The 57,671-nt window shown below is 60.0% G+C and carries 46 protein-coding genes and 3 pseudogenes (1 of these 49 running past the window's edge); 23 read left to right on the plus strand and 26 right to left on the minus strand.

The window, feature by feature from the left end:
• The 3 genes from ACSSVY_RS19030 to ACSSVY_RS19040 form a co-directional block, all read left to right on the plus strand.
• On the plus strand, positions 1-95 hold a 95-nt coding region (locus ACSSVY_RS19030; RefSeq protein ID WP_454270214.1), incomplete at its 5' end, for an FCSD flavin-binding domain-containing protein.
• Positions 96-133: 38 nt separating this feature from the next.
• Complete coding sequence (locus ACSSVY_RS19035; RefSeq protein WP_454271322.1) at positions 134-565, plus strand: DUF302 domain-containing protein; 432 nt, start codon at positions 134-136, stop codon at positions 563-565.
• A 105-nt stretch (positions 566-670) separates the two neighbouring features.
• A complete protein-coding gene (locus ACSSVY_RS19040) occupies positions 671-1,735 on the plus strand; it encodes a YeeE/YedE family protein (protein ID WP_454271323.1) in 1,065 nt (354 codons plus the stop codon).
• Between the two features lie 3 nt (positions 1,736-1,738).
• On the opposite strand, the gene ACSSVY_RS19045 is transcribed toward ACSSVY_RS19040, so the two are convergent.
• The 7 genes from ACSSVY_RS19045 to ACSSVY_RS19075 form a co-directional block, all read right to left on the minus strand.
• The gene (locus tag ACSSVY_RS19045; RefSeq protein ID WP_454271325.1) at positions 1,739-2,686 is read right to left on the minus strand and encodes an MBL fold metallo-hydrolase; all 948 of its coding nucleotides are present in this window, start codon (positions 2,684-2,686) and stop codon (positions 1,739-1,741) included.
• A gap of 4 nt (positions 2,687-2,690) precedes the next feature.
• A complete protein-coding gene (locus ACSSVY_RS19050; protein WP_454271327.1) occupies positions 2,691-3,596 on the minus strand; it encodes an MBL fold metallo-hydrolase in 906 nt (301 codons plus the stop codon).
• Between the two features lie 85 nt (positions 3,597-3,681).
• The gene (locus tag ACSSVY_RS19055; protein WP_454271329.1) at positions 3,682-5,409 is read right to left on the minus strand and encodes a SulP family inorganic anion transporter; all 1,728 of its coding nucleotides are present in this window, start codon (positions 5,407-5,409) and stop codon (positions 3,682-3,684) included.
• Between the two features lie 90 nt (positions 5,410-5,499).
• On the minus strand, positions 5,500-7,176 hold the full coding sequence (locus ACSSVY_RS19060; protein ID WP_454271330.1) for a TIGR01244 family sulfur transferase: 1,677 nt from the start codon (positions 7,174-7,176) through the stop codon (positions 5,500-5,502).
• A 37-nt stretch (positions 7,177-7,213) separates the two neighbouring features.
• Entirely contained in the window at positions 7,214-8,098 is an 885-nt protein-coding gene (locus tag ACSSVY_RS19065) for an MBL fold metallo-hydrolase (RefSeq protein ID WP_454271332.1), read from the minus strand.
• 31 nt (positions 8,099-8,129) lie between these two features.
• Entirely contained in the window at positions 8,130-8,342 is a 213-nt protein-coding gene (locus tag ACSSVY_RS19070) for a YgaP family membrane protein (protein ID WP_454271334.1), read from the minus strand.
• A gap of 175 nt (positions 8,343-8,517) precedes the next feature.
• Positions 8,518-8,988 (minus strand): RrF2 family transcriptional regulator, encoded by a 471-nt coding sequence (locus ACSSVY_RS19075; protein ID WP_454271336.1) that lies wholly within the window; start codon positions 8,986-8,988, stop codon positions 8,518-8,520.
• Positions 8,989-9,166: 178 nt separating this feature from the next.
• Here ACSSVY_RS19075 and ACSSVY_RS19080 point away from each other — a divergent pair.
• Positions 9,167-10,281, plus strand: a pseudogene (locus ACSSVY_RS19080) (cytochrome ubiquinol oxidase subunit I); the annotation flags it as partial.
• 48 nt (positions 10,282-10,329) lie between these two features.
• The gene (locus ACSSVY_RS19085; RefSeq protein ID WP_454271338.1) at positions 10,330-11,037 is read left to right on the plus strand and encodes an IS6 family transposase; all 708 of its coding nucleotides are present in this window, start codon (positions 10,330-10,332) and stop codon (positions 11,035-11,037) included.
• On the opposite strand, the gene ACSSVY_RS19090 is transcribed toward ACSSVY_RS19085, so the two are convergent.
• The 3 genes from ACSSVY_RS19090 to ACSSVY_RS19100 form a co-directional block, all read right to left on the minus strand.
• Positions 10,930-12,447 carry a calcium-binding protein gene (locus ACSSVY_RS19090; protein ID WP_454271340.1) on the minus strand — a complete coding sequence of 506 codons (1,518 nt, stop codon included), beginning with the start codon at positions 12,445-12,447 and terminating at the stop codon, positions 10,930-10,932. The genes ACSSVY_RS19085 and ACSSVY_RS19090 overlap by 108 nt on opposite strands.
• Positions 12,448-13,007: 560 nt before the next feature.
• Positions 13,008-14,804, minus strand: a complete 1,797-nt coding sequence (locus ACSSVY_RS19095; RefSeq protein WP_454271342.1) for a type I secretion system permease/ATPase — start codon at positions 14,802-14,804, stop codon at positions 13,008-13,010.
• Between the two features lie 89 nt (positions 14,805-14,893).
• Entirely contained in the window at positions 14,894-24,001 is a 9,108-nt protein-coding gene (locus tag ACSSVY_RS19100; RefSeq protein WP_454271344.1) for a peroxidase family protein, read from the minus strand.
• A gap of 425 nt (positions 24,002-24,426) precedes the next feature.
• Between ACSSVY_RS19100 and ACSSVY_RS19105 the strand changes: the two genes are divergently transcribed.
• Positions 24,427-25,803 (plus strand): sensor histidine kinase, encoded by a 1,377-nt coding sequence (locus tag ACSSVY_RS19105; protein WP_454271346.1) that lies wholly within the window; start codon positions 24,427-24,429, stop codon positions 25,801-25,803.
• Between the two features lie 107 nt (positions 25,804-25,910).
• Here ACSSVY_RS19105 and ACSSVY_RS19110 read toward each other — a convergent pair whose 3' ends face one another.
• A complete protein-coding gene (locus tag ACSSVY_RS19110) occupies positions 25,911-26,564 on the minus strand; it encodes a response regulator (protein WP_454271348.1) in 654 nt (217 codons plus the stop codon).
• A 417-nt stretch (positions 26,565-26,981) separates the two neighbouring features.
• Between ACSSVY_RS19110 and ACSSVY_RS19115 the strand changes: the two are divergent.
• Positions 26,982-27,836, plus strand: a pseudogene (locus tag ACSSVY_RS19115) (calcium-binding protein); the annotation flags it as partial.
• Between the two features lie 212 nt (positions 27,837-28,048).
• On the opposite strand, the pseudogene ACSSVY_RS19120 reads toward ACSSVY_RS19115, so the two are convergent.
• Positions 28,049-29,301 (minus strand): annotated as a pseudogene (locus ACSSVY_RS19120) (FAD-dependent monooxygenase).
• A gap of 48 nt (positions 29,302-29,349) precedes the next feature.
• On the opposite strand from ACSSVY_RS19120, the gene ACSSVY_RS19125 reads away from it, so the two are divergent.
• The 7 genes from ACSSVY_RS19125 (at position 29,350) to ACSSVY_RS19155 (ending at position 35,768) form a co-directional block, all read left to right on the plus strand.
• The gene (locus ACSSVY_RS19125) at positions 29,350-30,693 is read left to right on the plus strand and encodes an amidase (protein WP_454271350.1); all 1,344 of its coding nucleotides are present in this window, start codon (positions 29,350-29,352) and stop codon (positions 30,691-30,693) included.
• A gap of 4 nt (positions 30,694-30,697) precedes the next feature.
• Complete coding sequence (locus ACSSVY_RS19130) at positions 30,698-31,318, plus strand: FMN-binding negative transcriptional regulator (RefSeq protein WP_454271352.1); 621 nt, start codon at positions 30,698-30,700, stop codon at positions 31,316-31,318.
• 61 nt (positions 31,319-31,379) lie between these two features.
• Positions 31,380-31,982, plus strand: coding sequence for a glutathione S-transferase (locus tag ACSSVY_RS19135; protein WP_454271354.1), 603 nt, complete (start codon positions 31,380-31,382; stop codon positions 31,980-31,982).
• Positions 31,983-32,202: 220 nt separating this feature from the next.
• Positions 32,203-32,763, plus strand: coding sequence for a ubiquinol-cytochrome c reductase iron-sulfur subunit (petA, locus tag ACSSVY_RS19140; protein WP_009817460.1), 561 nt, complete (start codon positions 32,203-32,205; stop codon positions 32,761-32,763).
• Positions 32,764-32,775: 12 nt separating this feature from the next.
• Entirely contained in the window at positions 32,776-34,098 is a 1,323-nt protein-coding gene (gene petB / locus ACSSVY_RS19145) for a cytochrome b (protein ID WP_454271357.1), read from the plus strand.
• A 10-nt stretch (positions 34,099-34,108) separates the two neighbouring features.
• Entirely contained in the window at positions 34,109-34,960 is an 852-nt protein-coding gene (locus tag ACSSVY_RS19150; RefSeq protein ID WP_454271358.1) for a cytochrome c1, read from the plus strand.
• Between the two features lie 139 nt (positions 34,961-35,099).
• Positions 35,100-35,768, plus strand: a complete 669-nt coding sequence (locus tag ACSSVY_RS19155) for a cupin domain-containing protein (protein ID WP_454271360.1) — start codon at positions 35,100-35,102, stop codon at positions 35,766-35,768.
• A gap of 63 nt (positions 35,769-35,831) precedes the next feature.
• On the opposite strand, the gene ACSSVY_RS19160 is transcribed toward ACSSVY_RS19155, so the two are convergent.
• Together ACSSVY_RS19160 and mutY are read right to left on the minus strand one after the other, a co-directional pair.
• Positions 35,832-36,971, minus strand: a complete 1,140-nt coding sequence (locus tag ACSSVY_RS19160) for an alkane 1-monooxygenase (protein ID WP_454271361.1) — start codon at positions 36,969-36,971, stop codon at positions 35,832-35,834.
• 30 nt (positions 36,972-37,001) lie between these two features.
• Positions 37,002-38,063, minus strand: a complete 1,062-nt coding sequence (mutY, locus tag ACSSVY_RS19165; protein ID WP_454271363.1) for an A/G-specific adenine glycosylase — start codon at positions 38,061-38,063, stop codon at positions 37,002-37,004.
• An 82-nt stretch (positions 38,064-38,145) separates the two neighbouring features.
• Between mutY and ACSSVY_RS19170 the strand changes: the two genes are divergently transcribed.
• The 3 genes from ACSSVY_RS19170 to ACSSVY_RS19180 all read left to right on the plus strand — a co-directional run bounded on the left by ACSSVY_RS19170 (position 38,146) and on the right by ACSSVY_RS19180 (position 40,755).
• Complete coding sequence (locus ACSSVY_RS19170) at positions 38,146-38,655, plus strand: DUF721 domain-containing protein (RefSeq protein ID WP_454271364.1); 510 nt, start codon at positions 38,146-38,148, stop codon at positions 38,653-38,655.
• Positions 38,656-38,683: 28 nt separating this feature from the next.
• On the plus strand, positions 38,684-39,292 hold the full coding sequence (locus ACSSVY_RS19175) for a DsbA family protein (protein ID WP_454271366.1): 609 nt from the start codon (positions 38,684-38,686) through the stop codon (positions 39,290-39,292).
• Positions 39,293-39,405: 113 nt separating this feature from the next.
• Positions 39,406-40,755, plus strand: coding sequence for an aminotransferase class III-fold pyridoxal phosphate-dependent enzyme (locus ACSSVY_RS19180; RefSeq protein WP_454271367.1), 1,350 nt, complete (start codon positions 39,406-39,408; stop codon positions 40,753-40,755).
• Positions 40,756-40,804: 49 nt separating this feature from the next.
• Here the strand turns inward: ACSSVY_RS19180 and ACSSVY_RS19185 are convergent, their stop codons facing one another.
• From ACSSVY_RS19185 to ACSSVY_RS19195, 3 genes are all read right to left on the minus strand, one after another.
• Complete coding sequence (locus ACSSVY_RS19185) at positions 40,805-41,089, minus strand: hypothetical protein (protein ID WP_454271368.1); 285 nt, start codon at positions 41,087-41,089, stop codon at positions 40,805-40,807.
• A gap of 124 nt (positions 41,090-41,213) precedes the next feature.
• A complete protein-coding gene (locus ACSSVY_RS19190) occupies positions 41,214-42,755 on the minus strand; it encodes an alanine/glycine:cation symporter family protein (RefSeq protein WP_454271369.1) in 1,542 nt (513 codons plus the stop codon).
• A gap of 27 nt (positions 42,756-42,782) precedes the next feature.
• The gene (locus ACSSVY_RS19195) at positions 42,783-43,217 is read right to left on the minus strand and encodes a universal stress protein (protein WP_454271371.1); all 435 of its coding nucleotides are present in this window, start codon (positions 43,215-43,217) and stop codon (positions 42,783-42,785) included.
• 258 nt (positions 43,218-43,475) lie between these two features.
• On the opposite strand from ACSSVY_RS19195, the gene ACSSVY_RS19200 reads away from it, so the two are divergent.
• The 4 genes from ACSSVY_RS19200 (at position 43,476) to lpxK (ending at position 47,170) form a co-directional block, all read left to right on the plus strand.
• Positions 43,476-43,922: a TIGR01244 family sulfur transferase gene (locus ACSSVY_RS19200; RefSeq protein WP_454271373.1), complete on the plus strand. Its 447-nt coding sequence runs from the start codon at positions 43,476-43,478 to the stop codon at positions 43,920-43,922.
• Positions 43,919-44,659 carry a 2-dehydro-3-deoxygalactonokinase gene (locus ACSSVY_RS19205; RefSeq protein ID WP_454271375.1) on the plus strand — a complete coding sequence of 247 codons (741 nt, stop codon included), beginning with the start codon at positions 43,919-43,921 and terminating at the stop codon, positions 44,657-44,659. Before ACSSVY_RS19200 ends, ACSSVY_RS19205 begins: the two co-directional genes overlap by 4 nt.
• A gap of 274 nt (positions 44,660-44,933) precedes the next feature.
• Entirely contained in the window at positions 44,934-46,154 is a 1,221-nt protein-coding gene (locus tag ACSSVY_RS19210; RefSeq protein ID WP_454271377.1) for a 3-deoxy-D-manno-octulosonic acid transferase, read from the plus strand.
• Positions 46,151-47,170 carry a tetraacyldisaccharide 4'-kinase gene (gene lpxK / locus ACSSVY_RS19215; protein ID WP_454271379.1) on the plus strand — a complete coding sequence of 340 codons (1,020 nt, stop codon included), beginning with the start codon at positions 46,151-46,153 and terminating at the stop codon, positions 47,168-47,170. The genes ACSSVY_RS19210 and lpxK overlap by 4 nt, the downstream gene beginning before the upstream one ends.
• A gap of 20 nt (positions 47,171-47,190) precedes the next feature.
• On the opposite strand, the gene ACSSVY_RS19220 is transcribed toward lpxK, so the two are convergent.
• The 7 genes from ACSSVY_RS19220 to ACSSVY_RS19250 form a co-directional block, all read right to left on the minus strand.
• On the minus strand, positions 47,191-48,504 hold the full coding sequence (locus tag ACSSVY_RS19220) for a M16 family metallopeptidase (protein WP_454271381.1): 1,314 nt from the start codon (positions 48,502-48,504) through the stop codon (positions 47,191-47,193).
• Entirely contained in the window at positions 48,501-49,844 is a 1,344-nt protein-coding gene (locus ACSSVY_RS19225; protein ID WP_454271382.1) for a M16 family metallopeptidase, read from the minus strand. The genes ACSSVY_RS19220 and ACSSVY_RS19225 overlap by 4 nt, the downstream gene beginning before the upstream one ends.
• A 76-nt stretch (positions 49,845-49,920) precedes the next feature.
• Entirely contained in the window at positions 49,921-50,433 is a 513-nt protein-coding gene (locus ACSSVY_RS19230) for a DUF3035 domain-containing protein (RefSeq protein ID WP_454271383.1), read from the minus strand.
• Between the two features lie 51 nt (positions 50,434-50,484).
• Positions 50,485-50,955: a signal peptidase II gene (gene lspA / locus ACSSVY_RS19235; protein ID WP_297778733.1), complete on the minus strand. Its 471-nt coding sequence runs from the start codon at positions 50,953-50,955 to the stop codon at positions 50,485-50,487.
• A 7-nt stretch (positions 50,956-50,962) separates the two neighbouring features.
• On the minus strand, positions 50,963-52,552 hold the full coding sequence (gene purH, locus ACSSVY_RS19240) for a bifunctional phosphoribosylaminoimidazolecarboxamide formyltransferase/IMP cyclohydrolase (RefSeq protein WP_454271384.1): 1,590 nt from the start codon (positions 52,550-52,552) through the stop codon (positions 50,963-50,965).
• Positions 52,553-52,576: 24 nt separating this feature from the next.
• A complete protein-coding gene (locus ACSSVY_RS19245; RefSeq protein WP_454271386.1) occupies positions 52,577-54,331 on the minus strand; it encodes a heparinase II/III family protein in 1,755 nt (584 codons plus the stop codon).
• 97 nt (positions 54,332-54,428) lie between these two features.
• A complete protein-coding gene (locus tag ACSSVY_RS19250) occupies positions 54,429-55,697 on the minus strand; it encodes an RsmB/NOP family class I SAM-dependent RNA methyltransferase (RefSeq protein WP_454271387.1) in 1,269 nt (422 codons plus the stop codon).
• Between the two features lie 68 nt (positions 55,698-55,765).
• Between ACSSVY_RS19250 and ACSSVY_RS19255 the strand changes: the two genes are divergently transcribed.
• Positions 55,766-55,957, plus strand: a complete 192-nt coding sequence (locus ACSSVY_RS19255) for a DUF1674 domain-containing protein (protein ID WP_454271389.1) — start codon at positions 55,766-55,768, stop codon at positions 55,955-55,957.
• A gap of 19 nt (positions 55,958-55,976) precedes the next feature.
• Here ACSSVY_RS19255 and ACSSVY_RS19260 read toward each other — a convergent pair whose 3' ends face one another.
• Both ACSSVY_RS19260 and dapB read right to left on the minus strand, forming a co-directional pair.
• Positions 55,977-56,330 (minus strand): dihydrodipicolinate reductase, encoded by a 354-nt coding sequence (locus ACSSVY_RS19260; RefSeq protein ID WP_454271391.1) that lies wholly within the window; start codon positions 56,328-56,330, stop codon positions 55,977-55,979.
• Positions 56,331-56,389: 59 nt separating this feature from the next.
• Positions 56,390-57,208 carry a 4-hydroxy-tetrahydrodipicolinate reductase gene (gene dapB, locus ACSSVY_RS19265; RefSeq protein ID WP_454271393.1) on the minus strand — a complete coding sequence of 273 codons (819 nt, stop codon included), beginning with the start codon at positions 57,206-57,208 and terminating at the stop codon, positions 56,390-56,392.
• Positions 57,209-57,369: 161 nt separating this feature from the next.
• Here dapB and rbfA point away from each other — a divergent pair, with 161 nt between their 5' ends.
• Positions 57,370-57,671, plus strand: partial view of a 30S ribosome-binding factor RbfA gene (gene rbfA / locus ACSSVY_RS19270; RefSeq protein ID WP_296637085.1) — the 5' portion only. It continues 94 nt past the right edge of the window; 302 of the gene's 396 nt are visible here — the first part of the coding sequence; it begins with the start codon at positions 57,370-57,372; the stop codon falls past the right edge of the window.

The following is a 57,671-nucleotide window of genomic DNA, read 5'->3' on the forward strand; positions in this document are numbered from 1 at the left end:
TCTCGCAGACTGGCGAGGACGCCGGAACCCGCAAGGCGACCTATGAGGAATCCGTCGGCTGGTATGCGGGGATCACCGCGGACATGTTTAACTGAAATCGCGCGATGACCACGCGCAAAGAGGAGACTTTTCAATGAAACGCACAGTTCTGGCCGGAGCTCTGGCCCTCATGGCCCTGCCTGTCGCTGCGGCCGAGCAGGCCACCACCTATCCCTATGAAGGCAGCTTTGACGACGCCACCTTTGCCGTCGAGAGTGCGATTGTCGGTCGTGGGCTGGTCATCGACCTCCAGAGCCACGTGGGCGAGATGCTGAACCGGACCGGCGCGGATGTCGGCAGCGACGTGAAGATATTCGAGGCGGCGGATATCTTTCTGTTCTGCTCCGCCACCCTCTCGCGCGAGGTGATGGAGGCCGATCCGATGAACATCGCCCATTGCCCCTATGGCATCTTCGTTGCGGACCAAGGGGGCGAGGTCTTGATCGGCTATCGCAATTACCCCGAGGGCGAGATGCAGAAGGTGCAGGCGTTTCTGGACGAGATCGTGCAAGAGGCGCTGGAATAAGCCCAAGGACCGGGCCGCAGCACAGCGGCCCGGTTGACCCAAGTCAAGACATTCTCTTGGGCGAATGTGTAAGCTGACTTCATGAACTCTGGATGGATGCCTGCCATGCTGGAATCCCTGATCGACACTTATGGAGACGGTGCAGTGCTAGCCATGGCCGGCGCGTTGGTGGGCCTTCTCTTTGGTGCGGCGGCGCAACATTCACGGTTCTGCCTGCGCGCGTCCACGGTGGAACTGGCCGAACGCCATGTCGGGCCGCGCCTCGCCATCTGGCTCATCGCCTTCTCGTCAGGTGTGTGTTCGGTGCAGGCCGCTATCGCGCTTGGCTGGCTTGATGTCAGCGACGCCCGCCCACTCGCGGCCACCGGATCGCTTTCCGGCGCGCTCATCGGCGGGCTGATGTTCGGGTCGGGTATGATCTTTGCGCGCGGCTGTGCCAGCCGCCTGCTGGTGCTCTCGGCCAGCGGCAACCTGCGCGCGCTGGTCGCGGGGCTGGTTCTGACGCTGGTGGCGCAGGCTTCGCTGCGGGGGTTTCTTTCGCCCGCCCGCGAATATCTGGCCGCACTCTGGACGGTGCCGGGAGGGGCGGCGCGCAACCTGCTGACCACTCTCAACCTCTCATCCGGGTCGGCTGCGGGCATTGCCGCGCTGGTGTTGCTGGGGTCCTTTGCTCTTGCCCATGCCCGGCAGGTGCGCCCGTCCCACGCGGTTGCCGCGGCACTTGTCGGACTGGCGGTTGGGCTTGGCTGGATTGCGACCTATGCCATCGCCCAGGTGTCCTTCGAGGTGGTGGCGATCTCTTCGGTGACTTTTACCGGCCCCTCGACCGACACGCTCATGGGGCTGGTCAACGAGACCGCGCTGCCGCTTGGCTTTGGCGTCGGGCTTGTGCCCGGCGTCTTTGTCGGCGCGGCGGCCATGGCGCTGATCACGCGGGAATGGCGGATCGAGCGGTTCGGCTCCGACACGCCAATGGAGCGTTATCTCATTGGGGCGACGTTGATGGGGTTCGGCTCGATGCTCGCTGGGGGGTGCGCCGTGGGGGCCGGCATGTCGGGCGGGGCGATTTTCGCGCTGACCGCATGGGTTGCCGTTGGTGCCATGTGGATCGGCGCGATGGCGACGCATCTGGTCCTGCGCTATGTGGCCGCGCGCCCTGCGCTCGCCTGAGCGTTACTCCCACTCCATCTGCTCGAACACCCGGCCCGCGTTCTTGGTCGCCAGTTCCTCATATGTATCGAGGTTGCGATAGGGCGACTGATCGACGTAATAGGCCCCCGCCAGATCGCCGCCCGCCTCGATATGCTCGGCGATGCGCGCGCGCAGGTATTCAAGGTAACCCTTGGTATAGCGGCGCACCTGATCCATGTTCGTCGGGTGCCCATGGCCGGGGATCACATAGCTGGCGTTGAGCGGCTCGAACTCAGTGTCCCAGGTTTCCAGCCAGTCGGCGGTGATCGTGTTTTCGAAGATCGGCAACATGCGCTCGTGAAAGGCCATGTCGCCCGAGATTACAAGGCTTTGCCGGGGCAGCCAGACGACGATATCGCCGGGGCTGTGCGCGGGGCCGAGATGGCGCGCCTCGATGCGGAAATCGCCCATCTCGACGATATAGTCCTCCTCGAAGGTTTCGGTCGGCGGCTCAACCCGCGTGCGCTCGGCCTGGTCGCCGGTGACGCGCTGCGCCGCCGCCAGATCGCCGCCGCCCTTATCGGCGAATTCCTCCGCCGCGTCCATATGGGCGATGACCGGCACGCCCTGATCCACCCAATAGCCGTTGCCGAGCATGGCATGGCCCTGACCGTTCTCGGTCAGGACGAGCCGGACCGGTTCTTCGGTGACGTTGCGGATCTCCGCGTGGAGCGCCTCGGCGAGGGCATAGGACGCGCCCGAGTTCACCACGACGACCCCCTCGCCGGTGACGATGAAGCTGAGGTTGTTGTTATGCCCCGCGTTCTCATGGGTCGGGGGCGCGGTGGCACCGATGGCCGACCACACGCCGGGGATGACCTCCACCGGTTTTGAATAAAGCGGCGAGCCGGGATATTGATCGGCGATATCCTCGCTGGCAAGCGCAAGGGCAGGGGCGGTGAGGCAGAGCAGGACCAGAAGCGTGCGCATGGGTTCAGGCCTCCGGCACGAAGCGATAGGCGCCGTCGTGGCGTTCGACATGGCCAAGACCGCCCTCGGGCAGGTGAAAGCCCACCATCGCCATCTGGTCGGTGGCCAGCATGTCCAGAAGCCGGGTGCGCGTGGCGATACCGGTCTCGGCGTCCTGGTCCGAGCCCGATGGCCAATCGGGACGCGCCAGCGCCAAGTGGCCATTGCCAATGGCGTCGCCCACCACCATCACGGCCTCGCTACCCTGCCGGACCTCAAAGGCCATGTGGCCCGGCGTGTGACCGGGGCTGTCATGGGCGAGGATGCCGGGCAGAACCTCTTGCCCGTCGAGAATGAACTCGATTCGGTCCTCGATCTCCGCGAGACGCCGGGCCGCCCCCACGGCAAAGGCGGCACGCGCCTTGCCGATGCTCTCGACCGTTGCGGGATTGGTCCAGTACTCCCATTCCGCCTGTCCGATCATGTAGCTGGCATTTACAAAGACCGGATCGTCGAAATCGTCCAGCACCCCCCAGAGGTGATCGGGATGGGCATGGGTAAAGATGACATGGGTGATCTCGTCCGCGCCCACCCCCACGGCATCGAGCGCCTCGGACAGCTTGCCCGCACTTGGCATGAAGCCTGCACCGGACCCGGCATCGAACAGCACCTTGCGCGGCCCATCCTGCCAGAGCGTCAGGTTGCAGGGCGGCGACACCGTATCGCCCGTGATCCCGTGCGCAGCGAGGATCGGCCCCGCCTCGGCTTCGTTCAACGAGCCGAGGACAAAATCGCGCGGCAGGGTCAGATGCCCGTCGCTCAGCGTATCGAGCCGTCCCGCGCCAAGGGTCAGCGACTGCGCCCCCCCTGCGATCTGTGCGAGCGGGATGGCTGCTGCAAGTTCAAGCAGTCTGCGGCGGGTCAAGGGCATCGCACGTCTCCATATTCCATTATTAGAATATGAATACGCACCTTCACCGGAAAAACAAGCGGAGATGTTCGCTTGCGTTTCGCGTTCAGGCGGCGCGGGGTGTATTGGGCACCAGCGCGGTCCAGGCGTCATATTGCGACAGGAATACCTTGCCTGTCAGCTCGTCAAGGAAATGGCTGCGTTTGAGGCGATCCATGACTGGGCCCTTGACCTCGCTCAGATGCAGGGTGATGCCAGCCGCCTTGAGCCGTTCATTGATGGCCTCGAGGCTTTCGAGCGCGGAAAAGTCGATCTCGTTCACGGCCGAGCACATGAGTACGACATGCCGGATCGGGCAATCCTCGGCCACGCGGTCCTGGATTATGTCCTCCAGAAAGCGCGCATTGGCGAAATAGAGGCTCTGATCGACCCGCAGGGTCAGGACCGCGGGATTGGTCTTGACCCGGTGGCGCAACACATTTCGGAAATGTTGTGTGCCGGGCACCAGCCCGACCTCGGCGACATGCGGGCGCGAGGTCTTGTAGAGATGCAGCGTCAGCGACAGGATTACGCCGGCCGAGACACCCGCCTCCACGCCCAGCCCGAGGGTAAGGAGGATTGTGGCCAGCACGGCGGCGAAATCGGCATAGGAATAGGCCCAGGATTTGCGCAGGATCGAGAAATCCACAAGGCTCAGGACCGCGACGATGATCGTGCCTGCCAACACGGCCTTGGGCAAAAAGAAAATGAGCGGCGTCAGCGCCACGGCGGCGATGGCCAGCCCCACGGCGGTAAAGGCCCCGGCGGCGGGGGTCTCGGCACCGGCGTCGAAATTCACCACAGAGCGGGCAAAGCCCCCGGTGACCGGATAGCCGCCGGTGAAGGCCGCGCCGAGATTGGCCGCCCCCAGCCCGATCAGCTCTTGGTTTGGATCAATACGTTGACGTTTTTTCGCGGCCAGCGTCTGCGCGACCGAGACCGATTCAACAAACCCGATGATCGAGATGAGGGCGGCGGGCAGCACCAGCGCCGAAACGAGATCGGGCGAGAGGTCGGGCAAGGTCAGCGGCGGCAGGCCTTGCGGCACCGCGCCCACGATAGCCACGCCGCGCCCGTCCAGCCCGAAGAGCCAGACAGCGAGCGTGGAGACCGCGACCGCCGCCACCGGCCCGGTCTTGGCGAGGATATCGGCCATGCGTGGTCTGAGCCCCGCGCGCAACAGCAGGGGCTTAAGCCCCTTGCGCACCCAGAACAGGAACCCCGTCGCCAGCACGCCGATGATCACAGTGGGCCAGTTGACAGCGTTCAGATGCGCGGCAAGGGCACCCAGCATCTCGATCAACGTATGCCCGCCCGCAGGCACGCCGAGGATATGCTTGAGCTGGCTCGTGGCGATGAGGATGCCCGAGGCGGTGATGAAACCCGCGATCACCGGATGGCTGAGGAAATTGGCGATGAACCCAAGCCGGAGCAGCCCGAGCGTCAGCAGCATCGCGCCCGACAGAAGCGCCAGAGTCAGCGCCGCCGCCGCATAGCCCATGCTGCCTGCCTCGGCCACCTGTCCGATCGCCGCAGCCGTCATCAGCGAGACCACCGCCACCGGCCCCACGGCTAGCGCGCGCGACGTGCCGAAGAGGGCATAGAACATGATCGGCACGATCGAGGCATAGATCCCCGCCTCGGGCGGCAACCCTGCCAGAAGCGCATAGGCCAGCGATTGCGGGATCAGCATGATCGTCACGATCACCGCCGCCATCAGATCGTTGGTCAGCGTGTCGCGGCTATAGCTGCGGCCCCAATCAAGGGGTGGGAAATAGCGGGCAAGAGAGGGCATGAGTGGTGGTCTTTCGGGTGCAGGGTGTATCAAGGAAACAGGCCCCGGCGCGGCGAGCCGGGGCCATTTTGGTCGGACAAACGCACGGGTTTACCCCCCTGCGCTGATCTTTTCGGGGCGGGCCATCCATTCGCGGCCCTTGAGCATTGCCTTCCAATAAATCGGCGGCAGCATCTTTTCCTTGAGCAGCCAGGCCAGTCGGCTGGGCTTTGTCCCATCAATCAGAAACTTGGGAAAGCTGGGTTTCATCACCCCGCCATAGCCGAACTCGGCCAGCACGATCTTGCCGCGCTCCACCGTCAGTGGGCAGGAGCCGTAGCCGTCATATTGCGCCACCGGTTCGCGCCCGTTGATGTCGGCCACGATATTCTCGGCCACCACCGGGGCCTGTATCCGCGCCGCCGCCGCCGTCTTGGCATTGGGTGCGTTCATCACGTCACCGAAGGACCAGATATTGTCATGGGTCTTGTGGCGCAGCGTCGCCTGATCCACGTCGATCCACCCGGCGGCATCGGCCAGGGGTGAGACGCGGATGAAATCCGGTGCCACCTGCGGCGGGCAGACATGGATCATGTCGAACTCCATCGTCACGCGTTCAGGGTCACAATCGGGCTTTTTCACCTCGAAGGTCGCGCGGCGCGCAGGCCCGTCTATGACGACGAGATTGTGGAAGAAATTCAGCGCCGCGCCATATTTGTCCATGTAGGATTGCAGCGCGGGCACATAGTCCTTGACCCCGAAGAGCACCCCGCCCGCGTTGCAGAACCCGATCTCGATATCCTTGAGCCGACCGGTGCGAAACCAGTGATCGGCCGAGAGATAAAGCGCCTTTTGCGGTGCGCCCGCGCATTTGATCGGCATCGGCGGCTGGGTAAAGAGCGCGCGGCCCTCCTTTAGCCCCTGCACCAGTTGCCAGGTGTAAGGTGCCAGATCGTAGCGGTAATTCGAGGTGACGCCGTTGCGCCCCAGCGTTTCTTCCAGCCCCTCGACCGCCGCCCAGTCGAGTTTCAGCCCCGGACAGATGACGAGACGGTCGTATTTTACCACCCGGCAGCCGTCGAGGATCACGGCATTGTCCTTGGGTTCGAACGCGGCGACGGCGGATTTGATCCAATGCACGCCGCGCGGAATGAGGCTGCCCATCGTCTTGGCGGTCTCGGGCGCCTCGAAAATGCCGCCGCCCACCATGGTCCAGCCGGGTTGATAGTAGTGGATTTCCGCCGGGTCGATCACGGCGATCTCCAGCCCCGGCTTGCGCGCGTGCAGGCTCGCGGCCACGGCAATGCCGCCCGCGCCACCGCCGACGATCACCACGTCGAACTTCGCATCGCCCGTATCGGTGGGGGTCTTGCCACCATTGACAATCCGCCGGGCGACCCCGGCCATGTCGTAACCGGCGGCCTTGGTTGAGGCGAGGATTTCGGGCACCGGGCGGGTCTTGGCCTGGCTCAATGACCAGAGCGTGGCCGAGCGTGTGCCGGTGCGGCAATAGGCAAGGATCGGGCCGGGCAGTTCCATCAGCGCCGTGCCAAAGGCCTCGGCATCCTCGTCGCGCACCATGCCTGATGTGATCGGCTGATAGCGCGTCTCGATACCGGCGGATTTGGCCGCGGCCTCGATCTCCTCGAAATTCGGCTGATCGGCACCCTCACCATCGGGCCGGTTGCAGAGGATGGCGCGAAAACCCGCTTCGCGGATCGCCGCCACATCCTCTGCCGTGATCTGTGGGCTGACCGACAGGGCGTCAGTCACCTTGTTGAGTTGCATCGCGTTTCCTCCCTTTTGGGTGTCCTCAGGCCCGTGCTCAGAGCGCGTTGATCGGCAGCTTGAGCATCGGACGGCCGTCCGCATCGGTGGGCACTTCGCCTGCGCGCATATTGACCTGCAAGGAGGGCAGGATCAGCCTCGGCATGGCCAGTTGCGCATCGCGCTCGGTGCGGAACTTGACGAAATCCTCCTTCGTCTTGCCGCCGCCCACGTGGATGTTATGGGCCTTTTCCTCGGCTACCGTGGTCTCCCACGCGATGTCGCGGCCGTTGGGGCCGTAATCGTGGCACATGAAGAGCCGCATTTCGTCGGGCAGCGCCAATACCTTCTGGATGCTGTCATAAAGCGTGGCCGCATCGCCGCCCGGAAAATCCGCGCGTGCCGAGCCGCCATCGGGCATGAAGAGCGTATCGCCGACAAAGGCCGCGTCGCCCATGACATGGGTCATGCAGGCGGGGGTATGGCCGGGAGTGTGCATGGCGAAACAGGTCATGCCGCCGATGGTGTAGGTGTCGCCGTCCTTGAACAGGCGGTCGAACTGGCTGCCGTCGCGTTGAAATTCGGTGCCCTCGTTGAAGATCTTGCCGAACACGTCCTGCACGATGAGGATATTCTCACCGATGCCAATCTTGCCGCCCAACTGGTCCTGAATATAGGGGGCCGCCGACAGGTGATCGGCATGGACATGCGTCTCGAGGATCCATTCGAGGCGCAGCCCGCGCGCCTTGACGCGCGCGATCATCTTGTCGGCATGGGTATAGGTGATCCGCCCGGCGGCATAGTCGATATCCATCACCGAATCGACAATCGCGCAGGCGTCCGAGGCAGGGTCCTTGACGGTATAGCTGATGGTGTTGGTATCTTCGTCGAAGAACGCCTCGACCTCGGGTTTGATGTCCATGTTCACAGGATAATCGGTCATGATGGTGTCTCCTCTCATGTCTTTTTTTCGCTCAGCGTTGGCAGGTGCGGATGCCGAAAATCCGATACAGCAGGCAAAAGCGCATGCCCGCCGTGGCCAGCATCACAATCCCCACAGCAACCGCGACCCATTTGGGCGCGCCCACGGCCAGAGCGGGGACAAACCCGCCAAAGGCAAGCACAAGAAGCGCGATGCCGATCAGCACGCGCAAGGCCCGGTCAATCGTTCCGATATTGGCAGTCATGGATTTTCTCCCGTTAAAGTTAAGTTACATTTAGCGTAGACATTTGGACTCGACCGGTCAGTGACAATGTCACGCGGATTGAGTCAATCATATTCTATCGTATGAATATGACTGTTTAACCTGTATATGAAATGTAACTATATGTCGCAGGGTATACCGTGGTGGACCGACGGTTTCAGCCCGCCGTCCGAAGCGGCGCGACGATCCCTTCCTGCAAGGGCAGGATACGCCCGAGCAGCTCGTCGCGGTTGGCGGCGATATCGGCAATCGTCACCCCGTCAAGCACGTCCAGAAAGGCGTGCGTCGCCTGCGCGAGGGTGGAGGACAGCTTGCAGATGCCGATCAGCGGGCAAGTATTGGTGGCGCGGTTGAAGCATTCAACAAGGTCAAAAGGCCCTTCTGTCAGGCGCACGACCTCACCCACGGTGATTTTTTCCGGCGCGCGGGCGAGACGAAAGCCGCCGCCGCGCCCGCGTTGCGTCTCGATGAACCCGGCCTTGCCCAATTCATGCACTATCTTGACGATATGCGGACGCGCCAACCCATGCACCTTGACCACATCATCGACCCGCACGAGGGCGGGCGCGCGCAGCGCGGCAAGCTGAAGGCACCGAAGCGCGTAGTTCGTATAACTGGTCAGCCGCATGGATGATCGTCTTTCTTTTGCAGGGTCAGCACCGGGACATAAGCGTCATGAACCGCATTTGCCATGTGAAAGGCTATCGCACCCTGCGCGGTTTCGCCACAACAAAGATATATTTGGAATATTGCATATGTGAGAGGGCCGCGCTAGCTGATCGTCGAAGCTATCGAAAGGACAGATCATGTTCGAATCGTTTTCAGCCGAGACACTGGCGCGGATACAGTTCGCGTTCACCGTCTCGTTCCACATCATCCTGCCGGCCTTCACCATCGGCCTTGCCAGTTATCTTGCCGTGCTGAACGGGCTCTGGCTCAGGACCCGCGACCGGACCTATCTTACGCTCTTCGACTACTGGAAGCCGATTTTTGCCGTCGCCTTCGGCATGGGCGTGGTCTCGGGCATCGTCATGTCCTATCAGTTCGGCACCAACTGGTCAGTGTTCTCCGACAAGGCCGGGCAGGTGATCGGGCCACTGATGGCCTATGAGGTGCTGTCGGCCTTCTTTCTCGAGGCGGGCTTTCTCGGCATCATGCTCTTCGGGCGCGAGAGGGTCGGCGACGGTCTGCACATGTTCGCCACCGCCATGGTGGCGCTCGGCACGCTGATGTCGGCCTTCTGGATCCTAAGCGCCAATAGCTGGATGCAGACGCCGCAGGGTCATGGCATCAACGAGGTCGGGCAATTCGTGCCAGAGGACTGGTGGGCGATCGTGTTCAATCCCTCCTTCCCCTATCGCCTCGTGCATATGGTCATGGCGGCGTACCTGACCACCGCCTTCGTCGTCGGCGCGGTCAGTGCGCTTCACCTGCTGCGCGACCGGGCAAGTGCCGCCGCGCGCGTCGGCTTTTCGATGGCGATGTGGATGGCGGTGATCGTGACCCCGCTGCAAATCTATGCGGGCGACCTGCACGGGCTCAACACGCTGGAGCATCAGCCCGCCAAGGTCATGGCGATGGAGGGTCACTTCGAGAGCCACCCCGAGGGCGCGCCGCTTTACCTCTTCGGCATTCCAGATCAGGAGAATCAGGAACTCGACTATGCGCTTGGTATTCCGAAGCTGTCCTCGCTCATCCTCAAGCACGACCTTAACGCGCCGCTGGACGGGCTGCGATCCGTGCCGCGCGACGAGCAGCCCCCGTTGCCATCGTCTTCTGGTCGTTCCGCATCATGATCGCCATCGGCTTTGCCATGCTGGGCCTCGGTGTCTGGGCCCTTGTGCGCCGGGTGCAGGGGCGTCTCTACGACAGCCCGATGCTGCACCGCGCGGCACTTGTGATGGGGCCTGCGGGCTTTGTCAGAAGAAAGTTGGTTGGGATGGAGGGGGTGCCCGAATAGGTTCGCCGGATGACCCAGCGCTCCCCCTTCCGGTACTTCAAGACCAGCCCCGAGGTCATCCGCCTAGCGGTGATGATGTACATCCGGTTCCCTCTGTCGCTGCGCAATGTCGAGGATTTGTTGCACGAGCGCGGCATCGACATCAGCCATGAGACCGTTCGGTTCTGGTGGAACCGCTTCGGCCCGATGTTTGCCGCTGAGATCCGCAAACGGCGTGTCGAACGGATGCGCTCCCTTCCTCACTGGCGCTGGCACTTGGACGAAGTTTTCGTGAAGATCAACGGTGTCACCCACTACCTCTGGCGGGCGGTCGATCACGAAGGAGAAGTTCTTGAATCCTTCGTCTCGAAGAAGCGGGATCGCAAGGCTGCATTGAAATTCCTTAAGAAAACGATGAAACGGCATGGCCGTGCTCATGTCTACGTGACCGACAAGCTGCGCTCCTACGGTGCTGCGATGAAAGAAGCCGGCAACTCCGACAAACAAGACACCGGTCATCGCAAGAACAACCGTGCGGAAAACTCACACCTTCCGTTTCGAAGGCGCGAGCGCGCCATGCAGCGGTTCCGCAGCATGCGAACGTTGCAGAAATTCGCCTCCGTTCACGCCTCAGTCCACAACCATTTCAACCACGAGCGCGCCCTCTACAGCCGACAGAATTTCAAGGCCAACCGCGCCGCCGCTCTCGCCGAGTGGCGTCAACTCTGTGCAATCTGACATGAGCGGGTTTGGGCAAAGAGAGATTAGTTCGCATTGGTCTGACACCACCCCGGTGCCGCCAATGATCTGGTCTTGGCCTGCTCCGCCGTGGAGGGCGTCGTCGCCAGCGTTGCCATGGATGAGGTCGTCACCGTCCTCGCCCCACGCCTCGTCATCACCGGCACCCGCAACGACGGTATCATCGCCGGTGCCGCCAATGATCTGGTCTTGGCCTGCTCCGCCGTTGAGGGCGTCATCGCCTGCGTTGCCATAGATGAGGTCGTCGCCGTCCTCGCCCCACGCTTTGTCATTGCCGGCGCCCGCCTCGACGGTATCGTCTCCGGTGCCGCCAAAGATCTGGTCTTGGCCCGCTCCGCCGTGGAGGGCGTCATCGCCTGACTCTCCATGAATGAGATCGTCACCGTTCTCGCCCCACGCTTTGTCATTGCCGGCACCCGCCTCGACGGTATCGTCTCCGGTGCCGCCAAAGATATGGTCCTGGCCGTCACCGCCATTGAGAGCGTCATCGCCAGCGTTGCCATGGATGAGGTCGTCGCCGTCCTCGCCTTGCACGTCGTCATCACCGGCACCCGCAATGACGGTATCGTCGCCGGTGCCACCAAAAATCTGATCCTTTCCACTTCCGCCATCGACATGGTCATTGCCAGCGTTTCCGTCGAGGACGTCGTTGTTGGCTCCGCCGTTAACCTCGTCATCACCATCACCAGCTTCGACGGTATCATTACCTCGGCCGCCGAAAATCTTGTCCTTGCCGTCGCCACCGTATATTTCGTCATGGCCAGCGTCTCCGTAGATCACGTCGTTGCCGCCCTCGCCATAGAGACGGTCATCGCCCGCACCACCGGAGATCCAATCGTCACCATCTCCTCCGGCAATCAGGTCATCACCATCATTGCCGAATAGGCTATCGTCGCCGTCGCCGCCGGAAATATTGTCATCACCTGCGCCACCGTAAATCCTGTCACGCCCTCCCAACCCGGCTAGATTGTCGTCAGCGTCCAATCCAAAAATTGCGTCGCGCCCTCGCGTGCCAACTATCAGGTCTTCGCCATCAGTTCCTGTAAAGATGTTTTCGATTACGTTCAAAATTGCAGTCTGATCAATGCTGAACGCGCCGTCGCTGATCGAGTACTCGATTTGGACCTCGCCCAGAGCATCTGTATCTGCGAAATAGCGCCAGCCATCGCCTTTGGGGTCCATATGACCCACAGTGCTGCCGTTGATTGAAACCCCTAGAAGATCGCCATCGTGATCCTGTGTCTCAGACAGAAGATGAGCCAAGGAAATAGCGAGCACGGCACCGCTGCCGATATCCCCAAGGTAAACGGCACTTGAGTTGCGCGGGGCACGGTTGCGATCCGGCTGTGGATCGGTCTCAGTTTGATCCGGGTTTTCTTCTTCTGCCACGGTCGGAGGACCCTCGGGTTCCGTCTCGTCGCTCGGATCGGGGATGGAGGGCGGAGACCCCGGTTCCACAACGTTGTTTTGGGGAAACTTGTTAATGCCCGGGAATAAGTTGAACGGCGGAAGAATGGTGTTCGCCGTTACGCGTGGAATCTCTGTGCCAAAAACCAAGTCTGGAAGCGGTTCGATGAACATGCTTTCAAATCGGCCTAGAACCACCGGATATCGGAATGATACGATCGTTGGTCCTTCTTCAACCCAAGGTGCCCCCGGTCGTCCAACGCTGTCGTCAGGGACATTTTCATGGGGTGCCAGACCCGAAGTGTTACGGCTTTCAGTGAGCTCTTCGGTGTCTTCCTCCGGCGGTTCGTCTTCTGCTACGGCCGCGACATGTGGGTCTGACCATAGAAAAGAGCGAAGATAGAGCCCCAACCCTATAAGGCCGACGAACCAGCCGCTGAGGAGTTTGGTTTGACTCTGTTCGGGTTGTTCCAATCCCAAGGGGTCGGAGGGGTCCGATTGCGCGGTCGTTGCGGAGCGGAAACTTTTGACGTCAATCACGATCAGCCTCCCTTCTTCGCCTTGCGTCCCTCATCCAGCATGTGACTTTCGACATGTGTCTCTGTCGAATGCCGTTCTGAGGCCACAGAAGGCTTGGTTGCGCTGGCAACCGAAACAGGTTTCGGGTTCAGAATTTGCTCTCGTGGACCGAATGCGGTCATCTTTCCAGCCTGGATCACGCCGATCAGGTCGCATGCCTGAAGCGCTGAGGGTCGGTGAGCGATCAGAACAACGATGCCGCCGCGCTTTTTGACTCCCTCAATGGCCGCGGTCAGAGCGGCTTCTCCTTCGGGGTCAAGATGCGCATTGGGCTCGTCTAGGACGACCAAGAATGGTGATTTGTAGAGCGCACGCGCCAATCCCAGACGCTGCCGCTGTCCGCCCGAAATCGACGTGCCCATCGGTCCTAAGTATGTCCGGTATCCGTCTGGAAGCCGCACGAGCATCTCATGCACATTTGCGGCGCGTGCGGCAGCAACGATCGCCTCTGGGTCAGGCGTTTCAGCGAGACGCGCGATGTTCTCTTCAACCGTCGCGTCGAGCAGGGCGACATCCTGGGGCATGTAACCGATATGCGTCCCGCGGTCGTCGTCACTCCATTGCGTCAACTCGGCACCGTCCAGTCGAACTGATCCCCGCAACGAGGGCCAGATGCCGGTCAATGCGCGGGCCAGCGTGGTCTTTCCTCCACCACTCGGCCCAATGATCCCGACAGCTTGTCCTGCCGCTGCCTCAAAGGTGATGTCGCTGAGCAAAACTCTCCCGGTTGCTGGCGCAGCTACAGTGATGGCCTCCACTTTCAGGTTATATTTCGGGCCCGGTAGCCACATCGGTTTGGGTTGATTTTCGAGCACTTCGACAGTGTTCCGCAGGCGACGCCATGACGTGCGCGCAGATTCCATGTTCTTTGCATTTCCAATCGCTAGGTCTATCGGAGCCATGGCACGGGCCGAAGCAATGGTTGCCGCAATGATAGCCCCGGCCGACAATTCACCGCGAATGGTGAGATAAGCCGCGAGCCCGAGGATCGACGACTGCAGCAACATCCGAAGCACCCGCGAAATGGCACTATAGGTGCCTGATATGTCGCTGGTGCGAGTTTGCAGTTCCAGGTGCCGATCATTGGCGGCCGAGAAACGCGCAACGGCCCGCGACGCAAAGCCCATTGCCTTCAAAACCTCAGCGTTGCGTGCGTTCGAATCCGCGATTGCGTTGCGCTCGATCGTCGCTGACACGGTGGAATTGCTCCAACTCCGGGTCCGCAATTCCGCCGTGATCGCCAGTGTGGCCAGAACAAACGCGCCACCAATCGTCAGGGCGCCCAGCATCGGATGCAGAAAGTAGACGAATGCGAGAAAGATCGGCATCCACGGCAGGTCAAACAATGCAATCGGTCCCTGAGACCCGAAGAAACCACGCAGTGTGTCGACATCTCGACCCCGTTCGAGCGCCTCGGAGGTGGAATATCCCAGGCGGGGCATGTCGACGACCAATTGATGCGCGACGGGTGCCAATCTACGGTCCAATCGCGCGCCGACACGAATGAGAATTTGGGTGCGAATTACGTCGAAGACGCCTTGAAAGAGATAAAGCCCGATTGCCAGAACAGAAATAGCGACAAGCGTCGGGACGCTGCCGCTGACCAGCGCTCGGTCATAGATCTGGAGCATGTAGAAAGCGCCGGTCAATGCCAGAATGTTTATGACCCCTGAAAGCAGGAGCAGAAATACAATCAATCCCTTGATACTACCGAGCGCTTTGGCTGCCGCGTTCCCGGACGTGTTCTTTTGATTTGCCATGATGTGCTCTCGCGTCTGAAAAATGAAATGTGACCGAGCCAATCACTCCGGGCAGGATAAGACCCGCCCGGAGCTATTGTCAGCCTGACTCAGAGCTGAAAATCGTCCTGAGTCAGGTCGTGGCGCCCCCGTATCGAGATGCTGAAATCAGGCGCGTTATCACCTTCGATGTTGCCCTGAACTACGGTCACGTCACCATTTGCACCGGTCTCGTGGGTCACGAGGAGCTGACCGCCGCCTGTGAAGGCGTCAGAGACGAGTGTGAAGGTGCCGTTGCCAGATCCAGAACCGTTCGCGTCGATCTGCGAGAGGTCGATCTTGTCGCCGGGTTCAAAGGAACTGATCGTGTCACCATCGGCATCCGAAGCTGACAGGAAGCGATAGACGTCATTGCCCACGCCGCCGTCCATCTCGTTTTGCGCACTGCCTGCGGTGATGGTATCGTTACCCGCACCCCCGATGAAGGTCTCGATACTCCACAACACGTCGTTCCCAGATTGAGCACTTGACGCATACCCGCGTCCACCGGCGCCGCTTCCAAGATCAACGCTGGCATCGGCTGTGATCTGCGACATATCGAGGGTATCTGTGCCTGATCCGCCGCTGACGTTATCGCCGTAATAAACGTCGTCACCATCGTTAGCAGTTGCCACGAACAGATCAGACCCGGCGCCACCTACTGCGAAGTCATTGCCAGCCCCACCCTCAATGAAATCGTCACCGCCTTCACCGAAGAGCCTGTCATTGCCGCCGTCGCCAAAGATCATGTCCCGTCCGCTGCCAGCCAGAACATTGTCGTCGCCATCGCCAGCAAAGATCATGTCCCGTCCAGCCAAGGCCAGAATATTGTCCCCTTCGGCACCGCCAAAGAGCGCGTCGGCAGCCGCCGTTCCAATCACATTACCTGATGCTGCAAGAGGCGGCGGGGTCACGTTGCTGTCATTGTCTTCTGACTCGTCGTCGTCCTCGTCGCCTTCGTTGTCGTCGTCACTGGCAGTATCGTCGTCCTCGTCGTCCTCCTCACCGGCAGTAACGTCCTCGTCGTCATCATCACCGGCAGTAACGTCCTCGTCGTCATCATCACCGGCAGTATCGTCCTGGCCGTCGTCTTCACCGGCAGTGTCATCGTGACCGGCAGTGTCGTCGTCATCGTCTGTGGCGTCATCATCATCATCGTCGATCCCGTTGGCATCGAAGAGGTTGTTGTCGATATCCGTAAGACTGGTGTTTCGAGCGACAATACTGGCAAAGTTCGTGTCCTCTCCGAACTCCTGATAGAAGTCGAAGTTGTCAAACCGGTCGATGTAGTAGAACCGGTCGCCCTCTTGCAGGCGGTCGAGCTGTTCATGAAGCACGACCCAGAAGGTCTGACCAACCATCCCGCCGTTGACATGCTTTTCTGCAAGACCACCAGTCCACAGATCGACGCGGTCGATGCCCTTGACGATCTTGCTGCCATTTGCGCCATCCTCAAGCATGACGTCAGGGTTCACCGCGACAAAGGCGGCAATCTGAGCAGGTGTCTCCAACACGAGGTCGGGATAGGCCTCCATCAGCCGCGCCATATCTTCGTCGCTCACGTCATTGCGCGCCTGGAAATCCGCCCAACTGCTGTAAGGTGACAGATCGCCCGCCATGTCCACAGCTTGTGAAACATAAGGATCAGTCGAAGCCGCGAGCTGAGCGCGAACTTGGTTCATCGTCCCAAGTCCCACGTCCCAGCCACGGGCAACGTTGAAGGAGAAGAGGTCGGCATTGATCCGAACGAGATCCGACCGGATCGCCTCCACGATCCTGAGATCGACCTCTTCCGCCGCTTGCACCGCCGTGCCGCCGATAATGGCTGCGACGCCGTATTGTGCGTAGCCCGGAGCGGGAACGTAACCTTGTGGTAGTGGTCCGTTGAAGACTGAGGGATCATTGCTTGGGTTGAGGAAGGCGTCGTACAAGGGCACCTGAATGAGTTCCCCATTTGGCCCCTGAACCTGTAGGTTCTCACCGACCAGCGAGTGACCAAAGCGATAGGCTGCGGCCGCGAACTCGTGACTGATCCGAGGGTCCACATCGGGATTGTACCCATCCCAGCCGTGATCTTCCCTGTCACCGTCTGCATTGCGCAAACCGCCAAGAAGCTTGTCCGCGAACTCTTGGAACACAACGCGCTGATAATCGCTCTCGTTGAGCATCTTGGCAGCCTGGAAGATTTCCTCGTCACTTCCCTCAAATCCCTGAGCGAGCAGATTCTCAACGTGGAAGTTATGGTTCCGCGCCCAGACTGTGTGCACCGATGTCAGCGCGAAATTCTCGTTCGCGCGGCCATCGCCCGCCATCCGGTGATCAAGCAGGTCGATGAACGGATTGGCGTCGAGCAGTAGAGGTTGGCCGGAGCCAAGGAAGTCCGCAGCGAGCGCCTGCACCATGTCCGGGTTGATCTCCCCGGTGATCTCATCGACCAAACCCGGAAGAACGTCCTGAAGTCTTGCTGCGCCACCTGGCAAACCTGGATCCTCAAAGTATGTTTCCGCCTCCCAATGGTGCAGGATCAAATCGCGCAAGGTCGGCAAGAGAGTGAATGCCGGATCCGAAGGATCGGCTTCGCCCCCCAGAAGCCGCATGCCAAACCCATGTGCGCCATCACTTTCGCGCAGGAATTGGCCAACAAGCTCATGACTGCCATAGGCTTGGTTCTGGTCGACGAAGGGCGACGTCATGTTGGTGTGTTGCGGCACTCCGTCTTCGTCATAGCCCGCGACTTCTGCGCGCGTAAGGTCAGCAGGATTGTCAGAAGTCGGGCTGCGTTCCGCACCTGGCCCTCCAATTTCGATCGTGCCGAAGGCGGGGTTCTTGGCGATGAAGTCGAGCCCGTGGTCGAAGTACTGACCGAAGGCCATGAACAGCGCACTCGCATTCATCGCATTTGGGGCCGTCGTATCATCGTGCGGGCCGAGAATGTTCGAGATTGCACGCGGATCGAGACCATCAAAGATCGGGTTGATCTGCCGGTTCCCATTTTCATCCGGATCGCCGTAACGCGCCTCGGTCAACCGGATGAAAGGTTCACCCGCCGCCCCATACGCTGGATTGGCCTCATTGTTGCCCTCACCGCTGAGCGTTCTGACGCCGGTGGCTTCTTCGGTGTCATCGTCGCCGTCAAAGGCCAACTCACCGTTGACGAGGTTCTTCAGACCTTCCAGATCGCGGGCGCTCAGCGAGAATGATCCATCGGCGACGTCGTCGTCGGACGTTGTACCACCACCAACACCGGGCAATCCGCTCGATCCATCAAAGGTGACACTCGATCCACCACGGCTAACCGTGACCATGCCGTCTTCGTTGACTGTCACGACCGGATCACCGATTCCGGGCAGTTCGATCACGTCTTGTGGCCGTAGCGTGCCAATGATCGTGTCGTTGCCACCCTCGCCTCGGAACACGATCCGGTGTGCCGATGTCAGAGCAGTGATATCGACAGTGTCGTCGGCAGCCGTGCCATTGACGGTGATCGTGCTGAAGTTGAGACTCGTCGGAACGAAGTTTCCGACAATCGCGACCGTGTCTCCGCCAACAACGCCGCCGTTTGGTACGCCGTTCCCGTCATTTGCGGACACCGCGAGCGTGTCGACAGCGATCTCTTCAATGTTGTCCAACTCGGCGACCACCGTGGTCGTCGTGCCGACGGTGCGGGTGATCACGATCTCTGTCGATGCGAGGAAAGACGTCCCGAGGCTGGCCGCCAGGCCAGCGTTCTGGCCACCAGACATCGCATAGATAGTGAAGGTTTCAGCTTCGGCGTTGCCCTGAAGGCGGAAGGTGTCGTTGCCGCCTCCGCCATCCACAACATCGCGGCCATCGGTTGAAGCCTGAATAATGGTGTCAGTACCAGCACCGGCAATGATGATATCGTCATCCGCGCCGCCGTTGAGAACATCATTGCCGCCGCCGCCGTCCAACTGGTCAAAGCCTGCTCCACCGTTCAATACGTCATTCCCAGCCTGTCCGTTCAGGATATCGTCGCCACCGTTGCCGTTGAGCGTGTCGTTTCCGCCGATGAAGAGCGGGCTTACACCGTTGAGGAAATCATTGCCGGCGCCACCATTGAGGAGATTGTTATTGAAAAGTGTCCCATTCAGCGTGACGCCGGTATTCTCGGCAACCGCAAGGGTCGGCTCGGAATACACTGTCTCGAGCGTACCGCCTCCGTCTGTAAAGCTCACCTCGACCCGAAGCTGTCGACCGATCTCGCCGATATCGCCAAAGAGCTGCTGGATGAAGTTTGGATCATTCGGCGTGAACGTCGCATCGGTCGCACCGGGAATATCGGTCCAGACCGCACCATCCAGAAACTGCCACTGGAAGCTGAACGCGCCAAGGCCATTCGCGTCGGCTATGCCGCTTGTATCGACCGTCAGAAGCTGACCCTCGACTGGCGAGACTTGGCCATTGGTCGGGGTCGGATCGTTGATGACAGGCATTCCTGTCGCTGACCGGGGGACCGCAAGATCGCCATCCGCAAAGCGCAAAACCTCGATGTTGTGAAGGGTGTCGATACCGTCGTCGATCAGGATGGCGGGATTGGTGCCAAACCCGGTATGTTCCACCTGAAACACATCGTTGCCAAGGTCGGTGATCGTGTACTGGTCCCGGTTATCGCTGAACACGGCGATGTCGATGTCATCCTCTTGTCCACCGTCGAGAATTTCGCGCACGATGTTCATCTGGGCCGGCACGATGGTGCGCGAAACCAGAAGTTCAAACAGGCTTTGTCCTACCCAGGCAGGGTCCACCCCATCCTCTGCGGTAAAGATATGCCGGAGTGTATCGACCGTCGCAATTTCGTTCGCTGCGGTATTCTCGTCATTCGGATCGCCGGTGATACGAATGCGCACATTCAGCCAGCGGTCACCGTCGATGATATCGTCGCCGCCATTGCCGGTGATCAGATCAGAGCCACCACCGCCCATGATGATGTTACCATTTTCCCAGAACTCCTCGCCGTTCAAGAGCGAGACGAGATCCGAAAGGCCATCAATCCGGTCAATGCCCGCCTGATCAAGCCCATCGTTGAAGAGTTCTCCTTCCGCGCCCTCTCCGGTTCCGGGCGCAACGCGGTCGTCACCGATCAGCGTGTCGTTCATCTGCCAACCTGACAATCCCTCGACCTTGTCAAAGCGATTGCGCAGGATATCTTCCTGTTCGGTGGTGAAGATCTTGATGCGCATGTCGGCATATGCGTCGACCGCCACGCCCTTGTACGAGACCCAGTCAAACCCGAACATGCCCTCGTTGCGCATCACGCTCTCGCCTTGGACCATGATGTCGTCACCGGATTCGGCGTCGAAATCATGCTCGTCAGATCCCGCGAACATCACGTCATGACCGATAATCTTACTATTGAAGAACAGTTCGGAGTTATCGCCGGCGGTGGTGTCAAAGCCGCCATCGGCTTCCATCCAGTCGTCACCTTCGTTGCCCAACAAGAAGTCAGCGCCGGCTCCACCCATGATGAAGTCGTCCCCGGACCCCCCGAAGACATCCGACGAGTCGACCCCGAGGAAGATGACATCCTTGCCCGTACCGCCCATCAGAACGTCAAGTCCGTTCGCAGAGGCCATAACGTCGTCGCCACCTTCGCCCTTGAGGAAGTCGCCTTCATCGCCAGCGTCCAGGATGATGTCATTGCCCCCGCCGCCGTTGACAAGATCAACGCCAAACCCGGACTCGATGAAATCGTCGCCGTCATCCCCCCAGATTCCATCGTCACCGTCAGAGGTGATGATGGTGTCGTTGCCGTTGGTGCCGCCCACCGCGAGATGCTCTCCTCCGGTGACGCGAATGTAGTTGGTTTCGACGTCGCTTGTTGTGGGATCATCCCGCACGACCTTGCCCATGCCAAGGCCTTCGAGCACCGGATCGTTCCCCACAGGATCATCAATCAACTGGTTGGCCTGATTGACTTCCAAGACGAAGTCGTAGCGCGTAAAGGAATCCACGCCAATATGGTGGCGCACAACGTCGTCTTCGGTTCCGCGGATACCGTCTGCGCCCGGATCAGACAAGCTGGTGTTGGCCAGAAGCATCTTCGAGAACGAGTTCTCTTCGAGTTCGTTGAGGAAGTTCTGCCCTTGGGTCCGTGTGAGATAATAGAACCTGTCTCCGTCCTGAAGCGCCTCCATCTGTGCTTCGAAGATCGCGGTGAACGTCGACCCAAGCATGCCGCCGAACGGCATGATCCTTTCGGCCAAACCACCGACCCAGAGATCAATGGTGTTCAGGCCATTGGTGTCAGACGTCCAACCGTTGCGCCCTAGCAGGAAGTCAAAGCGTTCAGCATCCGAAACGGCCCCACCACCAAACACGAGATCAAACGCGGCATCACGTTTCTCTTCAAGCGTGGTTGCGGCGAGGATAGTCGCATGCGTTCCATAGGCCGCCAGCAGGTTCACGATCGTCATTGGTGTCTTTAGGTTGGCCGCCAACTCGACCCAGTTTTCGTAGGGTTTCAACCAAACAGAATTGGTCTGTTGAAAAAGCTCCGCCCGCGCATCGTTGAACGAGGGAATGCCGGTGTCGCGGCCTCGCGCGATGTTGATCGCAGCAAGGTCGAGCGGCAATCCAAGCAGATTGCTGCGCAGGGCCGGTACGATGAATTCGTCGATTTGACTGCCGCGCTCGGTCGTCATCCCGAGGATCACGGCGGCGGCGGCCTCGTCTGCACTCATCGCGCCATTGTTGTCATAGGCAATGGGATTGAGGAAGGCCGCAATGAGGCCCATGTTGTCGGTGGTCACCTCTCCTGTCACCTCGTCAACCAAGACACGCGGCATGTTCTCGGTCAGCATCGAGTGCCCGAACCGATAGACGACATTGGCAAATTCGGCAAAGATCGACGGATTGATGTCCGTGACCGCGTTGAAAACGAAGGGATCGATGTTCGGATGGATCTTGCGTCCGAACTCTTCGAAGACAAGGTGCTGATACTGCATTTCGGTCGCAAAACGCCCAGCTTGGAACAAGCGTTCGCCATCCCAGGTCAATGCCGTGGGATCGGTTGGAATTGGATCGCCCGCCGCGAGATCGACAAGGAGCCATTCGTTGATAAAATCAATATCGCCTGAGTCCAGAATGGTCTTCTTTTGCGCCTCAACCTGACGGTTGTGCTCCGAGTGAAAGACATGGTGAACTGCTGTCAGGCCGATATTCTCATTGCCCCGTCCATCACCGGTGATGAAATGGCGGTCGAGCAGTTCATTGTCATAGGTTCCGGCGGTGCTGACACTATCGGAGAGACCTACCGCAGAGTCGTCGTCTGCAGTTTTGAGCAGACCGGTCTGCGAGTCGAACGGGTTTGCTGCATGTGCGATATCATCCAAGAACGCATGCCCGATGCGGATCGCGCCTGCCGTGAATGTATTTACGGGGACTGCTAAGTTCCCTTCGACTACAACGTCGTCAGCAGTATTCGGAATGCCATCCGCGCCAATACCCACCACGATCTGAGGCAGTCCGTTGGGACCGCGAATGAATTCGCCATAGTCATCTGTCCGCAAAAGTGGGATGTTCAGGACATCGCCATCGGTCAGCTCAATCCCGAGCAAATCGCGCGCCTGCGCCTTGACTTCCGCCCAGGTCGGAATTCCGCCATTTGCGCCGTCCAAAAGCTTGCCAGTTGAGACCGGGTTGTCATTGGTATCAAATGCATACTCGCGCAGGAACACCTGATGCGAGGCGTGCGACGTGTAGGTCTGGTTTTGATCAACAAAGGGCGTGGTGGTGTTCTGCCCCTCATGCTGCGTGTCATCTGCTGTACCCAGCACTCCATCGGCGCCGGGTCCGTCAACGGGCGTCGACCGTGTGAGGGCCATAAACCGCAGATGGTTCGGAAGATCGTCGGCGGTGCCAGCGATGCCGTCTGCCCCCAGAACAAGCGGATCATCTGCCTCCAGGGGAATGAAGATCGTTCCGTTGTCACCTTTGGTGATCAGATCAAGGCCATGGTCGAAGAACTGGCCGAAGAAAGTCATCCAGGCGTTGAATGGGGCCGAGATGCCGTCGTCGGGTGCAATATTGGGAAGGGTTGCAAGGTCGATGTTGTCGATCTCAATCTCGTTGCCGTTCGAGGTCGACAGCGAAACATTGTCCACCAGCACCTGTGAGCCGCCGGTTTGCTGAACCTCGACACGCAGCGTCTGGCCCGCAAGACCTGCAGAAATCGGACCGGAATTTAGCGTCAGATCGGCCCATTGCCCATCTGCGGGTTCTGGAAGGGTAACGGAAGAAATGACCGTGGTCACGCCGCCAGCGCCTACGGCAACCAGCCGGGCGGTGCCGCCGGACCATACCTGGTCCGTGCGATCTCCGACGCTCAAGCTCAGTTGATAGCTTGCGCCCTCGGTCAGAGTACCGCTGTCCTGAGACAGTGTGGCACCACCGGTCAGCCACGCAACGTTTGGACCCGGATGGCCAGCGGTTGAACTCACGCTGTCAACTGGTGCAAACAGCCCCCCCGATCCTCCAGTAATCGTCCAATCACTGGGCGCAGTTGTGGTGAAATTGCCAAGCGGATTCGATGTAACCCCGGGTGCGCCATCAACGAGCGCTTGATCTTCGAAACTTGTGTTCAAGAGTTCCAAGGCCTCGGGGCCTTCGCCGGGGCGAATTGGAATTGCATCTTCGCCATAGCGTTCGTGGAACGCAGCCAGTGCGGCGTCATTCGCAAACCATGCCTCGACCGCGGCCGGGTTCGCCGTACTTTGGTCGACAACGAGGTTAGATATGATCCGCGGATCGGCATCGGCTACGTTGCCGGTGTGCCCTCCGTTGGTGCCCGACGGTGTGCCGATCACGCCATAGTCCGTGTTAGTGACAAGCGGCCCGCCAGGCGCACCGAGCGGCATCTCGTCGCCATCCTGATCGTTGAGGAAGGTTTGGCTCAGAAGCCGCGGCATGGGAGTATCTGCGGCACCCCATGTTTCGCGACCCTCAATCAGATTGTTGTATCTGCCGTCGACAGTGCGCAGACCGTTGGGCACAAGGGCCTCTGGGATAGCGAGAACAGCGCCCGGTGTCCCTTCTGGTACAACATTGCCGTCAGCGTCGACGTAGATTTCTGTGAGCGGCGTTCCGCTCGCATGCGCTTCGCTGATCTTGACCTGCCGAAGAAAGAACTCGAGGTCCGCGATATTCAGTTTAACAGCCATGACACATCTCCCCATGTGGCCCGCCGCATTGTGTGCGCGAGCAGATTTTGCTTTTTTCTCAATGCTTAGGGGGCCGGCCAATAGCGCCGGAATACGTATGCTCAAATTAATGGCAATACCCCCAGGTATCCCCTTAAGGGTCTCACCGTTTCCGATTTCTCGCCACGGGCAGAGGTCTGCCGCTTCGCCAGCACGAAAGCCCGCAGGATGGGTGGGACCAAGGCTGAAGAAATTTTCAGACCAAAGGCCGTATTAACTTGGGTTCAAAGTCCATTGTGTGAGCAGCGGCGCGTAGCGTAGAAATTGGTTAACTATGGATTAATCATTGGTAATCGCCTGAAGCGCGCGTAGGCTTACTTGAGTGACCTTTTTGCTATTTGGCGCGGCGTGCCACTAAGTGGCCCCGAACATCCTCAGAAGTCATTATGCCCCAAAACAAGAAACAAACGCCGAATCATTTCAGAGGATCATCGAACGCCATCCGGGGCTGGTTCCATGTGGCACCCAGCCCACTGGCAGCGATTTTCACTGTGATCGTTATCGGCGTCATGTTTGCGCTCGGGGCCTTCATTATATTCGAGTACCGCTCGCTACAGGTTCAATCGCACGGTCGGGTTGGAAGCGCATATATTGACAACTTGCTCGCGCCGCTGGCGTTGAGCCACTTTGAGAGCGGCGGCAACTCAGGCCGCAGTTCCGAGCAAGCTTTCAGCTACGTTGCTGAGAAGAATGCGAATCTGGTAATGCGTGTTTGGACGCTTGAGGGCGCACTTCTGTACTCGACACTCAAAGACGATACCGCTGATCATCACGAGGCGGAGAATCTTCAGGTTGCGATTCAGGGCCAATTCGTCGTGAAACTTGAGATGTACGGCGAAGTTGATCCTGAATTTCCACTCGCCTATCCATATTTCGAAGTTTACGCACCGATCCACGATCCAGAGAACGGCTCGTTGATCGCGGTCGGCGAAATCTATCTCGATGCGTCCGAGCTCTTGCGTGACCGGACATTCGTCGAACGGGCGACTTGGGCTGCTGTGATCCTCGCGGCCCTGAGCATGCTGGCAATGCTGGCCCTGACCTTCAACCAAAGCTCGCGGTTGGAAGCGCTGTTGGCCGCCGAGCGCAGAATGGTCAGTTATAATGATCGGTTGCGTCGCGAAGCCAACCGCGCGCGATTTGACGCCGCACAGGCCAACGAACAGGTTCTCAATCTCGTAGGTGCCGAGTTGCATGACGGTCCGATCCAGTTGCTCAGTCTGGTTTCCTTGATGCAGGGCAAGCATACTCCTGCTGAAATGCCCGATGGGACGTCGATGCGCGGGCTGATCAGTCAGGTGATGATGGAATTGCGGTCTATTTCAGCTGGGTTAATCCTACCCGAGCTTGAGGATCTGGACGCCAAGGGAGTGGTTGCGCTGGCCGTCGAGCGGCATAAAGCCCTGATGTTTGGCGACGTTGAGACGGCGATCGTGGAGCCTCTGGCCAAATTGGATCTTCCCCGTAAGATTTGTGTCTACCGGGTGGTGTGCGAGGGGCTCAGTAATGCCGTCCGGCATAGTGAAGGCCGAATTCCTCTGGTCAAGGTTTGTCAGAGTGGCTCGATCATGGACATCGTCATCTACGGTGGCAAATCGCAGGGCGCAAAATCTACCCCTTCAGTCACGCCTTGGCATTTGGGATTGCAAGGCATGCGACGTCGGCTCGACGCATTCGGAGGCAGTATTGACCTCGCTATCGCGGAGGATTCATCCACGCTTCATGTCACTTTGCCAGTACAATCGCCGGATGACAAATCTTAGACCGTTTAAGTCGCTTTTGATGCACCAACACGCTCGAGCGGTATGACGTACAGCAGATTTGATCCAGCAGAGTCGGTCGCGCCGTCTGAAATCGACGTCGGAGACTGTCAGTTCATTTGGGATGTGCGAATAAGTGCCCCACTGCTTGCAAGCTGTTGCGCGGCAAGAACGACTTCAACCCGGTTGCGGACATCAAGCTTTTGGATCAGCACGGACATGTAATGTTTGACCGTCTTCTCTTGCAGCGACAGCGCATCGGCGATCTCGCGGTTTGTCGAGCCTCTTAGCAGTAGTCGAAGGACATCTTCCTCTCGCTTGCTGAACCGGACACGCTCCATGGTGCGATAGCGGGCTTGTTGCCTAAGCCCAGCTACGACATTCGCGGAGACGCTCGGCGACAGATACGTATCCCCCATATGAACCTGTCGGACGGCATCGGCCAACTCTTCGAGCGTGCTACCCTTCAAAACATATCCAAGAACGCCCGCCTCCAGCGCGGAGATTGCTGTGTCCTTACTGCTTGATGCTGTGAAGGCCACCATTTTTGTATGGGAATGTTCCGTCGCAACCTTTGCAATCGCCTCGATGATGACACCGGGCATGTTCAAGTCGATTACGATGATGTCAGGCTTGACTGATCTTGCAATCTTGACAATGTCCTGGGCTGTTTTGCCAGAGGCGACAACAGTAAAGTCCTCAAGGGCCGAAAAAAGCTGACATACTCCGGTCAAGAAAACCGGATGATCATCAACGAATGCCACAGAAATGCTTGGCATATTATACCCCAACTCCCCTTACTTTCCCCAGAAATATCAAGCTTCAAAGTTTGTCATAAATTCAAAACGAATGCCTTCAAAGTATCACGTAAGCGTGATTGTGGCAATCCTGAGATTGAGGCAATCCTGACAGCGAATACGTCGTCGGTCGCAGACGCAGACGGTTTGGGACCATTCAGTTTTCAGTGGTTGCGCAATGGCCAGGCCATCGGCGCGGAGACCGACGAATCCTACACGCTCCTCACACTCGACATCGGATCTGAGATTGCCGTTCAGGTCACCTACACGGATGGCGAAGGCACAAATGAAATGCTGATTTCTTCGGCCTCGTTGGTTGCTCCGCTACCTGGAACAGCAGGAAACGATGTCATTGTTGCAGGTCCTTTAGGCACTCTTCTAGAGGGGTTGGGTGGAAACGATACGCTTATTGGCGGTGACTCAGACGATACTATTGCTGGTGGCGATGGGGATGACAGTGTCGAAGGAGGTGGTGGGAATGACAATATTTCTGCCTCGGATGGCAATGATTTCGTGGATGCGGGCGCTGGCAATGACAGCGTGGGCGGTGGCATCGACAACGACACGATCATTGGCGGAGACGGAGATGATGTCATGGGGTCGGGCTTTGGCGACGATTCCGTGTCGGGCGGTGCTGGCAATGACGTGGTGGCAGGCGGTGCCGGGAATGACACGCTCGAGGGCGGCGATGGCGCAGACAGCATGTCCGGCAGTTTCGGCAATGATCTGATTTTTGGCGGCGCTGGGGCTGATGACATCGGCGGCGGCACCGGGCAGGACACGATTGATGCCGGTGCCGGAAATGATCAGGTTGGGGCTGGCGAGGGCGATGACAGCGTCTTTGGAGGCGACGGCAATGACTTTCTCGCGGGGGGTGGGCGCAACGACACCATCGACGGCGGGGCTGGCAACGATACGATCAACGCGGGTGCTGGCAACGATGTGATCACTGGTGGCACAGGCGCGGATCAATTCGTGTTCTCGTCCTTCTTCAACGGCGAGGCGGATGTGATCACCGATTTCGAGGACGGCGTGGACAGCTTCTTCATCCGGCGGTTCGATCCCGACACCGGCGTTGAGAATATCACCAACGGTGGCAATGGTCTGGCTGGATTCGTGGCGGCGATGAATATCATCGACACCGCAGCGGGCGCGCAAATGACCGTCAACGGCAACACGATCCTCGTTGAGGGGATCACCGCGGCGCAACTGACAGTGGACGATTTCCAGTTCCTGTGACATGTGAAACGAATGCGGCGCAATGCAAAGGGCATGCTTAATAAACGCCCAAGTGCCGCGTTCGAGCGCTCAGTTTCGCGGCGCAGCTTGATTATGCTACAAGCGGTGGCCGCGTAAGTGCTGCCAATTCACCCCTCTAAAAAGGGGAGGAGTGCCAATAGTCTGTTGACCGAAGCCGGGCCATACCAAACTTCTATCGGTTCGATCTGTGATTAGGCTTTCATCAACTCCGGCAAATCTCCCGTGAGGCCTGCTGCCTCGCGGATAAAGCCGCGACGCAGTCCAGAGACATGACTGATTGCTCCCATGCCGAGGTCGCGGGCGGCGCGCAGGAGCGGGTTGTCGTTGGAGAAAAGCCGGTTGGTGAGATCGGTGGCCAGGGCCAGTGTCGCGGTGTCGAACCGCCGCCATTGCTGGTAGCGGGCAAGCACATCAGGCGCGGCGATATCCTCGCCCCGGCGCGCGGCCTCGGTCATCACCTGCGCCAAGGCGGCGACATCGCGCAAGCCCGCGTTCAGCCCCTGTCCGGCAATCGGGTGCATGCCATGGGCGGCGTCGCCGATCAGGGCGAGCCCGTCGGCGACAAAGCTGTTGGCCACCGTCAGGCTGAGCGGATAGGTGTAGCGCGCGCCGCGCAGTTTGATCGCGCCCAGAAAATCGCCAAAGCGCGGGCGCAGCACCTCCATGAAGTCGGCATCGGGAAGGGCGGCGAAGCGGGCGGCGGTGGCGTCTGTTTCAGACCACACAATCGAGCTGACATTGCCGGGCAAGGGCAGGATGGCAAGCGGGCCGGGGGGCATGAAGAACTGATGCGCGATGCCGTGATGCGGCAACTCATGCTCGATCGCGGCGACAAGGGCGGTTTGGCCATAGCCCCAGCCGATGCGCCGGATGCCTGCGCGCGCGGCCGTTCCCGAGGCGCGCCCATCGGCCCCGATGAGAAGCCGCCCGGTGAGGGTTTTGCCCGAGGCGAGCGTGACGGTGACGCCGGTGGCGTCGCTTTTTTGCGCTGTGACCGTGTCGTTGGAAACTTGGGTGATCAGGGGTTGCTCTGCCATGGCCTCGATCAGGGCGCGGCGGAGGTAGCGATCCTCTAGCATATGACCCATCGGGCCTTCTTCGATTTCGGCATGGTCGAAATGCAGGAAAAAGGGCGATGGCCCCTCGCCGGCGCGCCCGTCCGAGACCTTGATTTCCAGCATCGGCTGGGCGTTTTCGGCCACGCGGTGCCAGATCCCGAGATTCTGCAAGAGCCGCACCGAGGCGAGCGCCAAGGCATAGGCGCGCCCGTCGAAGGCCGCGTTCTTGCGGGTGGGTTCGGGCAGGGCGTCGATCACCGTGCTGGAAAGCCCCGCCTCTGCGGCGGCAAGGGCGAGTGCGGGACCGTTGAGGCCACCACCGACGATGAGAAGGTCGCTGTCATGTGTCATGTGCCCAATATGTGCGTGCGCGCGGGATTGTCCATGCGCCGCTCTGCCGCTAGCAATGGTTTTTGAAGCGAAAGGGGGACGGGATGCAGGACTGGCTCAAGATGACGGCGGGCGATCTGGGGCGCGGCATTGGGCGCGGCGAGATCGACCCCGAGGCGCTGTGTGAGACCTATCTGGCGGCGATCACCGCCCATCCATTGCGTGACCGCATCTACAGTGCCGTGACTGAGAGCCGCGCGCGGGTCGAGGCGGCAGCAGCGGCGGCGCGGGCCAAGGCGGGGCAGCGTCTGGGCCTGCTCGACGGGGTGCCGGTCAGTTGGAAAGACCTCTTTGACAGTGCGGGTGTGGCAACCGAGGCGGGTTCGGCGCTGCTCCGGGGCCGGGTGCCGGATCGCGATGCCGAAGTGCTGCGCAATGGCACGGCGGCGGGGCTGGTGTGCCTTGGCAAGACGCATATGAGCGAATTGGCGTTTTCCGGTCTGGGCCTCAACCCGGTGACGGCGACGCCGCCGTGTGTGAACAACGCAGGTGCTGTGCCCGGCGGATCATCCTCGGGGGCGGCGGCGAGCGTGGCCTTTGATCTGGCCGCCTGCGGGATTGGGTCGGACACGGGCGGGTCGGTGCGAATCCCGTCGGCGTGGAATGATCTGGTCGGGCTCAAGACCACGGCGGGACGGGTGTCGTTGCAAGGGGTAGTGCCGCTCTGCCTGCGGTTCGACACGGTGGGGCCGTTGGCGCGGTCGGTCGAGGATTGCGCGCTGATGCTGGCGGCGCTTGAGGGGGGCAAGGCGGCGGATTTGCGCGGGGCGACCTTGGCGGGGCTGCGGTTTGCGGTGCTGCGGACGTCGGTGATGGAGGATATCCGGCCCGAGCCTGCGCGCGCGCATGCGCTAGCGCTCGACGCGCTGCGGGATGCAGGCGCGGTGATCGACGAGATCGAGGCGTCTGAGGTGGCCGAGGCGCTGCCGCTCTCGCCGGTGCTCTTTACGGGCGAGGCCTATGGGCTCTGGCGCGAGGTGATCGAGGCGGCCCCGGACAAGATGTTTGCGCCGATTCTGGAGCGGTTTCGCAGTGGCAAGGACATCAGTGCCGCCGATTACGTGGCGGGTTGGCGCAAGCTTGAGGCGCTGCGTGCAGCATGGAATGCGCGGGTGGCGGGCTATGATGCGGTGCTCATGCCCACGGCCCCCAATCTGCCGCCCGATCAGGCGCGGCTCTTGGCGGACCCGGACTATTACGTGACCGAGAACCTGCTCACCTTGCGCAATACGCGGGTGGGCAATCTCTTGGGGCTCTGTGCCGTGACGCTGCCCACGGGGGTGGCAAGCTGCGGTCTCATGCTTTGTGGGCAGCCCTATGGCGAGGAGCGGTTGTTGCGGGTGGCAAAGGCGGTCGAGGATGTTCTCTGTCCCCGGCGCGGGGAATAGGGCCATGCATCCCAATCCCGCCTTTCGTCAGGCCACCGCCGCGCGCAATCTGGAATTTGCCCGCGCGCGCGGGTTCGGGATACTGGCCGTTTCTAGCCCCGAGGGGCCATTGATGAGCCATATTCCTTTTCTCTTGAATGCGGATGGGACGCGAGCCGAGTTTCATCTGGTGCGCTCTAATCCCATCGCGCGGCTTTTGACTGGGCCGCTCAAGGCGCGGTTGGCGATAGAGGGGCCGCATTCCTATGTCTCACCCGATTGGTATGGGGTCGAGGATCAAGTGCCAACGTGGAACTATGTCGCGGTGCATCTGGTGGGCGAGGTCACGTTGCAGCCGCAAGAGGGGATGCGCGACCTCCTCGACCGGCAATCGGCGGAGTTCGAGGCGCGGCTTGCGCCCAAGCCGGAATGGCGGGCCGAAAAGATGACGCCCGAGGTGCTGGAGCGTATGATGCGGCAGATTGTGCCCTGTGCGATGCAAGTGGAAGAAATCGCAGGCACCTGGAAACTGGGGCAGAACAAGCCCGAGGAGGTGCGCCTGCGCGCCGCCGATCATCTGGGTCCGGCAGAGCAGGGGCAAGAGACTGACCTTCTGGCGGAGTGGATGCGCGCGCCGCCCGCGTGAGCGGCTTTACAGCGCCGGGGGCTGGGCCTAGGGTCGCGCCGAACAGATAGCGGAGCGCGCCATGAAACTTATTTCCTCGCCCTTGTCCCCCTTTGTCCGCAAGGTGCGTGTGCTCTTGCTGGAAAGCGGTCTGGCCGATCAGGTCGAGGTGGTCGATGTGACCACCACGCCGCTCGAGACCGATCCACAGGCGGCGGCGGCCAATCCGCTGGGCAAGATCCCGGCCTTGGTGCGGCTGGACGGTCCCGCGATCCATGACAGCCGGGTGATCACCCGTTATCTGGATCAGCAGGCGGGCGGGCGGTTCTATCCCGAGGCGCGGCTCTGGGAGGTGCTGACGCTGGAGGCGATTGCCGAAGGGATCATGGAGGCGGCGCTGGCGATGACCTATGAGGCGCGGTTCCGGCCCGAGGACATGCGCTATGCGCCTTGGGTCGAGGGGCAGTGGGCCAAGGCGGCGCGGGCGCTGGATGCCGTTGAGGCGCGCTGGATGAGCCATCTCGCGGGGCCGCTCGACATGAGCCATATCGCGCTGGGCTGTGCGCTGGGCTATCTCGATTTCCGCCATGACGCGCGCGGCTGGCGGGTGGGGCATCCGGCGCTGGAGGCGTGGTATGCCAAGATGAGCGCGCGCGAGAGCATGTTAGAAACGGCCCCTGTCTGAGCTGGGTGGGCCGATCAGGTCGCACCATTGGTGCCGCTTGGTCAAGCACCTGACCACCGTCAGGCGCGACAGATGCGCGCTCTGACGAAATCTAGGGCTAATGCAGGCTGGACGGCCCCCCAAAGCCCCGCTAAATAGCCGCACATGCTGGCTTTGGGAATCCTGAGGCCTAACACCGTATGAGGCCGATTGCGGCACTGATATATAGGGAGTATTTCTCGTGTCCCACGCAGAAGATCACGAAGGCACCCGGAGGGATTTCCTCTATTATGCGACCGCTGGCGCGGGTGCCGTGACCGCAGGCGCGGCCATCTGGCCGCTCGTCAACCAGATGAACCCCTCGGCGGATGTTCAGGCCCTGTCCTCGATCCGCGTCGATGTTTCGGGTGTTGAGCCCGGCACGCAGATCAGCGTCAAGTTCCTTGGCAAGCCGGTGTTTATCCGTCGCCGCACGGAAAAAGAGATCGAAGCCGCCCGTGCCGTTGAGTTGACGGAACTGCCGGACCAGAATGCACAGAACCGCAACGACATGGCGCTTGATGCGTCGGACCAGAACCGCACGCTGGACGAGGCGGGCGAATGGCTGGTGATGATCGGGGTCTGCACCCATCTGGGCTGTGTGCCCATCGGCGACGGTTCGGGGGATTTTGGCGGCTGGTTCTGCCCCTGCCACGGATCACATTACGACACGGCAGGCCGTATCCGCAAGGGTCCGGCGCCTGAGAACCTGTGGATTCCCGTCGCTTCTTTCATCGACGAAACCACGATCCAACTGGGATAAGGAAACGCGCAAATGTCCGGAATTCCGCACGATCACTACGAGCCCAAGACGGGCGGCGAGAAATGGCTTCATTCGCGCCTTCCCATCGTCGGCTTGCTCTATGACACCATCATGATCCCCACGCCCAAGAACCTGAACTGGATGTGGATCTGGGGGATCGTTCTGACGTTCTGTCTGGTGCTGCAAATCGTCACCGGCATCATTCTGGTGATGCATTACACGCCACATGTCGATCTGGCCTTTGCCAGCATCGAGCATATCATGCGCAACGTGAACGGTGGCCATTTCATCCGCTACCTGCATATGAACGGTGCATCGCTGTTCTTTGTCGCGGTTTATCTACACATCTTCCGCGGTCTCTATTATGGCTCTTACAAGGCCCCGCGTGAGGTGACGTGGATCATCGGCATGTTGATTTATCTGGCGATGATGGGCACGGCGTTCATGGGCTATGTGCTGCCTTGGGGCCAGATGTCGTTCTGGGGGGCAACGGTGATCACCGGTCTTTTTGGCGCGATCCCGTTCATCGGCGACTCGATCCAGACGTGGCTCTTGGGTGGGCCGGCGGTGGACAATGCCACGCTCAACCGCTTCTTTTCGCTGCACTACCTCTTGCCGTTCGTAATTGCGGCGCTGGTGGCGCTGCATATCTGGGCGTTCCACACCACGGGCAACAACAACCCTACCGGTGTTGACGTGCGCCGCACCTCCAAGGCCGACGCCGAGCGCGATACTGTGTCGTTCTGGCCGTATTTCGTGATCAAGGACCTCTTTGCTCTTGCGGTGATCATGGTGGTGTTCTTTGCGGTTGTCGGCTTTATGCCCAACTACCTCGGGCATCCCGACAACTACATCGAAGCGAACCCGCTGGTCACGCCCGCGCATATCGTGCCGGAATGGTACTTCCTGCCGTTCTACGCGATCCTGCGGGCCTTTACTGCCGATGTCTGGGTGGTGATGTTCGCCAACTGGATCACCGGTGGTATCGTGGATGCCAAATTCTTTGGCGTGCTGGCGATGTTCGGTGCCATTGCGGTGATGGCGCTGGCACCCTGGCTGGATACCTCTTCGGTGCGGTCGGGCCGCTATCGTCCGATGTTCAAGTGGTGGTTCTGGCTCTTGGTGATCGACTTTGTCGTGCTGATGTGGGTGGGGGCAATGCCCGCCGAACCGCCCTATTCGACCATCTCGCTGATCGCGTCGGCCTATTGGTTCGCCTATTTCCTGGTGATCCTGCCGCTCTTGGGCGTGATTGAGAAACCTGAGGCCCAGCCTGCCACGATCGAGGAAGATTTCGATGCGCATTATGGCAAGGCCCAAACGCCCGCCGAATAAGAAAGGACGGATGACAATGTTCAAGACAACAGGCATTGCGGCCCTTGTGGCCCTGTCCCTCTCGACCGGCGGCGCGTTGGCCGCCGGGGGCGAGGGGCATATCGAGGATGTCGCCTTTTCCTTTGAAGGTCCGTTCGGCAAGTTCGACCAGAACCAGCTTCAGCGCGGTCTGAAGGTCTACACGCAGGTCTGCGCGGCCTGCCACGGCCTACAATATGTTCCGCTGCGGACGCTGGGCGATGAGGGCGGGCCGCACCTGCCCCAGGATCAGGTCTTTGCCTATTCCGAGCAGTTCGAGGTGTTCGATCCGGAGCTTGACGATTTTCGTCCGGCCACGCCGACCGACCATTTTCCGGCTGTGACCTCGGCCGGGGCGCCGGACCTGAGCCTGATGGCCAAGAAGCGGGCCGGATTTCATGGCCCCTATGGCACTGGTCTGAGCCAGCTCTTCAACGGGATGGGCGGGGCGGAATACATCTACTCGCTGATGACCGGCTATCACGAGGCACCGGAATGTGCGCCGGAGGATTTCACCGGCTCGTATAACGCGGCCTTTACCGCAGGTGGCTATCCCGCAGAGTGCAAGGACGAGCATGGGCATCACACGGTCCCCGGTAGCTGGATCGCCATGGGGCAGCCGCTCTGGGGCGACGATGTGGAATATGACGACGGCACCGAGGCTACGCTGGAACAGCAGGCCGAGGATGTCGCGGCGTTCCTGATGTGGACGGCCGAGCCCAAGATGATGGCGCGCAAGCATGCGGGCCTGAGCGGCGTGATCTTTTTGACCATCCTCTCGGTGTTGCTCTATCTGACCAACAAGCGGATCTGGGCACCGATCAAGGGCAAAAAGACCAGCTAATCGCCGGACATGAGGTTGATAAACCCCCGCAGCCTCAGGCTCGCGGGGGTTTTCTATTGGACGCACGGGCACATCAGATAGATTGATCTTTGATCCGGCAGGTTTATGTCTGCATCTTCCAAAGATCAGGAGAGACGCAATGCGCATCAATGCAGATTTTTCCGAACGTGTCGTAGTCAGGCCAGAGGATTATGATTGGGTGCAGTCGCCGGCCACCGGGGTCGAGCGGATGATGCTGGACCGGATCGGTGATGAGGTGGCGCGCGCGACCACACTCGTGCGGTTCGCGCCCGAGTCGTATTTCGACGCCCATACCCACGGCGGTGGCGAGGAATTTTTGGTGCTGCAGGGGGTGTTTTCTGACGAGAGCGGCGACTATCCAGCGGGATCCTATGTGCGCAATCCGATTGGCACACGCCACAAGCCGCATACCAAGGAAGGCTGCACGATCCTCGTCAAGCTCTACCAGTTCGATCCGTCGGATACCGAGCAATTCCATATCGACACAAAGAGCGCCGATTTTCGCCCCGGTCTGGTCGAGGGGTTGAGCGTGCTGCCGCTGCATACGGCGGTGAATGAGAATGTGGCGTTGGTGCGTTGGGCCCCCGGCACGCTGTTCACGCCGCATCGGCATTGGGGCGGCGAAGAGATTTTTGTCATCGAAGGCACCTTTGCGGATGAGCATGGCAGTTATCCGGCGGGAAGCTGGGTCCGCAGCCCGCATCTGTCAGAGCATAAACCCTATTCCGATGAGGGCTGTCTGATCTATGTGAAGACGGGGCATTTGCTCGAGCAGGTCGCGGCGTGATGGGGGAGATTTTCTAGAGCTATTGGTTGTGCCCGTGCGGATTCACTAGTGATGATGCGCCCCCTATCTCGGCATAGGATTGCTGGCCCGATTATAGGGCCGCCAATTGTTGATCTCTGGGTAATACATCTCGCGCCAGCGGCGCACTCGGGGGTTCATCACCCGCCGCCAAATGGGCGGGACCATGGCGGCCATGGTCATCACCGGATAGCCATAGGGCAATTGCGGCGCGTCCGCCTCGGTGTAGTTCTGCAAGAGCGGAAATCTGCGATCGGGTTTGAAATGATGATCCGAATGGCGTTGCAGGTTGATCAGCAGCCAGTTCGACGCCCTGTGCGCCGCGTTCCAGCTATGGCGCGGCTGGACATGCTCATACTTACCGCCACCCAGATGTTTGCGCGTGAGCCCGTAATGTTCGATGTAATTCACCAACTCAAGCTGCCAGATTGCGACGAAAGCCTGCCAGACAAAGAGCGCCAATCCGATCCAGCCGCCGATCAATCCGGCGAGAAGGGCCATGAACACTTGCAGCGCCCAATACTTGAAGAACGGGTTTTTGAGATCGTGCCAAGGCAGATTGCGGCGGGCCAGCATATCGGCTTCGGCCTGAAACGCTGAGTGCCAGCTCTGCCGCAGCACGCGCGGGAAAAAGCGGTGAAACCCTTCATTATAGCGCGCCGTGACCGGATCGCGGGGGGTGCCCACGTAGCGGTGATGCACCAAAAGATGCTCAGAGCGGAAATGCGAATAGAGCACCATGGCCAAAAGCACATCGCCCAGAAATCGCTCGCCCCGGTTTCTCTGATGCATGAGTTCGTGGCTATAATTGATACCCACTGTGCCGGTGATCACCCCCACGCCAAAGAAGAGCAAGATGGTTTCCAGCGGATTGAGATGCGCGTCTCCGGGGCCGGTGACATACCAGATCAGCCAAAAGAGCAGGCCGAATTGCAAGGGCGCCCAGATCAGGGTGATGACGCGATACGAGGTCAGTTGCTCCTCGCGTGTCTCAAGATCGGCATTCTCGGTATAGAGCCCGAGAAAGGCATCAAGGATAGAAAAGAAATACCAAGTTGTCAGCGGCAGCAAAAGCACAGTCCAACCGCCGTGGAGCGCCCCCAGCAACGCCACTGGCAGTAGAAGCAGCGACATCCAAAAGGGCAATGCGCGATGCAGTTGGGCAACCTCAGCCGCGGGGACCATAGACCATTCCTTAGACGTTTCGGACGTGTATCACGCCATATCTTTCAATGCAGCATGCGCGAGGTCAAATACCTTTCGCATGACGGTGGGTAACTCTGAGGGGCGAAAGGCTGTTGCGGGCAGAAAATCGCCTCGATCCGGCTGCGCATCGTGGGGCAGGCGCGCGATGAGCACAGTCAGTTGAAGATGAAAGTGAGTAAACGTGTGACGTGCCTCGGCGTCAACCTGGATCCAATCTGCGTCTATGGGCGGAGCAGGGGGCGGAGCATCGTGCCAGTCGCTACTGGGCCAGCCGAGCATACCGCCGAGCAGTCCTTTGTCGGGGCGGCGTTCCACGAGCCAAGCGCCATCTTGGCGCTGCGCCACATAGGCGTATCCGAGCCTCACCGGTTTGGCCACCTTGGGCAGCTTTTTAGGTAAGTCCGGCGCTGTCCCTGCTTTGCGCGCAGCGCAGGCCGTCATCCAAGGACATATCCCACAGGCAGGAGACTTCGGCGTGCAAACGGTGGCGCCGAGATCCATTACCGCCTGCGCATAATCGCCGGGCCGGGTCTGTGGGGTGAGGCGTGCGGCAGCTTCTGTCAGTTCTCGCTTGGCTGCGGGCAGGGGTGTGTGAATGTCGTACACGCGTGCCATCACCCTCTCGACATTCCCATCGACCACCACTGCTGGTCGGTCATAGGCAATCGCAGCAATCGCCGCCGCAGTATACGGTCCGATCCCCGGTAGGGCACGCAGTTCCTCTACGGTGGCAGGAAAGTGCCCTTGGTGATCTGTGACAACAGCGCGCGCGCATTTCAAGAGATTACGGGCCCGAGCGTAGTAACCGAGACCTGCCCATTCCCCCATGACCTGCCCATCTTGTGCGGCCGCCAGATCGGCCACTGTGGGCCAGAGTGTGGTAAACCGGATGAAATACTCCCGTACTGCCGCCACAGTAGTCTGCTGCAGCATGACTTCGCTTAGCCAGATGCGATAGGGATCGGGGCAGATGCCAGCGCTGCGCGCGGACGGGCTGACACGCCACGGCAGATCTCTGGCATGTGTGTCATACCAAGCCAGCAACGTCTGTGCGTCGGCCTCATAACGCATAGTTTATCCCCCAGCATCACAATCAGGTCTGGCATCCCCTGACACATGGCATAAGTTAGCGCCAGTGAGGAGAGTGCCAACAATGACCAGCCGCAAGGCAACGACATACGGTTTCAAACGCACCTCGGCGCTGTTGCAAACCAGCATCCGCCGCGCCTCTGAAACGCGTGGCTTTGCGCAATCGCGGCTCTTGACCCATTGGGCCGAAGTGGTTGGCGACGACATCGCCGCTATCGCCCGACCTGTCGAAGTATCTTATGCGCGACAGGGGATGGGGGCAACGCTGACGCTGCTAACGACCGGCGCGCAGGCCCCGATGCTGGAGATGCAGAAGGAAAAGCTGCGGGAACGGGTCAATGCCGTCTATGGCTACAACGCAATCGCCCGTATTCGGATCACTCAGACGGCCCCTGTCGGGTTTGCCGAAGGGCATGTGGATTTCAATCACCGGGCAAAGGTCAAAACTCAACCCTCATTTCCCGCCGAAACGCTAAAGGCCGCCACAAGCCTTGCCGCGCCTGTTGCGGATGACGGATTGCGGGCAGCGCTGGAAACTCTGGCGCGCAACGTGCTAGTAAAATCGCAACGCTGAAATTCCCTATCGGACCAAGGAAAACGTGATGAAACAATTGATCGCTACTGGGGCAGTTGCCCTTGCCATGCTGACCGGCGCTGCCATGGCGCAGGAGGCAGCCCCCGATACATCTCAGATCGTCGAAATGACAATGGGCCCCGAAGATGCGAAAGTGACCATCATTGAATATGCGTCCTTTACCTGTCCGCATTGCGCGAATTTCCACAAAGGGCCGCTGAAGCAACTCAAAGCCGATTACATCGACACCGATAAGGTTCATTTCATCTATCGGGATGTCTATTTTGACCGCTTCGGTCTTTGGGCCTCAATGGTGGCACGCTGTGGTGGACCCGAGAAGTTTTTTGGTATTTCGGACATGATCTATGAGCAACAGGCCGAATGGACCAAAGGTGAACCAGCGGAGATAGCTGACAACCTGCGTCGCATCGGCAAAGTTGCAGGGTTAGAGCCTGATGCGCTCGAGGCCTGTCTCAATGACAACGAAAAAGCCAAGACGTTGGTCGCGTGGTACCAGGAAAATGCCGAAGTTCATGAGGTGAATTCCACACCGACGCTGGTGATCAACGAGCAGAAGTATGCGAATATGGCCTATGACGAACTCAAGGCCATCATTGACGAAAAACTGGCAGAATAGTGCTCCTGGGGCAGGATGGGTCGGGATTGATTGTCCCGGCTCATTTATCCCTCTGGACAGTCTTTCGCGCCAGTGGCAGGATTTGATCAAATTACACCTGCCGGAGCACCCCCATGAAAGACGATAATTTCTTGCGTGAAATGAACGCCCGCCACCTATGGCACCCGATGGGGCATCCGGGAGAGATGCAGGCCAACGCGCCCAAGATCATCAAGAGTGCGGCAGGTGTGCGGATCACCGACATAGACGGGCATGACCCCGTGGATGCTGTGGGTGGGTTGTGGTGTGTCAATCTTGGCTATTCCAACGATGTCGTGAAGCAGGCGATTTCCGATCAGCTTTGGCAACTTCCATACTATTCAGCCTTTGCCGGTACTACCAACCCAGCGGCGATCGAGGCCTCTTATGCGGTGCAGGAGTTTTTTGCCGAGGATGGGATGACGCGGGTCTTTTTCACTTCTGGTGGATCGGACAGTGTGGACACGGCGCTGCGCATGGCGCGGCAATATCACCGCCTGCGCGGCGAACCCACGCGCACGAAGTTTCTGAGCCTGAAAAAGGGCTATCACGGCACCCATTGGGGCGGTGCCTCGGTCAATGGCAACAACCGGTTCCGCATCACCTATGAGCCGCTCTTGCCGGGCTGTTTCCACCTGCCCAGCCCCTATACCTATCGCAACCCGTTCGATGAGACGGATGGTGCCAAGCTGGCGAAAAAGATTGCCGCTGCAATGGTGGACGAGATCGAGTTTCAGGATCCCTCGACGATTGCCGCCTTTATCATGGAGCCTATCCAGGGTGCCGGCGGTGTGATCGTGCCGGATGCGTCATTCATGAAGCATATGCGCGAGGTATGCGACCGCTACGGCATCCTCATGATTTCCGACGAGGTCATCACCGGATTCGGGCGCACCGGCGATTGTACCGGGGCGCGACATTGGGGCGTGCAGCCCGACATGATGACAATCGCCAAGGGTATCACCAGCGGTTATTTTCCGGTGGGCGGTGTGGTCTTGGGCGACAAGGTGGCGGATGTGTTCGAGAAGGCGGGTCCAGAGGGCAACATCTGGACCGGCTACACCTATTCGGCGCATCCCGTGGGGGCGGCGGCAGTGGTGGCGTGCCTGTCCGAGACGCTGCGGCTGGATACCAAGAGCAATGCTGCCGTGCGCGGCGTGCAGCTCTATGAGGGGGTCAAGAAACTGGCCGCAAAATACGACATCATCGGTGATGTGCGGGGCGGTCATGGGTTGATGATGGGGATCGAACTGGTCAGCGACCGCGCGAAGAAGACCCCGATGGATGCCGCGACCATGAAGCGGGTGCATCAGGCGACCTATGAGGCGGGGGCGATGGTGCGTCTAGGGGCGCATAACATCCTGATGTCGCCGCCTCTGGTGATTTCCGAGGCCGAGATTGACGTGATCCTGTCGTCGCTTGATGCCGGGTTCGCAGCGGCCTGAGCCATGCCAAGCGCCTTGAACGGCGCTTGGTTCGTTTTCCAATCGGGCGTTAGCTGAACCGGCTCCAAGCCGATTTCATGGCTTTGGACATGTTGTCCCAAGCCTGGTCGGTGCCGGTCTTGAAGTCTTTCCAGGCTTCAAGGCTGGCGGCCTCAATCTTGTCATACTCGGCTGCCATCTCGGCGCGTTTTTCGCGCAGCTCTTTGATTTGATCCTGATATTTGATCTGCATGTCGGCAGAAGCCTCGCGCGACTGGGCTTGCAGCTTGTCGATTTCGGCTTTCCATTGATCGAGTTGGGCGTGCAGCTTTTTCTGGTATGTCTCTTTGTCCATAACTGGTCCTCCTTGAGGGAAAATCGTCGTTTCGTTCTGACATCTACCTATACATGATCTCCCTGAATCCAAAGGGGCCAGCGGATGTCCGCTGGCCCCTGAGTATCGCATGAAAGCGCCTGATTTACTCGAACTTCTTGATCTCGCCGGATTTCAAGCGGCTGAGGTAGCTGTTAAGCTCACGCTTGACGATGGGCATCAGGATATAGAGCCCGATGATATTGACCACCGCCATGGCAAAGATCGCGGCATCCGAGAAGTCGATCACCGGGCCGAGATTGGCCGCAGCCCCGATTACCACAAAGATGCAGAAGATCACCTTGAATACCAGTTCCTTGGTCTCGCCTTCGCCAAACAGGTAGGTCCAGGCCTTGAGGCCGTAATAAGACCAGCTGATCATGGTCGAGAAGGCGAAAAGTACGACCGCCACCGCCAGAATGTAGGGAAACCAGCTGATCGCGCTGCCAAAGGCTGCTGAGGTTAGGCCAACGCCCGAGGTGCCGCCAACGGTCTGGATCGCGGTGCCTGCCTCGTTGAGCAGGTAGTTGCCATCTGGTCCCGCCACGAGCTGCCCGGTGATGATGATCACCAGCGCGGTCATGGTGCAGATCACAACGGTGTCGATGAAGGGTTCGAGCAGCGACACGAAGCCTTCGGTGATCGGTTCCTTGGTGCGCACCGCCGAATGGGCGATGGCGGCGGAGCCGACGCCCGCCTCGTTGGAAAAGGCTGCGCGTTTGAAACCCTGAATCAGCGCGCCGACCATGCCGCCGGCGACACCAAGCCCGGTAAAGGCCCCGTCGAAGATCTGACCAAAGGCCCAGCCGATTTTATCCGCGTTCATCGCGATGATGATCAGTGCCGTGCCGACATAGAGGATGCCCATGAAGGGCACGACCTTTTCGGTGACGCTGGCGATGGATTTGAGGCCGCCGACGATCACCGCAAAGACCACACCGGCAAAGATCACGCCGGTGATCCAGCCCGGATATGCGCCGACGATGCCGGCAATCTGCTGATGCGCTTGATTGGCCTGAAACATATTGCCGCCGCCAAGGGCGCCGAGGATGCAGAAGATCGAGAAGAGCACGGCCAGAAACCTGCCACCGGGCACGCCGCGTTCGGCAAAGCCCTTGGTCAGGTAATACATCGGCCCGCCCGAAACGCGCCCGTCGGGGTATTCGTTGCGGTATTTGACGCCAAGCGTGCATTCGGTGAATTTCGACGCCATCCCCATGAGGCCTGCAAGGATCATCCAGAAGGTCGCGCCGGGGCCACCGATGCTGACCGCGACGGCGACGCCTGCGATATTGCCAAGGCCGACAGTGCCCGAGAGGGCGGTGGCGAGCGCTTGAAAATGGCTGACCTCACCGGCATCGTTCGGGTCGGAATAGTCGCCTTTGACGAGGGCAATCGAATGGCCAATCGCGCGGAACTGAATAAAGCCGAAGTAGAGCGTGAACACGGTCGCGCCGATCACCAGCCAAGCCACGATCCACGGAAATGTGGTTCCTGGAAAGTTGGAAAAAATCAGATTTACAAACCAGCCTGTCGAGTTGGCGAAAATCTGATTGACCTTCTCATCAATGGATTGCGCGTAGGCAGGTGCGGAGTAGAGTGCTGCCCCAACCGCGGCAAACGCCGCAGGAAATGCATGTCGATACATCTTTGTCATCCCTGTTGTTTCTTTTTGTTACGGAACGATGGTGCAAGGCACCGGCGCGGTTTGAACGAGTGCACCGGCGACAGAGCCGAACACCCGTGCGCCAATCGCTGATTGACCGTCCCTTCCAATAATGATCTGAACCGCATTGTGCTCCTTGGCGATCCGGCAAAGGAGATCTGCTGTGTTGCCATAACGGATCACTGCTTCGACCGGCATGCCTGCGTCCTGCAACTCGGCGACGACCGTCGAAGTGATTGCCTTTTCGGCGCGTTCCATTTCTTCGCGACGACGCTTGTGACGTTCTTCCAGCTCGCTCGGGGTGAGAAAGGAATAGGGTGACCATTCCAGCACATGTGCCAGAATTATCGTACCTCCCTGAGCGCGTGCGCGATCGACCGCGAATTCAAGCGCACGCCTTGATGAAACGCTGCCGTCGTAGCCGACGACGAATTTTCCAGACATAACAAGATCTCCCTCGCTGTTTTTGTATTTCCGGGTGTCAAGACTGCTACCCGGTACGTCACTCTACCAAAGGTTTTATTTACAGTTTTCCCGGATTCACGGGATTCACGGGATTCACGAGCCGAACGCGCCAAATTTCCACCGAATTCGACCCGTCCTGCAAGATTCTTTCGCAAACTGGCGAGACCTATTGCCGCGCGCCTCTCTGCCACGGTCCTTGCGCGCGCCATTGAACTCAACTGTGGATTTGCGCATATGATGGCGCGAACCCTCGAGGAGAGCCTGATGGACCTGCGCCCGATCACCCAAGATTTTACTGTCTCACCGCAAATTGACTGTGCGGATGTACCTGCAATCGTCGAAGCTGGGTTTCGTTCAATCCTTTGCAATCGTCCCGATGGCGAGGACTTTGGCCAGACCTGTTATGATGAGGTTGCCGCAACGGCCAAGGCTGCCGGGCTCGAGGTTCGCGCAGTGCCAATCGTATCGGGACAGATGACCGATGCTGATCTCAATGCCTTTCGTGCTGCCATTGAGGACCTCCCCAAGCCGATCTTGGCCTATTGCCGAACAGGAACGCGTTGCACGATGCTCTGGAGCATGACCAAATTCAGTGAGTTGGGAGGCGACGAAGTTCTGCGCGCCACGTCCAAAGCAGGCTACGACATGTCGGGCCTGATTGCGCAGCTTGAACGCAAACAATGACCGATTGGGCGGTTCTCGGCCATGACGGTCATGCCGCCCGTGCCTTTGTGTTGCGCGGGTCGCCGGTGACCCATTCTCTAACCGCTCCTGATTCCGCAACCTTACTTGCGCGGGTCAATCCGGCGCTTCGGATATTGTACCGTATCGGAGAGGGGCAAACCGGCAGTATTCCCACCAAAATTCTGCCGCAAGTAGGCCACGGGTTAGCAGGTTTCGTACAAGATAGCCCGCCGGATGTGATCGACGGTTGGGTGCGTTTTCTGTTGATCGGACTGTTAAGTGTGCGCAGCTCTTGGGATGGGGTTGCATGGGTGGTTTTGCGCGATCTACACCACTGGCTGCATCTGAGCGCCGGTGAGGCTGTCAGCTCTCAGAGCTTTCTCACACCTCGCTTGATCACTACCCTGGGTGGTGCCTCGAGCTTTTGTGAAACAGCCATCTCAGATACGTTAACGCGGCCTGAGCGTCTCGCCGCGCAGCTGCGTTCGGCACAGGTGACTCATAGTACATCAGCCGTGAGCGGACATCTGTTGGGCGCAGAACTTGCCGCGGCAAGGCCCTATTGGTTGGGACAGAGCGTTAGTTTGATTGCGGATAGCGCATGTGCAACGCAGTATTCGCACGCTTTGTCAGAGCTTGGCGTACCAGTGACCGTCTTTGACTCTGAGGCGTTGATTGCGCCAGCTCTTGCGGCCCTTGCAACCGCTCTTGGCTATGGGGATCTTCCGGCGCGTTAGTGATCTTTAGTTGGGATGTGACGACCTCGGTTTTCCGAAAGTTTCCAGAACTTGCGTCAACCAGCATATTTCTAAGGCGGTTGGCCTGAACTCGTGGGCAATGCTTGACGAGCGGATGCAAAGGAATACGGTTCGCGCAACCTGCGACATCTTGAGGAATGGCCATGATTGACAGCCTTCATTTGCTTTGCGGACATCTGTGTGTTGCTCCTCACGCCACGCATTGCACTCAGGGGGCCGACGTTTCGCGCGGCCTAGTATCGGAATAATCCTGATGAGCCGCTCGCTCAGCCTTGCGGCTTATCTCGCATATGCCCGGCGCGCCGGGCGTCCTGGTGATGTTCCAGACCAGCCGCGTCCTCAAGGCCAGTTGATATGGGCGCATGCAGTTGATGCAGCCCGGGCCGACACGTTGGTGCACCTTGCGGAACGGCTGGCAAGTCAGCGTCGAGGGTTGCGACTTTTGCTGACGACCTCGGGCACGGCTCCGGCTCGGGTGGGCACCAATAGTCCCGTCCTTTGGCAACCCGTACCAGAGGACAACCTCCCCGCTGCAGAAGCATTCTTGGCGCATTGGCGCCCTGACATTTGCGTTTGGACCGGGGGAGATTTGAGGCCAGCCCTTTTGATTTGCGCGTCGAGGCAGAAGATTCCGCTTTATCTGGTGGACGCCGATGAAACCTATCTGGAGCGTGCGAGCTGGCGCTGGTTCCCGGACATGCCTCGTGCTGTGCTGGGGCTCTTTACAGAGATACTGACCCGCACCGAAACTGCGGCAAGGTTGGTACGCCGTTTCGGGGCACCAGAGCGGATTGTGTCTGTAACCGGGCCGTTTCAAGAGGGGGCCATGACCTTGCCCTACAACTCTTCGGAACGTGAAGAGATGGCAGGACTACTGCGTAGCCGACCGATCTGGCTTGCCTCGCAAATCCAAAGAGCAGAGTTAGAAACCGTCCTTGAGGCCCACCGAGAAGTGAGTCGCCTGGCGCATCGGAGCCTTTTGATCATCGTTCCGGATTTGAATGATGATCACAACGAGATCCGTGCCATCCTCAATCTACAAGGCTGGCGGACGTCGGTCTGGTCCGAGGGTGAGTTGCCAAGTGAAACGACGCAAGTGATTCTCGCGGACACACCGGGCGAGATGGGGCTTTGGTATCGCTTGGCGCCCGTGACCTTCATGGGATCATCGCTTGTCTCTGGTCAACATGGTCGCGATCCCAACGAACCGGCGGCGCATGGGTCGGCGATCCTCTATGGACCAAATGTGGGTCGATATTTGAATCGCTATTCCAGATATGCCGAAGCCGGGGCAGCGCGGATTGTCCGAGACAGCCAAACCCTGACTGCTGCGGTTCAGCGCCTGATTGCTCCCGATCAGGCGGCGGTTATGGCGCATGCCGCGTGGGATGTGGCGTCCAAAGGAGCCGCCGTGACCGACCGCATCCAGGATATGCTGTTGGACCGCCTGGATCGGTTAGAGGCCGAAAAATGAAACCCCCCGCCTATTGGTACAATCCGCCTGGTCGCCCCGGCTTGCGTGTGCGGCTGCTCGCTCCCTTCGGATTGCTCTATGCGCGGTCAACGTTGAGGCGGTTGACTGCTGGCCACGATTGGCGCGCACCTGTGCCGGTGATCTGTATCGGAAATCTCAATTTTTGCGGCACAGGCAAGATGCCCGCAGTTCTGGCTGTGGTGGCGCATCTTCATCGCATGGGTCATGAGCCGGCAATCCTGTCGTGGGGTAAGAAGGGATTACTCCGAGGACCGGTGCAAGTGGCCCCGCGCGACCATACCTCGGCAGACGTCGGCGACGGCCCGTTGCTCGCCGCAGATTTCGCACCGACTTGGTCTGTGCGAGATTGGGTAGAAGGGGCGCGGGCGATCCTTTCGGCTGATCGAAAAGGCGGGCCCGCATTCGATTGTATCGTAATGGATGACGGGTTTCAGGACACATCCTTGGCCAAGGACATTTCCATCGTCGTGGTCGATGCTGTCCGCGGATTTGGTAACGGTCGATGTCTCCCCGCGGGCCCCCTGCGTGAGCCGGTGAAACGAGGTCTCACTCGCGCGGACCTCCTGCTCTCCATAGGCCCCAAAAGCGCTCAGGACCGATTTTCTGCGCTATGGGGCGAGCACATCAATTTGCCGCATCTGCAGGGCGAGCTACACCCCCTCCAGACCGGAATGGAATGGCCGGGATCACGACTCTTGGCCTTTACCGCAATCGGCGATCCGGGCAGGTTCTTTGCTATCTTGCGCGGATTAGGGGCGGAACTGGTGCGTTGTGAGTCCTTCGAGGATCAACAGCCCTATACCCAAGCCCTCTTGGCGCGGCTCGAGCGTGAGGCGGCGAACCTCGGCGCGCAACTGGTCACGACGGAAAAAGATGCCGTGCGCCTGCCGCAACACTTTCGCCGCAAAGTACTGACTCTGCCAGTGCGCCTGCACTTTTCCGATCTCTCACCGCTGGAAGATGCCCTGAAACGTGCAGGTTTGGGTCCGACATAGGGACGGGGCGTTTGGTCGTGTCAGTTTACGGTGCTTTCAAGGCCCACAGGCTGTCCTACCACGACAAAGGTCAGCGACTCGGGGGTGAGCAAATCGCGCGCAACGCGGTTCACGTCCTCAAGGGTTACGGCGTTGACCTTGTCGTTGCGCGTGGTGATGTAGTCAGTGGGCAATCCCTCCATCTGCATGCCGACCGCAATATCGGCAATCGGGCCGTTACCTTCGAATTGCAGCGGGTAGGCACCCGTCAGATAGGTTTTGGCATTCTCCAGTTCCTCGGGCGTCACGCCCTCAGTACGGATACGCTCCCATTCAGCGCGGATCACGGAAATTGCCTCGGCGACACGGTCATTGGCAGAGGCAACGGATCCCATCCAGAGCTGGGCCGCGTCCTTGTCGGCGAGGTAGGAATAGACTCCATAGGTTAGTCCGCGCTTTTCGCGTACCTCAGTCATCAGCCTGCTCTCGAACCCGCCCCCACCAAGGATGTGGTTGAGGATATAGGCGGCAAAGAAATCTGGGTGATCCCTGTCGATACCTTTTTGCGCAAAGGCTGCAATGGACTGCGGCGTCGCAAAGTCGATGACCTGAACGCCGCCGGGCAGATTGGGATCAACTGGATTAGGCAGTGGGGCACCTGTCTCGGGTAATGCGCCAAGAAGGTCATCAATGAGCGACGCGAGCTCTCCCTCAGTGATATCACCCACGGCACTGATATAGAGACGGTCGCGGGTGAGGGCTCCCGCATGTGACGCCAAGATATCCTCGCGCGTCAGTGTGCCAACACTCTCGAGTGTGCCTTCAAGGGAGGATCCATAGGGATGTGTGCCGAAAACGAGGCTGTCAAACGCCTTGCCTACAATATCACGCGGGTCAGTTTGCGACGATGCGATGACCGATGCAACTTGGCCGCGCACCCGCTCGATTGCGTCCTGATCAAAGCGTGGCTGCACAAGGCTGGTGCGGAGAAGATCAAGCGCCTGATCGCGGTTCTCAGTCAGAAACCGGGCTGAAACGCTGACTTGATCGTCATTCACAGAATACCTGAAATCTGCTGCGAGCGACTCTGCCGCACGGGCAAAACCCTGTGCGTCTAGTTCACCTGCTCCTTCTTCGAGCAAACCAACCATTAAATTCGTCACGCCGCGCTTGTCTTTTGGATCGAGGGATCCTCCACCGCGAAACCGCAACTCCAGCGCAACAAATGGGATCGAATGATCTTCGACCAACCATGCGTCCAAACCACCGGGCGACGTGATCTCCTTGACGTCAACCTCTGCGCGCGCGGGCAGCGCGGCAAGAAGGATCACAAAACTCAGAACGAAACGGATCATTGCGTTACCTCCGGGGCCATGAGCCAGCCTGTCACGGATTGGGTGCGGTCAAACACCTCGCGTGCAGCCTGCATGATCTGATCTGCCGTAGTGGCTTGCAATACGTCAGGCCAGGATTGAACATCGGCGACTGTCAGTCCTTGGGTCAGTGCCTGACCATAGCGATTGGCAAGGCCTCCGGCATCGTCCCGGGCATAGGTTTCAGAGGCTCGAAACTGCATCTTTATTCGGTCGAGTTGCTCTGCGTTAACGCCGGTTTCGAGAAACTCGGTCAACACCTCGTCCATCGCCGCCTCGGCTTGCTCCAAAGTGACCCCTGCTGCTGGCACGACGTAGAGATCAAAAGTCGTGGCATCCAGTGATGACCCGGAATAAGACGCCCCGACCTGAACTGCTGTCTTACTCTGGAATTGAAGTTTTTCAGCCAGAATGGATGTTTGGCCGCCCCCAAGAATATCAGCCAGCAAGGTCAGTGCGGCGGCCTTTTCCTGCGCGCCGCTGTCACGCTCTGGTGCAAGATAGGACCGAGTTACATAGGGCTGTGACACGCGGGCATCACGAAATGTCATCCGACGTTCCGCCAATTGAGGTGGTTCCTGAGGGCGGGCCCGTTCTGGAAGATCGGGATTCTCCGGAATTGGGCCATAATACGTCTCCGCCAATTTGCGCACGTCCTCTGGCATGACATCACCAGCAACGATTAGAATGGCGTTGTTAGGGGCGTAATACTCGCGGTAAAAATCAAGGGCAGCATCAAGGTCGAGCGCCTCCATCTCATGACGCCAGCCGATGATCGGCACGCCGTAGCGGTGATTAAGATACTGCACGGCGCTTTTTTGTTCGCGAAAAAGCGCGCCGGGGCTATTTTCCACCCGCTGATTGCGCTCTTCGATGATAACATCGCGCTCGGTTGCGATATCTCCTTCATCCAGTTGCAGATTGGTCATGCGGTCGGCTTCCATACGCATCACCAATTCCAGTCGGTCGGAGGCGATGCGCTGAAAATAGGCCGTGTAATCATAGCTGGTAAAGGCGTTGTCCGAACCGCCGTTGCGCGCAACGGTTGACGAAAATTCACCGGGCGCCATGGTCTTGGTGCCTTTGAAAAGCAGGTGCTCAAGAAAATGGGCCACACCGGATACGCCCGGGCTTTCATCGGCCGACCCTGCTCGATACCACACCATCTGGGTCACAACTGGCGCGCGGTGATCTTCAATCACCACGACCTCAAGCCCATTGTCGAGCGTGAATGTCGTGACCTTATCAGCGGTCGAGGCCAGTGAAACGGGGGCAGCCAGAGTGGTTATAGCCAACGTCAGGCAGGCGAGAATATATCGCATAAACGGTCTCCGGTCGATGTTGGGCATCTGATCTAGTAGATACGCCTTGGCCGCGCCGTTTCAAGCGCCGCCCCAATCACTCGGGTGCTGGAGGACTGGCTGGGGTCAGCACGCCGCGATTGCGCAAGCGCTCTTCTTCGGTATAGGCGTCCAACCAATCGCGTCGATAGGCCTGTACGTAATCATCACCAGGCAAGAACCGCAGAACGTCTACGCGCCCATGTTGGCGACGCAACTCCTTGTCTTCTGCCGCGAGTGTCTGGCGTATGGCCGGCGCTGCACCATATCGGTTGGCGTGATTGACAAGCGCGCCGTTGTTTGTTGCTCCGCCTGCAGGATTTCCACCCAGAGCAACAAGCCCATCCGCGAGTGGATTCTGATCCGTTAGGTTGGCACCACCCGGATTTGGAGCGGGTAGGCTGGCATAACTCTCAGGTGTTTGCAAAGGTTTGCTTGGAATGATCGAAAACTCATCAGGGCCGTTTCCGGTATGGCGGATACGGCTCAGTGTGACGTCATCGCGGCCACCGCATCCGGCCAACACGGTCACCACCAAAAGGCTCAGAACTGTCTTATGCGGCATCGCCATCGCCACTCTCCTGCAAAATCCCTTGAGCCTTATCGCATTCAAAGCCCAAGGTCACGAGGGCTTTTTGCCTGATGGCAGCAGAACCATGCCGAATGCTCCGACAAACACGGCAATGTCTGCGACATTGAAGGCAAAGGGATTGTTGATGCCGCAGCAGGACATGTTGAGAAAGTCCGCAACTGCGCCGTAAATCAGCCGGTCTATCACATTGCCGAGCGCGCCTCCGACCAGCAAGCCTGCGGCGAACCGGTGCCAGCGACCGGCGGGATCGGTATGCACCCACCAGAGCACGGCTCCTGAGATGACGACCGCCACGACAATCAGAACCCAACGCGTGAGAGGACCGTCCCCCGCTAGAATACCGAAATTGATTCCGTAGTTCCATGCCATGCGCAGGTTGATGAAGGGCGGCAAGACGTCAATCGCGCCCAAAGTGCGCAGGTCCATGACATGCACCACCAAGTATTTGCTGGCCTGATCCAGCAGAAACACCCAGAACGCCGTCCAGAAAACGATCCGCATCTGCGCGTCAGTGCCGGAAATGGCGCATGCCGGTGAAGACCATGGCCAACCCCGCCGCATCCGCTGCCGCGATCACTTCTTCGTCGCGCATCGAGCCGCCCGGCTGAATGACGGCGGTGGCACCCGCTTCGGCGGCGGTCATCAGGCCATCGGCAAAGGGAAAGAACGCATCCGAAGCTACGACGCTGCCTTGGGTCAGCGGCGCGACCAGACCGAGGGTTTCGGCCATGTCCACCGCCTTGCGCGCAGCGATGCGGCAGCTGTCCACCCGGCTCATCTGGCCTGCGCCGACACCCACAGTCGCGCCGTCCTTGACGTAGACGATAGCGTTGGATTTGACGTGTTTTGCCACTTTCCAGGCAAAGAGCAGATCGGCCAGTTCGCGCGTCGTGGGCGCGCGCTTGGTCACGACCTTGAGATCGGCCGCGTTGATATGGCCGCTGTCCTTGTCCTGCACCAGATAGCCGCCCGAGACCTGTTTGATCATCCGACCCGCCGTGGCGGGATCGGCCAGCCCTTCGGTCAAGAGCAGGCGCAGGTTCTTTTTCTTGGCGAAAATACTCATGGCGCCAGCATCCGCGCCGGGGGCGATGACCACTTCGGTGAAAATCTCGGCAATCTCTTCGGCGGTGGCAGCATCGAGCGGCTGGTTGAGGGCGATGATGCCACCAAAGGCGGAGGTGCGGTCGCAGTCGAAGGCGTGTTTATAAGCCTCAAGCAGCGTCGCACCACGGGCCACACCGCAGGGGTTGGCGTGTTTGATAATGGCGCAGGCAGGACCATCGGCGGGGGCGAATTCGCTCACCAGTTCAAAGGCGGCATCGGTGTCGTTGATGTTGTTGTAGCTCAGTTCCTTGCCTTGCACCTGCTGGGCGGTGGCCACGCCGGGGCGCTCCGAGCCATCGGTGTAGAAGGCCGCCGCCTGATGCGGGTTCTCGCCGTAGCGCAGGGTTTGTGCCAGCGTTCCGGCAAACGCCCGGCGGCGTGGGGCCGCATCGCCAATGGCACCCGCGAGCCATGTGCTGACCGCCGCGTCATAGGCGGCTGTGCGGGCATAGGCGATCTGCGCCAGTTTGCGGCGGAATTTCGGGCAGGTGCCGCCGCCGTGCCGGTCCATGTCACCGATCAGCGTCTCGTAATCCTCGACATCCACCACGACGGCGACATGGGCGTGGTTCTTGGCTGCCGCGCGGATCATGGCCGGACCGCCGATGTCGATATTCTCGACGCAGTCGTCATAGTCGCCGCCGCGCGCCACGGTTTCCTCGAACGGGTAGAGGTTGACCACCAAGAGGTCGATAGGCCCGATGCCATGCGCGTGCATGGCCGCCTGATGCTCGGGGTTGTCGCGCAGCGCCAGAAGGCCGCCATGCACCATCGGGTGCAGCGTTTTCACACGCCCGTCCATCATCTCGGGAAAGCCCGTGACTTCGGCCACGTCGCGCACCGCAAGCCCGGCATCGCGCAGTGCCTTGGCGGTGCCGCCGGTGGACAGCAGTTCAACCCCGCGCGCAACCAGCGCACGGCCAAGCTCAAGAAGCCCGGTCTTGTCGGAAACGGAGAGAAGGGCGCGGGTGATGGGCGCGTGGTCGGTCATGTCGGGCGGTCCTGCCTTGTCGGTTCACTCGTCGGCCACGGGATCAAGCGCGTCCTCATTGACATCGCGGATGCCAACCGGGGTATCTTGCGCCTTGGCCAGTGACCATCTCAGATGGGTCGCATAGTCCATCGCGCGACCGGATAAAACGATCTGTTTGGTCGCACGCGGTTTGAGGCGCGTTTTTTCAAGATAAACACTCGGTTGCAAGGACAAAGCGGCGTGCCCGTCGCTGCGGAATACCCAAATCTCACCACTGCGCAATGCCAAAGACACCGCAGCCCCGCCCATATCCACCGACGCGTCCACATCCGGGTGCAAATGGAACCGAACGTCATACGGAATCCCATGCATGCGTGTTTCATCGAGGGCACGGTCAAATTGCCGCTTTTCCGGTTCTTCGATGGCCAACAGCATATCTTCGCCAGCCAACCCGCGCCCATCAGAGGTCAGGTCCAGTTGGCGGACATGCGTCAGGCCGTGCCCGCGGACATAGCCGTCATGCGCCCCCTCAAACCGAACCCCGTCCGGAGCCTTGGACAGATTCACCTGAACTGAACGTGGGGCCTCGCTCAGCCAATCAGGATGCCGTTTGTCATTGCTCAATCGCGCGCTCGATCCTGCGGCCAGCACGAGGGCGGAATGGGATGGGGTGGCGCGACCGGCGCGTCGCCATTCGGGGCCGAAGCTATGTCCCGAGCCGCAGTTCACGATCAGCGGTCGACGCCCCGATGTCAGCTCGAATGCGAGCGTCGACGCATGCGCGCCCGCAGAGGCCGCACCGATCGGGGGCGGGGCCGCGTCGATGATGACGCTGGTTCGGCCAGAGCTCAGTCGGGCAAATCCCATCGCCAACTTGTCGGCAAGTCGGGTTTTTACGCCACTGGTGGCCAATGCACTGTCGAGCCGTCCCTCCAACCCCCGCCCGCCACCATGAAACCGCGCCAGACCGCCATCAGCGTGACGCAAGCTGCGCAGCGTTGGGGCGATCCTCTCAATGGCGCGCCAGTGCGCCTCACTTGCGGTTTTGCCAGATTCGCTAAGGGCCATTGCGACCCAAGTGAGCAGAGTAAACACCTCCAGCAACTCTTCGGGATTGCGTGTGGGCAATCCGCCCATAGAGTCGATCTGGCTCTCGCATTCGCGCGCAAGTGCAGCCAGCGCCGGGTTCAACTGGGACTGCATCCCCTCCAGGGACAAGCCTGCATAGATGAGACCTGTCAGTGCCTCGAACCGTGGAAGTCCGGGGCGTGTCGCCTGCCAGCGACGGGCAAGAAACGCAGTTTGCTGCGCCATCGAGCGATAGAAGGGCGATGAGGCCTCGGCCGGCAGACCTCTCAGGACAAAGAGCGCCTGACTGATCCAGCGGATGAGGCGGCGTCCGGTCAGGTCCGGCGTCCATCCCGGTCCCGAGCCATTGCCGTAGCGGGAAATCCACGCCCACAGCCACGACTGAGCATGGCTGCGCGCTGCCGCATCTCCAGCGGCGGCCAGATCATCGAGCCAGCCAAAGCCATGCATTTCCGCCGCAAATCCGGCGTCCGGCGGGTCAATATCCCAGATGCTGGTATTCGGAGCCTCGACGAGATGGCCGGCAAAGACGAAATTACCGGCGCAAAGCTGTCGCCCTCGGGCGAGATAACCGATGCTGCGGGGTTCGGGTTGTGACAGAAATGCCGTTGCGGGGCGGCTGAGCGCTGCGCGCCGCGCAGCAAGTCGGTTCAGCAGGCGCGACCAGCGCTCTGGCCAGCGCTCTGGAATGAGATCGGATGTGGACATGTGCCGTGCCTCTGGACGCTTCTGTCGGCGTTGATGGCTCCACTATAGCCACGGGTATGGCTCAAGTCACCGTTTCTTTGCGGCGGAAAGCCGGTCTTCACCGCCGCAGGCAGGCGATGAAGAAGCCGTCCATGCCGCCCAGATCGGCCCAGTAGTCGGGACGCAGTCGCAATCCGCCTTCTTCGGTGACCCACCCGGGCTCGATTCCGGGGCGGAGGAGTGTGGTGCGGTCGACAGTCAGGTCTGGATGGCGACCAAGCGCTTCTTCTACTTGGCATTCGCCCTCGTCTGGCAAAAGTGAACAGGTGCAAAAGACAAGCCGCCCGTCAGGTTTCAAAAGCGTCAGGGCATGATCCAACATCGCCGCCTGCAACGCGATGAGCACGCCAAAATCCGAGCCATCCTTGGCGTGAGGCAGGTCTGGATGACGTCGCATGGTGCCAGTGGCCGAACAGGGCGCATCAAGCAGAATCGCATCGTAGGGCCCACCTTTATGATGGAGTGCGTCGCCCACGATGCAGGTGGCGGTCAGCCCCGTGCGGGCAAGGTTCTCTGTCACGCGCGCCATCCGACGCTCTGACAGGTCGAGGGCGGTCACCTTTGCGCCTGCCGCAGCCATTTGCAGCGTCTTGCCTCCCGGAGCAGCGCAAAGATCCAGGATCTGTTCTCCGGGCTTTGGGGCCAGAACCACTACGGGTAGGGCAGCGGCGGCGTCCTGCACCCACCACTCCCCTTCGGCATAGCCAGTAAGAGCAGAGACCTGCCCCGGATCGGTGCGCCGTATAGACCCGGTCGGCAACAGTGTAGCTCCGAGCCTTTCGGCCCATGCCTCGGGGTCAGATTTCACCGTTATATCAAGGGGCGCACCCGCGAAATGCGCGCGCTCCATCGCGGCGACCGGGCCCTTGCCCCATGCTTCGACCAGCGGCGCGCGCAGCCATGTCGGAAGGCTTGGCAGGCGCAGATCGTGCCAACTGCGGGGGGCCTCTTCGGTCATCTTGCGCAGCACGGCATTGACCAACCCCTTGAGTTTCGCGTGTCGCGGGCTTTGGCCTATTGTCTCAACCGCCTCATTGACCACGCCATGCGACTCGCCGCCCTGTGCAAGTTCTACGGTAGCCAGACGTAGGACGTTCTGCACTGGCAAGGGCGGTGCCTTGCGCAGGTGTCGTGACAAGAGTCGGTCGGCGCGGTCCAACCCACGGAGCGTGTCCGTTGCTAACCGCTGAGCGCGTGCGCGGTCGGGCGGTGAGAGCGCATCAAGCGCCCCACCCGCGATCAATTCGGACATGAGCCGTCCCTCTCCCAACACCCGGTCGAGCAGATGAACCGCTGCAGAGCGGGCGGTGAGGGTGGGTTTTTTCATGGCCTTGTCCTTGGCGAAGGGTTGGCTGCGCGATATATCAGGGGGGAGATGACAAGGAAAGCCCGACCATGACATGCGATGACAGCCCTAAGCCCCGCGATTTGCCGCCCGCCGCACAGCGCGCTCTTGCTGAAGCCGAGGAACGGCGAAAGTTAGCAGAGACGTTGGCCTTGCCAAAAGAGCTTGGGGGGCGCCGCGAAGGCTTGGAGCCAGTGCGCTATGGAGATTGGGAAAAGAAGGGTCTCGCTATCGACTTTTGATGGACCTGAGGGCGTGCGATCATTCCACGCTGAGATCGGCGAACTGTCCAGTGCCTTGGTCTGATATGAAACGTACAGTGTTGCCTTGGACGCGCACGGCCTGACAGTTAGGACCGAGGTCCATGTTGCCCCAGTAGAGGTCGCGGCAGAAATAGTCGCCGTTCCACTTCCAGGCCCCCGTCACGTCACGACCAAAGGCGCGGCCTTTGATCTGACCGTCCTTGGTTACGTTGAGCGTGATTCCGAAGCGCGTCAGGTCTCGGCCTTCGATCAAAGACACAAATCGGTCCCGCTCGGTGACAGGTGCAAATCCCTCTGCAACGGCGGGCGTTGAGAGGCCAAAGCTCAGTAAAATAACGAAGATCGAACGCATGATATTCACCTGTCACATCTTGTGATCGGATAGGGATACGCACGAGGGCAGCCATTGGATCAGTTGTCGGACAGGCCCAGAACGTCAATCATGTCATAGCTGCCCGGCTTGCGCCCCAGTCCCCAGAGCGCCGCCTTGAGCGCGCCGCGCGCGAAAATGGCGCGGTCGGTGGCAATGTGGCGCAGCACGATCCGCTCGCCTGCGGCTGCAAAAATCACATCATGCTCGCCCACGATGTCACCGCCGCGAATGGCCGAAAATCCGATATGCCCGCGCATGCGTTTGCCGGTGATGCCGTCGCGGCCGCGGTCGCTGACACGCTCGAGCGCCACACCGCGCCCCTCTGCCGCTGCCTCGCCCAGCATGAGCGCCGTGCCCGAGGGGGCATCGACCTTTTGATTGTGATGCGCCTCGACGATCTCGATGTCGAAATCCTCGTCAAGGGCGGCGGCCACGCGCTTGGTCAGTTGTGCGAGCAGGTTGACGCCAAGGCTCATGTTGCCGGCGCGCACGATGACCGCATGGCGCGCGGCGGCGTCGAGGTGTTTGAGGTCTGATGCCTCGAACCCGGTGGTGCCGATCACATGCACGACCCGCGCCTGAGCGGCCAAGGTGGCGAATTCCAGCGTGGCGGCGGGGGCTGTAAAGTCGATCACCGCATGGGCGCGGGCGATCACTTCGAGCGGATCGTCGGTTACGACAACACCCATGTCGGCGCCACCCATGGCGCGGCCCACATCCTGTCCGATCCAGGCGTGACCGGGCCGCTCAAGCGCGCCGATGAGCGTCGCGCGCGGGCTCTCGGCCAACGTGCGGATCAGCATCTGGCCCATGCGGCCTGAGGCCCCGGTGATCACGATGCCCGGCAGGTCGGTCATGGGCGGCTCTCCTTTGCTGGTTGCGGGCCTGCATAGCGCGGAGTGTTTGAGGCGGCAAGGGCGCGGGTGGGGTAGGGGTGGTGCAGGAGTATTTCTGCCAAGAAAAAGCCGGGCGGATTTCTCTGCTTGGAAATGCCTGCCCAAGCGATTAGATGCGGGGCATGGCAAAGAACAAGTTTCATGACGGGCCCGGCCCTTCGCAACGGCAGCTTCGCGTGGGCGAGTTGATCCGCCGGACGTTGTCCGAAGTTCTGATGCGGGGCGATATTCACGACCCCGATCTGAACCGTATTTCGGTGACGGTGGGCGAAGTGCGCACCTCGTCGGACCTCAAGATTGCCACCGCCTATGTGATGCCACTGGGGGGTGAAGGCCAAGAGGATCTGATCGCGCTCTTGGCGCGCAACAAGCACGAGTTGCGGCGCATCATCGGCAAGAAGGTGGGTCTGAAATACGCGCCCGA

The organism is Roseovarius sp. MBR-51 (assembly GCF_053628575.1).

Bases quoted from the DNA above. Each gene is read 5' to 3' on its own strand.
- ACSSVY_RS19195 (WP_454271371.1), bottom strand. From the start codon at position 43,217: ATGTCTGGAAAATTCGTCGTCGGCTACGACGGCAGCGTTTCATCAAGG.
- ACSSVY_RS19150 (WP_454271358.1), top strand. From the start codon at position 34,109: ATGACAATGTTCAAGACAACAGGCATTGCGGCCCTTGTGGCCCTGTCC.
- ACSSVY_RS19255 (WP_454271389.1), top strand. From the start codon at position 55,766: ATGACATGCGATGACAGCCCTAAGCCCCGCGATTTGCCGCCCGCCGCA.
- ACSSVY_RS19200 (WP_454271373.1), top strand. From the start codon at position 43,476: ATGGCGCGAACCCTCGAGGAGAGCCTGATGGACCTGCGCCCGATCACC.
- ACSSVY_RS19135 (WP_454271354.1), top strand. From the start codon at position 31,380: ATGAAACTTATTTCCTCGCCCTTGTCCCCCTTTGTCCGCAAGGTGCGT.
- lpxK (WP_454271379.1), top strand. From the start codon at position 46,151: ATGAAACCCCCCGCCTATTGGTACAATCCGCCTGGTCGCCCCGGCTTG.
- ACSSVY_RS19180 (WP_454271367.1), top strand. From the start codon at position 39,406: ATGAAAGACGATAATTTCTTGCGTGAAATGAACGCCCGCCACCTATGG.
- ACSSVY_RS19160 (WP_454271361.1), bottom strand. From the start codon at position 36,971: ATGGTCCCCGCGGCTGAGGTTGCCCAACTGCATCGCGCATTGCCCTTT.
- mutY (WP_454271363.1), bottom strand. From the start codon at position 38,063: ATGCGTTATGAGGCCGACGCACAGACGTTGCTGGCTTGGTATGACACA.
- purH (WP_454271384.1), bottom strand. From the start codon at position 52,552: ATGACCGACCACGCGCCCATCACCCGCGCCCTTCTCTCCGTTTCCGAC.
- ACSSVY_RS19125 (WP_454271350.1), top strand. From the start codon at position 29,350: ATGCAGGACTGGCTCAAGATGACGGCGGGCGATCTGGGGCGCGGCATT.
- ACSSVY_RS19040 (WP_454271323.1), top strand. From the start codon at position 671: ATGCTGGAATCCCTGATCGACACTTATGGAGACGGTGCAGTGCTAGCC.
- ACSSVY_RS19250 (WP_454271387.1), bottom strand. From the start codon at position 55,697: ATGAAAAAACCCACCCTCACCGCCCGCTCTGCAGCGGTTCATCTGCTC.
- lspA (WP_297778733.1), bottom strand. From the start codon at position 50,955: ATGCGGATCGTTTTCTGGACGGCGTTCTGGGTGTTTCTGCTGGATCAG.
- ACSSVY_RS19055 (WP_454271329.1), bottom strand. From the start codon at position 5,409: ATGCCCTCTCTTGCCCGCTATTTCCCACCCCTTGATTGGGGCCGCAGC.
- ACSSVY_RS19045 (WP_454271325.1), bottom strand. From the start codon at position 2,686: ATGCGCACGCTTCTGGTCCTGCTCTGCCTCACCGCCCCTGCCCTTGCG.
- ACSSVY_RS19155 (WP_454271360.1), top strand. From the start codon at position 35,100: ATGCGCATCAATGCAGATTTTTCCGAACGTGTCGTAGTCAGGCCAGAG.
- petB (WP_454271357.1), top strand. From the start codon at position 32,776: ATGTCCGGAATTCCGCACGATCACTACGAGCCCAAGACGGGCGGCGAG.
- ACSSVY_RS19170 (WP_454271364.1), top strand. From the start codon at position 38,146: ATGACCAGCCGCAAGGCAACGACATACGGTTTCAAACGCACCTCGGCG.
- ACSSVY_RS19210 (WP_454271377.1), top strand. From the start codon at position 44,934: ATGAGCCGCTCGCTCAGCCTTGCGGCTTATCTCGCATATGCCCGGCGC.
- ACSSVY_RS19190 (WP_454271369.1), bottom strand. From the start codon at position 42,755: ATGTATCGACATGCATTTCCTGCGGCGTTTGCCGCGGTTGGGGCAGCA.
- ACSSVY_RS19175 (WP_454271366.1), top strand. From the start codon at position 38,684: ATGAAACAATTGATCGCTACTGGGGCAGTTGCCCTTGCCATGCTGACC.
- ACSSVY_RS19035 (WP_454271322.1), top strand. From the start codon at position 134: ATGAAACGCACAGTTCTGGCCGGAGCTCTGGCCCTCATGGCCCTGCCT.
- ACSSVY_RS19205 (WP_454271375.1), top strand. From the start codon at position 43,919: ATGACCGATTGGGCGGTTCTCGGCCATGACGGTCATGCCGCCCGTGCC.
- ACSSVY_RS19105 (WP_454271346.1), top strand. From the start codon at position 24,427: ATGCCCCAAAACAAGAAACAAACGCCGAATCATTTCAGAGGATCATCG.
- ACSSVY_RS19075 (WP_454271336.1), bottom strand. From the start codon at position 8,988: ATGCGGCTGACCAGTTATACGAACTACGCGCTTCGGTGCCTTCAGCTT.
- ACSSVY_RS19100 (WP_454271344.1), bottom strand. From the start codon at position 24,001: ATGGCTGTTAAACTGAATATCGCGGACCTCGAGTTCTTTCTTCGGCAG.
- ACSSVY_RS19095 (WP_454271342.1), bottom strand. From the start codon at position 14,804: ATGGCAAATCAAAAGAACACGTCCGGGAACGCGGCAGCCAAAGCGCTC.
- ACSSVY_RS19225 (WP_454271382.1), bottom strand. From the start codon at position 49,844: ATGCGATATATTCTCGCCTGCCTGACGTTGGCTATAACCACTCTGGCT.
- ACSSVY_RS19060 (WP_454271330.1), bottom strand. From the start codon at position 7,176: ATGCAACTCAACAAGGTGACTGACGCCCTGTCGGTCAGCCCACAGATC.
- ACSSVY_RS19260 (WP_454271391.1), bottom strand. From the start codon at position 56,330: ATGCGTTCGATCTTCGTTATTTTACTGAGCTTTGGCCTCTCAACGCCC.
- ACSSVY_RS19245 (WP_454271386.1), bottom strand. From the start codon at position 54,331: ATGTCCACATCCGATCTCATTCCAGAGCGCTGGCCAGAGCGCTGGTCG.
- ACSSVY_RS19130 (WP_454271352.1), top strand. From the start codon at position 30,698: ATGCATCCCAATCCCGCCTTTCGTCAGGCCACCGCCGCGCGCAATCTG.
- ACSSVY_RS19050 (WP_454271327.1), bottom strand. From the start codon at position 3,596: ATGCCCTTGACCCGCCGCAGACTGCTTGAACTTGCAGCAGCCATCCCG.
- ACSSVY_RS19065 (WP_454271332.1), bottom strand. From the start codon at position 8,098: ATGACCGATTATCCTGTGAACATGGACATCAAACCCGAGGTCGAGGCG.
- ACSSVY_RS19070 (WP_454271334.1), bottom strand. From the start codon at position 8,342: ATGACTGCCAATATCGGAACGATTGACCGGGCCTTGCGCGTGCTGATC.
- ACSSVY_RS19085 (WP_454271338.1), top strand. From the start codon at position 10,330: ATGACCCAGCGCTCCCCCTTCCGGTACTTCAAGACCAGCCCCGAGGTC.
- ACSSVY_RS19185 (WP_454271368.1), bottom strand. From the start codon at position 41,089: ATGGACAAAGAGACATACCAGAAAAAGCTGCACGCCCAACTCGATCAA.
- dapB (WP_454271393.1), bottom strand. From the start codon at position 57,208: ATGACCGACCTGCCGGGCATCGTGATCACCGGGGCCTCAGGCCGCATG.
- ACSSVY_RS19220 (WP_454271381.1), bottom strand. From the start codon at position 48,504: ATGATCCGTTTCGTTCTGAGTTTTGTGATCCTTCTTGCCGCGCTGCCC.
- ACSSVY_RS19230 (WP_454271383.1), bottom strand. From the start codon at position 50,433: ATGGCGATGCCGCATAAGACAGTTCTGAGCCTTTTGGTGGTGACCGTG.